Source organism: Chryseobacterium sp. MIQD13 (assembly GCF_050496705.1).
Classification (GTDB): Bacteria; Bacteroidota; Bacteroidia; order Flavobacteriales; family Weeksellaceae; genus Chryseobacterium.
The window spans coordinates 1-41358 of record NZ_JBNWAF010000005.1 but is presented as its reverse complement, the minus strand read 5'-3'; the positions used below and the strand labels follow the sequence as shown (position 1 = coordinate 41358).

Here is a 41358-nt window from a genome sequence, read left to right as displayed (position 1 = left end):
ACAAAATCTCATTGAAGAGATTTAATATAAACAATATCATTTATTGACATTTTAAAATGTTAAAATCATTGATAAACAAAGATATTCCCGGAAAGCGACAAAACTTGTCACATAAAATTATAGATACAAATTTTTAGAATCAGATTGGAAAAAGTAGAACACCGATCTTATTCTTGTGGCTTTTTCATCTTCCAATACTTACTTCAGGTTATGTAAAGAAATACAAATGCTATTTTTTAACGGATTTAGAATAAATAAAAGTTCTTTTCCAAACAAAACATTAAAAAAATTATTAATAATACATTGCATATTTTTAGTTACCATTTTCCATTTTTTTACCAAAAAACAATCACTATCAAACTATAGAATCTAATTCTTATTGATAATATTTTTTTTCATTAATTATTTCACATCACAAGAAAAATGAGTTTTTAAGGATATTTACTTAAAAACAGTTAAATTCAATCTTTTAAATCATTTTCCCCTTCATGAACAAAGTATTTTTCTTAATATTCTTAGCAATAGGAATACCCCTTATATATGCTCAACATTCCGAAGAAGAATTACATAAAATATACAAACAAATTGAAAAAGCATATTCTAAACCAGATTCTGCTATTATTATTGCTAATAGGTTTTTACCAAAACTTCAGGGGGATAACAGAGGTTTGGCTGATCTCCATTTATATATAAGCCAGTGTTACACTGAATCAGGGCAACAGGAAAAAGCATTATCACATGCAAAACAGGCTTATACTTTTGCCCTGCACACCTCAAATTATGAACTGATAACCAGAACATCCGGATTATTAGCAACTCAATACAGGGGAATGAAATTATATACAAAAGCAAAACGTTTGATCCGTTCCGGAATTATTAATGCAGAAAAAATTGCAGATAAGGATATGAAAGTATGGGTAAAAGCATGCTTTCTGGAAGAATATGCCATGAATCTTGTTGAAGAGAAAAAGTTTGATTCTGCCATTATATACAATCACAATGCTTTAACAATGCTATCCCAATGTAAAGGAAAATGGTCGGGAGTAAAGCTTCGCTATGCAGTAGCCTATGTCAATTTGGGTGACAATTATATTGAAAAGAATGAATTAGACTCTGCAGAATATTATTTAAATAAAGTGATTTCGTTCTCCAAAGGTACATACATGAGTTCATATGCAAAAGGAGCATCCGGAATAAAACTGTCCCTCATTTACAGCCGCAGGAAGCAGCATCAAAGAGCCATAGATACCCTTAAAAGCATAGAAAGGTCAATAGAGCCGGATCTAAACCCTACAAAGGTGGAATTATATGGCTATCTGTCCCAAAATTATAAAGCTATTGATGATTTAAAAAATTATACAAAATATAATGAACTATATTCCACATTAAAAGCTAAACTATCAAATGAAGAACAAAAAGCGATTGAAAAATCTTTTCTGATGATAGAAGAAGAAGTTTTGAATGAATCCAGAAAAAGTATTTTTAGCAGGAATATAACCTATTTTACCATTCTGTTTTCAATAATATTGATCTGCTTTTTGATCTCTTATTCCCGAAGAAAAAGAAAAAAGGAAAAAATTTATTACCAGAATTATATTAAAACGTTAGAAGATAAGTCAAAAGATCAAAACAGCGAAGAGCCTGCTATAAAAACAACCCCAAAATCTGCCTATGTTATAGAAATACATAAGGATACAGAGGATCAGATCCTAAAACTGCTGGAAGCTTTTGAAAAATCAGAGAAATATACTGATCCAAATGTCAGTTTATCATCAATTGCAACCAATTTTAAAACCAATACCCGATACCTATCGGAGGTAATTAATAAGCACAGGCAAAAAAACTTTAAAGCCTATCTCAATGAATTACGAGTTGAATATATTTCAAAAAGAATACTTGCCGATCCTTTATTAAGAAAATATAAAATAAGTGTTATTGCTGAGGCTTCAGGGTTTTCATCTGCAGAAAGTTTTTCAAAGACATTTAAGAAAATTACAGGTATTTTACCTTCTGTATTCATTGAAAACATAAATGAAGAAAAAAACACAAAAATCAAAACAAAACAATGATAATCAACATATTAAAACCATAAATCCATCCGGAAAATGCAGAAAAACACTGATAGAATGTTTTCTTCCTGTTAATATTTTGTAATTATTTTGCCAACTCAAAATGATAATCTGAACTGATTTTTATTTTACAATTACATAAATACTTTTAGATGAAAAAAACAATTTTATTATCGGTTTTGCTATTTGCAGAATACTCTTTTGGGCAGATAGGAATCAGTACTTCCAGTCCTAAGGTGACAATGGATATCGCATCCTCTCCTACTGATCTCACTAAAGCAGATGGGCTTATTGCCCCCAGATTGACAGGAGATGAACTTAAATTAAAAGACGGACTCTACACCACCGATCAAACAGGAGCAATTGTATACATAACCGCCATAAGTGCAGCAACTACTCCCAAAACCATCAATATAATCGAAACAGGTTATTATTTTTTTGATGGCAGCATCTGGATGAAAATGAATATCGAACCATGGAAGGCTTCTCAAACACAAATGCCGGCAACATTGAATAATCAGGATATTTATCAGATGGGAAAAGTTGGAATCAATACAATTAAACCTGTTGCCAATTTAGATGTCCGCGGAGCAGTCCGCTTCGGACTTCCGCATACTGATGAAGTGAATGGTATTTCCCCAATAGGAACAAATTCAATGACGGCAGGTTCGCAAAACTTAGTCTCAGGTACTAACAGTGTCGCTTTTGGGCAGTCTAATAATGTAAAAAGTGCGAGAGGTATTGCTGTAGGCGGAAATAATATCTTAAACAATACTACCGGTTCAATGGTAGTTGGCGACAATAATGAGCTTAATAGTGTTGCGAATTATTCTATTGTAAGCGGGGTACGAAATAAACTCTATTCCAATATTTCATTTATTCAGGGAGCTGATAATACTGTGAATACCGATGCAGCATACTCTACCGTATTTGGAAATTTCAATACTATCGGCGGTTCGGGTCTCATTTCTTATGCTACTTCATTTGGAACCCGAAACAGTTCCCTGGGGCATGTTTCGACAACCATAGGTTCCGATCTGATTGCTAAAACTTTCCTGGAAACCGTTATAGGAAAATTTAATGAGGTCATCCCTGCCACTTCTGATCCTAAAGCCTGGATACCTACAGATCCCATTCTTCAGATAGGTATAGGTGATTCGAATACCAACAGAAAAAATGCACTCACAGTTTATAAAAATGGAGTAATACAAATCAACCAGCTGAAAGGTATAGGAAATGCCTATGCGTGTATAGACACTGTTGGAGTTCTGTTCAGAAGCTCAACGCCATGCACTCCGTAAATAATATAATCAGATTCTAAAAACACATTGACAAAAACTGTCGTAAACCTCATTGCGACAGTTACAAATGCAGATGAATGCAGATATTGAAAAAATAAAAAATATAGCGATGAAAAAAATAATTTTATTTTCCGGATTACTGTTTCTACAATATTCATTTGGACAAGTAGCAGGAATCGGGACCGCAGCTCCAAAAGCAACCTTAGATGTTGCAGCATTCCCTGATGATTTTACTAAAAAAGATGGCATTATAGCTCCAAAATTAACGGGCGATGACCTTAAGAAAAAAGATGCATTATATACACCCTCTCAAGATGGAGCAATTGTGTATGTTACTAATCCGGTGTCGTCACCTTCTACCAAAACTAAGGATGTAATTTCTCCTGATTATTTTTTTTATAATACGAAAATCAGTAGTTGGCAAAAGCTAAATCCGGAACCTTGGTATTTGGTTGATACATCATATCCTGCAATATTAAACAATCAGGATATTTATCATATGGGAAATGTGAAAATCTTACATTTCAATGATACAAATACGATACCCAAACCTTATGCAAGCCTTTATGTAAGTGGCTACAGCAATGTGGGAACACCTTATCCCGGCATCGAAAATAGTCCGTCAGTAATTTCGGGTTCTTTAACTGTAGGATCATCTAACCTGGTAAGTTCCAATAGCAGTGCGTTTGGACAGAATAATACAATATCCGGTTATAATGGTTTAGCAGTAGGAGACAGCAATACTCTTGACAATTCAATTAATTCAATAGCAGTTGGCGATAATAATCAACTTACTAATGCAATCACTTCTTTTATCAGCGGGACAGGAAATAAAACGAATTTCAGAAATGTTTTCATCTTCGGAACAAATAATACCAGCGGGACTATTTTCGGCGTTACGATTGGAGATTCAAATACAGCTGGAGTCAATGGCACCATTGGATTCGCCATGGGAACACAGAATATGTCTTATGGACTCAATACAATGGCTGCAGGGACTAATCTGATAGCTAAACATGCTTATATGACCGCTATAGGAAAATATAATAATATACTTGAAAGCGAAAAAACAGTTCTTCTGACTTCACTTATTTTTCAGGTAGGTATAGGAGATTCTGATACTAACAGACAAAATGCCCTTTCAATATATAAGGACGGCAGCTTACAGGTCAATCAGCTGAAAGGCTCACAAAACACATATGCCTGTCTGGATTCTGATGGAAATCTGTTCAAAAGTACAGCCCCTTGTGTTCCATAAATATTGTACTTCACAATGAAACTGTCTTCCATTTTTCAGAATGCTGGCTGTAGTTTTAAAATAAAAAGTTATCATATGTTGATAGCTTTTTGTTGTTTCATTTCAGCAAATACATCATAGATCATCTGTAAGTCCCGAATACCCTGTCCCAGATAGACGTATAGAAACCAAAGTTTTTACTCTCATCCAAATGATGCTGGTTATGAAATCTGGTCGTTCCAACAAAAAAACGGTCAAATGATGCCGGAAAAAATTCTCTGTTCAAATGTCCTATAGTTCCCCAAACTAAATTGATCATCAGATAAAGGCTTATTGAAATAATAGAAAAATCGTAACTCATCAACAAAGCTAAAATCATGAACCCAAATCCTAAGGTTTCAAAAGGATGCAATACAAAAAGGCTTAGAAAATTGGTACTCACATGCTCATGATGTCTGCCATGTAGTAATTTGTATACAAAAGGAAGATGGGCAGCATAATGAAAGAAGTACATCAAAAAATCCATCAGAAGAATTAAGGCGACGGTTTCCAGAAAGACAGAAACCGCAGACGGATCAGGATCAAGGACAATCCAGTTATTTTTCCATAAAAATGCTCCGATCAGCATTACCAGACTATTACAGATAACAGTAAGGAAACAGAGGTAAAAATCAGATTTGGTAACAGGATGATTTTCTTCCTGCAACATTTCTTTACGGCAAGTTTTTTCAATGAACAGGTAAAGACCTATTGAAAATAAGCACAGGAAAATATTTGATAGAAGACTGAACACAATCCATTGCGGCCAGGAGAACTGCGAAAAAACCTTTAAGTAACCAATAAAATCAAACCGATTAAGATCCATACATTTACCATCTTTCAACTGAGCTTATAAAAGTATGAATTTCATAGAAAGAATCAAAAATTAAAGATCACTTCTGCTTCACTTTTCTTTTCAATTCTCTTACCCGCAAAGTCAGCTGTTTGCGAAGATCATTATGATACTGCCTGTAATGTTTTATGCTTCTTTCCAGCTGCCTTTTCTGAGCCAGATAATCTTCATACAATTCACTGAGTTCCGAAATCTTTGAAATCATATCGGAAGGCTGGATATCAGGATCACCGGCTGCTTTTTTCAGCAAACCGCGGTAATATTCCATACGGTCTGTAAGGCTGCTGTGAAATTTAGGTTCTATTCCCTGCATGGTTATTAGTTTATGTATTAAAAAACTCTAAAAGCTGTCACTTTCCGATGGCTGCAGAAGGTGTATCACTTTGAAATAAAATTTTAACACTTTTGTCCAAAGCATCTGCAGATTTTGAATGAATATGATTCATAGCTGATGAAATCAAGGTTTCGTCTATATCTCCCAAAGGCAGCAGTGGCAATGCAGTATATTCACTGGCTGAAATTTGTGGAGAAATTCCATTGCTGTAAGCTCCTTCCCCATTCGCATTGAAAACTTTATAAATAACAGGATGAAGCTGCCATGAGATCTTTTTAGGCTTCCTTTTATCCTCTACTGTAAATCCGGCCATATCTTTTCCCAGCGTTACATCTCCTACCTGAATGACCTGCATATAAGGCTTAAGATTATTAATCACAATCTCTGAAGCAGATGCCGTACTGTTTGAAGTAAGGACATATACTTTATTAAGAATCAGGGCATTTGAACGGAGAGCATTGAAACTAAGAGCATTAGGATCGTAGGCTATTTGTTCCGAAAATGTTCTTTTTACTTCGCCGCCGTTTTTGTTTCCTTTGTAAATAATGAATGGAGATGATGATGAAATTCCCGGTGGAATTAAAGAACAGAGTGCTGCGGCTGAGGATACAGATCCGCCATAGTTGTACCTCAGATCCAGAATCAGTTCCTGTACTCCTGCTGCTTTGAAGGCTGCAAATTTCTGATTCAGAGCCTGTGCTATTCCGTCAGGAAAATCATAAATATACAGATACCCTGTTTTTTTTCCGTTTTTTTCAAATATTTTAGATTCCAGAGGCTGCTCAAAAGAATAGCCATAATATACCGTAATATTTTTTTCATTAACAACAACATTATTTTTCCATTGACCTACCGTCAATTCTATAACAGTCTGATCTTTAATGGACGAAGTTAATTCTTCCACATTGGCTGCCGTAATGGCCTTACCGTTGATTTTTGTAATCATCATTCCCCTTTCCAAACCTGAATTGAATGCCGGAGAATTTTTCATAACCAGTTTTACGGTCGTAACTACATTTCCGTTTGCCAATTGTATAACGGTATAATCAAAACCATACATATTCCGTACGGAACGCGGATAGGAAGAAGGATCCTGGGTATCTACAGCAAAAGAAAAACGGTCCTGGGAAGACAGCAGACTTTTAAAAAAATCTTTCACCGGAAGATGGTAATCAGGTTTTGCCGGCATTTGGTCTGCCCAGTAATAATACCTTTTCATACTGTCCTGAACCCATAAATTCACAGATTCTGTACTTCCTTCCGGGAAACGGGGACCGCCCTCATCATCCCTGTTATTACATGATAAGATAAAAGTGAAAACTGCAACAAGCAGCAGCCGAAAATTAAAATATTTCTTCATAAAATACTGTCATTACAGATAATCCGCCACATCAATCTCCCCTTTAACCGTCAGAACACCATTTTCCATTTTTTCCTGGAGAACGATCAGGTTAGCACCCATATCCTGCTTTATTTTTATCCTGATCATTTCAGATCCGAAATAAGGATCAAGGGTTCCGGGCTTGTACAGTTCCAGGTAAACCGGAGCTGTGTTACTGAAATAATTATATATTTTCACTGCAGTAAAACTGTCTTTTCCAATAGTATCGAATTCTGCAAGCACTACTCCATTTTCTCTTTTCAGAATTCCCCTTACATTGGCAAGTGGGGTTCCGGAATATTCACCCAGATTCGGAAAAATAAATTCAAAGCCTACTTTTCCCAGATTGACCTGTGGTTTTACAGTGGAAGCCTGAAGAAAGATCCCCGGAAGATTAAAAAAATTCAGGGTTTTGTAATCATTAATATTGTTATAGGTGATATTATAATGGGCTATCTCAACGCCCGTTTCATTATTATAAATCCCAAGCCGGTCTGTTTCGCCTTCATCCAGAACAAAATCCAGCTCAGTTTCTATCTTATTGGTGTAAGAAGTGTTTCCGTTGATTGATATTGGAGTTCCGTTAAGCCTCAGCTGGATCACATCCGGTTTTGAATATCCTTTGACATTAACCTCAGCAGGTTTCTGCGATTTATCAAACGGCTGCATAACGTTGTTGTCCGAACAGGAAACAAGCAGGGTAAAAAACAGCAGGGTAATGAATTTATTCATTTATATTATTTTAAATTATAAAATCTGACTTAAAAATATTGCCCCGCCCGGTAGGTGTGCGGGACAATAGAATAATTATAAAAAAACTAAGTTGGATATGTTTATGATCAAAAATTTTCTGAGAATAAACCTCAAATCAGTTTTGATCGATTAAAGTCTTCATGGTCAATTTCTGCAAATGTGCAGCAGATTCGTAAGCAGTTTTCAGCTGCTTATTTCTTAATAAACTTCAGCTTTTCCGTTGTGTTTCCATCAGAAACTTCCGCTATATACATTCCTGATTGCAGAGATGCTACGTTGATGGATTTGCTGTATAAAACTGCAAGTACTTTTTGTCCGGCTGCATTGTAAACAGTAACCGAAGTTTTATTTTCTTTAAAACCTGAATTAAGTTTAAGCTTAAGGAATTCCTTTACAGGGTTTTCCTCTATTTTCGTTAAATTTTCTTTTTTCTTTACATCCCTGGTTCCCAGAAATGATGATGCATAAATTGCCATTTCATCAATGTTAATATTCTGCAGGTTATTACCGCTCGCCTTTCTGTTCGACCATAGCCCGATGTAGATTTTTTTGCCTGCAAAAGCCGAAATATCCACAAGGTCTTCCGTAAACTGGGTAAGATCACTAGAGAAAGGATTATCCGTAGTTCCCGCTATAATCCTGTATGGGCTCGGAATATCATTTCCGCCTGCATCCACTGTCATGGCCTGAAAATCTGCCAGATCAGGAACCTGCTTCTGAGGGGTGCTTACAAAAATAAAAAGATCACGGCCCAGATTAAGATGTGATGTTCTCTGTCTTCCGATATAAGCTGCCAGATTGATCGTGCCCGATGCTCCTTCCAGATTGATCTGCGGAGAGATAATCCAGTCATTTTCCGTACCGAAACCAGTCGCATTCCCTGTAGGAACCAGACTTACTGAATAGCGGAGAACACCGGATGTACCATAAGTCAAACCGCTACCGTTATGGTAAATATTCTGTCCCTGTATCCATCCGTTTCCGTTACTGTTAAGGTCATGGAAAGTCCATCCCTGAAGATCAGCCGGAGTGTCAAAAGAATTGCTCCATACCTGAAACTGCGCAGCCGCAGCCTGTGATATCAATGCAACAGATAATAAAAATAGTTTTTTCATAATACTGATTTATTAGAGTTTTTTTTGAATAATAAAAGCAGGGGAAACATGAAAAGCTTCCCCTGCATGTAAGGTTTTTATTCCTGGATAGAGAAGTTATATTTTGTCCACGCACCCTGGAAGTTTCCACAGTTTCTAGGAGATACGTTCCATGGTCCGTCGTTGAAGAACGGCTGGCTTAATCCCCAAGCTGAAGCTGTTGTTCCTGTCAGTAAATTGGCAGCCGGAATTGATGCCGTACCGGTTCCTGTAACAGAAGTTGTAAATCCGTGTACTTTGATCGTGCTGAAGTTGGAAGCTGAAGAAAGTTCAGAACCTGTACCTTCTACTTTAATTCCTACAGGATATCCTGTTACTACAGCGTCATTAAGTGTTAATTTACCGCTTCTTCTGATGTGGATACCGTTTTCATAAGCAGATCCCTGTCCTGCTATTCCGTTCTTAGCACCTATGATGGTAAGGTTGTTGATTACAGGGTTTGTGATAAGCGGTGTAGAAGTACCTTCTGCGTTGTTATCAAGCTCGATACCGTTAGAATCCGGGCTAGATCCGCTAAGACTGTGCGTAGAATTGTAATCTGCCAAAGCAAGAGCACAAGTAATTGTTCCTGTATATCCGTTATCGAAATCAAAATTATCATCATCCGCAGCAAAAGAAACAAGATTAGAAGCATTAACAGTACCTCCGAAGAATTCGAAAGAATCGTCTTTACCGTAAGATACCTGGATATGATCAAGTGTAGTACCGTTTCCTACACCTCCTAAAGTAAGACCGTTGATCTCGTTTCCTGAGTTTGGAGCCAATAGATCGAATCCTGCAAATTCAATACGAACATATTTCAATGTTCCTCCGTTGTGAGCTGAATTAGAACCTCCGTAGAAGAAATCTTCACCTGTTAATCCTTCAATAGTTTTAGTAGAAGGTGTATTCGTAGGAGCATCCCCTAAAATGATAACACCACCAAAGTCACCAGGAGCAGCCGTTGTATCTTCGTTTCCATCTAACAGTTTATAACTTGTAAAAATAATCGGCTGAGACTCTGTACCGGTAGCATTGATTTTACCTGTTTTAGAGATTACCAAAACTCCTGTAGCAGTATTGGTAGTTTTTGGTTTTGCTTTAATGAAAGTTCCCGGTTGGATAGTTAATGTAGCTCCGTTTTTAACAGTTACGATACCGTCAAGCTCAATAACACCACTCCATGTTGTGTTGGCAGTGATATTACCGCTTACACTTGTTACAGGAAGTGCAGATGCAGTAATATATTCAGCAGATGCAGACTGCATTTCGAAAGGAGTAGAAGAATCTGCTAAGTGATCGTTTTGACAAGCTGTAAGGGATAATGCTGCAGCAGCAATTAAAGTTAATCTTTTCATTGTTATAATTTTTGATAAATCCGGAGTTATTGTTTTTCGGTCCGGAAATTTTTAATATTTAGGAATATCCGCCTCTATATTCCTGCGATTTGGTTTTATTTCACCCTGCGTTCCAGGAGGGGCTGTCCTGCCGGGGTTCCCTTGTTACCCGTCTATATCCGGGAAAAGACATTGACGTCCGGCTTTTATCTGCTCCGGTACTGCTGTGCGCATCATCAGTATTCATCCGGCTCATACTCAGGTTTCCGAAACCTGTACGCTTCTATATCAAGAGCTCTTTTATTTTAATTCAAGATCTTAAGGCAGTTATTAAAAAGTGTAATTCACACTTAAACCGAATATCCTTCCGCTGTAAGCGCGGAACATGATCTTGTCTATACCTTTATCATATTTATTGGTAGCACCCGGAAGCAGTTCCCAGGCTTCCCTGTCTGTGGCCACATTACTTCCTCCTGAACCTTTCGGTATTGAATAGGAATTGAAATTGTTATAAAATTCCTTTACCCTGTTGAAAAGGTTTCTCACATTCAATTTCAGTTCAAGGTTTCTGTTTCTCAGGAATTTATAGGAAAGCTGTGCATCTGCAACGGCGTATGGGCGCTGTATTTCTTCACCGTTATAGGCATATCCTACGGTAATGTACTGATCCCCTTTCGCATTGTATAAAAAACTGGCTCCTAAACGGTTTCCATCATAGCTTACTCCAAGATTGTAAGCATAAGGTGTCTGTCCGTATAATGGTCTTTCCACTTCATAGGTTTCATCATTATCACCCGTTTTATACTGGTTTTTAAAAGCAATTACTTTCGTTGTATTGTAGGTGAAATTTCCGCTTACAAAAAGCTTTTCAAGCAAAGAACCTTCTGAAATAAAGTCAAGATTTTTTCTTACCTCCACTTCTAATCCTTTCAGCTTTGCATTTTTAGAATTTCCGTTGTAAAGGAACAGGTTACCTTCATTGGAAAGATGTCCTTCCCGCTCAATAGGTTTATCAATATTCTTGTAATACAGTCCCGCAGAGAATATTTCCCCCAGTCCCGGAAACCATTCAAATTTGAAATCGTAATTATTGACTACCGATGAGGTCATTTCCGTATTATAAATAAGACCGTTTGCTACCGGATCAAAGTATGGTAATCCTGTTCTTTCATTGAACTGCGGTCGGATCACCGTTTTATTATAAGCCAGCCTTACGTTTATTTTATTGGTTGGACTGTATGTAAAATTTACGGAAGGCATCCATTGCCATGCTTTATCATCTATTGGCTCCTTCGTAACAGTTTGGTTATCCGTATCATCCAGTTGCTGAGAGATCAGATCATATTTAAAATATTCTGCACGCAGTCCCCAAACCAACCTGAATTTGTTTTTCCAGCGGTTATCAAACATCACATAAAGAGCATGTTGCGTTACTTTCCCTTCATATTTATCATTTTTGTACAAGGGTCTGGTCTGCCATCCGATACCTCCCGGAACATACTGGGAACCATCAAACCAATTGGCGAGAGCACCGTACATGGTCAGGAAATTCTTTTCATTGTTCGGAACATCCCTGTTTTCATCTACTCTAAGGAAAAATTTCTGTTGCTGGTTGGTATTATTTTTTATAACTCCTGCATATCCTGCTTTTATATCATTCTTAAAGTTTCCCAGATCCTTGTTCCATTTAAGGGAAGCTCCATAATTGTAGTCGGTTTCCTTATTTTCAATATATCCTCTGTAAAAATTACTTCCTGAATTATAGATTCTATGATATGTAAGAATCTCGCTGCCGATAAAATCATAAAGGGTAAGATACTGCGTATAGTCTTTGGTATCAGATTTCACTCCTGTTCTTGCTGCAAACCAGTTGATATCAACATTTCCTATTTTATGGTTTCCTTCCAGTTTATTCTGTAAAAGAGTCTGGTAGATAGGATAATTGGTGTTGTCCGTATAAGGTTTATCCAACCCCTTAATCTGTGCAGGATCATTGTTGGGAATAATCCCGTTATAAAAATAATTGTAGGATGCTTCTGCATTGGCCGGTGTTCCGCTGCCGTTGGTATATTGGTTCCAGCCTGTAACTCTCGTCAGGGTGTTATCATAAATATGGGTATATGAATTCCGGAAAGAGAGCCTGCTTTTTCCAAGCTGAAGCCCGAAATTAAGCATTCCCGCCACTGTGGAATTATAATTATAGGAAGCCCCTTTATTTTTGAAATTATAAAAAACAATCGGAGCTGTTCCGTTAGCCTGCCAGTTGGGATCATAAGGATCTGTGGTATCAAGCCAGTTTCCCCTTCCTGTATGGTCAATATCCAGTTTGTTCTGTTCATTTCTTACTGTAAATGCTCCTGCAAATCCCCATTTATTGTTATTTTTAAGCGCAAACGTCCTTCCCAGCGCTACCTGTATATTGGATCCCATATCACCTGTAGTACTGTAGGTAGAAAAGTTGTCATTTGTGAATCTCTTAGACTGTTCAAAAAATACAGGATTATTCCAGTCTGTAGCTTCAAGGTCTTTTGGAAAATCCCTGGTTCCGTCATCGTATCCGAAATAATCATACTTTCCTCTTTTACGGGTCAGGAATTCTTTAAATGCTGATTGGTCGTTATAAGAAGTTCCCATGCTTACTGTCGTAAAATTTTCATTGGGAATATCTTTGGTTCTTACTTCTACATAACCACCGGCAAAACTTGCATTCATATCCGGGGTTGCTGTTTTGCTCACCACAATGCTTTCCACCATTGCAGTAGGAATAATATCGAATGAGAAGTTCTGGTTATATGCTTCTGTACTTGGTAAATTAATTCCATCCATCGCAGCTGTATTCCAGCGTTCACCCATAGAGCGAACCACTACATATTTATTGTCTATAGTTGTGATTCCTGTTACTCTTTTCAAAGTTCCTCCAACATCATTATCCGGTGTTTTGGCAATCTGTTCAGCGGAGATCCCATCACTCATCTGGGCTGCTTTCTTCTGCTGGGCAAGAAGTCCCGCCTGGGTATCTGCTTTTCTGGTTCCGGTAATCACCACTTCCCTGATGTCCGTTATTTTATCCGGAGCCTGCTTCATTGCAAATGATACCGTATTCGTTTCATTATTGATTACCGAAAGTTTTTCTACCCTCAGCGGACTGTATTTTGACGCTTTTACGGTCAGGGTATATATTCCGGAAGGAAGATCCACTACGAAATCACCATTATTATCTGTAAGCACGGTCTTTTTGGCAACTGTTACTTCAGCTCCTGCAACAGGGTTTCCTACCTCATCCACTATTTTCCCCGAGATTTTTCCGTCTCCTGTTACAGAAATACCGCTTCCCTCATATTTTATTGAAATAAGATCTCCACGGAGGCGAAATGCCACCGGAAGCCCGTTTGTAATATCTTTAAGACAGTTGTTCACAGTGGTATTTTCACATTTTACGCCCTTTACCTTCAGCTCTTTGATATCCGTTTTTGAATAGGCCAGTCTCATTCCCGTTTTTCCTGCAAAATCTTCCAGTACCTCAATAAGAGGTTTGCTTGCCGGGACAGAAAATGATACTTTTTGAACCAGTTCCTGAGCTTCAGCTGCTACCGTAAAAAATACTGCCGCAACGGTAAGACCGCATTTCAATCTTTTCATATATTCCAATTCTCTTTAATTAAAAGTTTTATTTTTCAGTGTTAATTCTGTGGGGTGATTTTATTTCTTCAGAGTGTAGATATAGTCTTCTTTGTGTACCTCAAGTCCTAATATAAAAGCCAAAGCTTCCATGTTTTCATCGGCTGTTCCTCCTGTGAAATCTGCCGTTATTTTCTTTTCTGCGGTTTCCTTTGGATACAGAATCCTTATCTTATAATTGTTCTGCATTACTTCTGCCACTTCTTTGAAGGAGACATCGTTAAAACTTAATGACAGCAGTTTCATATTCTGTTTTCCTGATTTATGTTCTGTAGTCAGTGAAATGACAGCTGCGGTATGGGCTATTCCGAAATTGGTCCATTTCTGGTTAGGTTTCAGATAAGAGACAGGAGCTCCCGCATAGGATACGGCCACTTTTCCTTCGTAAAGCTGTACAGACTTATCTTTTCCAGACTGTGAAATTTTAAAAACGGTCCCCAATACTTTGGTACTGAAACCATCAGCACGGACAATGAACGGATGTGTTTTTGATTTTGCCACAGAAAATACAGCATCACCCTTCAGGCTTACAATTCTGGTGGAAGCCGGAAACGATTTGTCAACCGTTAGTTCCGCTCCTTTTAATAATGTGACTACTGAGCCGTCTGCAAGGTAAATTTTACGGTTCCCGGAGTCTGCAGTATAGGTATCAGGTTTATAGAATGTATTGTAGGTAAGAATTCCGCCTAATGACAGCAAAAATATTAGTGTGGCTGCAGCCGTAAAAGCATATTTTTTAAATGAATTTATTGGAACGTTTTTTCCCGGTTTGATAAAATATGGCTCCAATGCAGATAAAATTCTTTCTTTGGATTCCTTCATATGGATCTGATCAAGATCTTTTTCTGTCCGGACTTTCCATTGGTTTAAAATTTCCGTTTCTTTTTCTGAGATCTTCTTTCCGGAAACTTCCCTCTGCCAGAGCTTAAAAACAAACGCCGCAGTATTCTTATATTTTTGGCTTTTCATAAAATATTTCATTGTATTCACAGATACTTCTATCTATAAGACTGTGAAAATGAAAAACTTCCCCAGGCAGTTCTTAATATTGTATTCACATTAAAACCAGCTTGTTAACAATTTTAACCAATTTTACCACTTTCTCAACATTTGATTCACATTATGGGGATGTTTTTCAGAAATAATTAATCTTAGAATCCCCAAAGTTCATAAAAAGTTAATTTTCCTTTAGGTAATTTTGCAATAACGATATGAAGCCTACAGACTATACTATATTGAAAAAAATAAAATCAGGTGACCGTCCTGCATTCATGCTGCTTTACGAGCGGTATTGGGACAGCCTTTACCGTTTTGTTTTTATGAGGACGAGAGACAAAGAGATGTCTGAAGAACTGCTGCAGAATCTCTGGGTAAAGATACTTGAAGATACAGCATCCATACAGACGGATGAATCTGAAAGCGCCAAGGGTTATCTGCTGCGATACCTTCATTACCGGGTCATCGATCATTATAACAGCTCTAAAAAGATACCATCTACTATCAGCATCGATGAGTTTGATCCTGCAGGCGAAATAGAAATATCAGATACGGAATATTTTGAAATTCTTGAGGAAAACGAGATCTCTTCTTTGCTAACCATGATTGATGAGGTCGTTTCACAGCTTCCTTCTACAGAACAAAGCGTGTATGATATGAGGATCAGGAGAAATATGTCCGTTCATGAAACAGCTGAGGCTCTGGGAATCAGTCATAAAACGGTAAGCAATAAATTGAGCAAAGCTTTAGGGGAAATCCGTGACCAGCTGAATCCTGAATATCAGTCATCTAAAAAATTAGTATCGATCCTGATGCTGATGGAAATATTAACACAATATTGAGCTTAAAAAAGAAAATATAAGATTACTCAGATTCTTTCTTAATCTGCTTTATTTAAAACACTTTTCCTGTATTCTTTAGGTGTCATATTTCTGTGTTTTTTAAAAATTTTGGAAAGATGGCTTTCATCACTGAACTGAAGTTCGTAAGCAATCTCGCTTAGCCGGACACTGCTGTATTTAAGATATGTTTCTACCAGACGCAAACGGTAATCGAGCAGATAATCCTGATAAGAAATCCCTGTATGCTGCTTGAAATATTCGCCGAAATAATTCCTGGAAATCCCAAAATGATCGGCTATAACCTGAATCCGGGTTTTCTCCTTATCTTTTATATGCTCCTGAATATAGGTGATGATCTTCATAATGGAGAAAGCTTTTCTGTTCTGCTTCAGATCGGAAGTTTCACTTTCGATGATATTCCGGGCGATAAGGTTCAGCAGGATGGAAATACAGTTCCTGATGATCAGATAATCATCGGTTTTATTTCTGTATTCTCTCGCAACCTGTATGATAAGGGTTTCAGCAAAATGCTCATCGTTTTTGTTACGGAATACACATCCTGCTCTTGCATGATAGTTATTGCTGATATATTGCAGTTTATAAAGATTTTCGCAGCTTTCAATCCGGTCAGCTTCCAGTCTTATTTTATCAATAAATTCTATCGGGCATTGGATAACGATCAGCTCTGCATCTTCACTTTTAAACTGGTAAAGATGATGCTGGGGAATGATAAACAGCTTCTTTTCATTGAAGGTAATGGTCCGTTCGTCATAAATAAGCGCTCCATGCCCCTTCATAACATAAACCAGGGAAAGAAAAGCCTTTGTTTTGATTGAAATTTCTTCATTACTGAGCTTTATTTCTTTTACATCAATACGTTCAACGGGCAGAATCTTCATACTCTATACTTATTTTTCCTTCAAAAATACAATTTTACAGGTATAATAGCAGGTTAATTTTGCAGAAAAAATTATGAATATCTATTCCAAACGATGGCAGGCATTGGGTTATCTTACAGCCGGAGCTTTTCTCTCCCCATTGGATTATTTTATCGTCAATATGGCACTTCCTTCTATCAAAAGAGCTTTCAATGCCAGTGACCATCAGCTGCAGATGGTAGTTGCCATCTATGGACTTACTTATGCTGCGCTTGTAGTTTGTGGAGGACGTTTGGGAGATTTATACGGCAGAAAGAAAATATTTGTCCTCGGATTGTACATTTTTCTGCTTTCTTCCCTTGCCTGTGCTTTTTCTCCCGGTATTACATCTCTCATTATTTCCAGGTTATTTCAGGGAATTGGAGCTTCCTTTCTGGCTCCGCAGGTTTTAGCATCTATACGGGTTCTGTTCTATGCTGATGAACAGCCGAAAGCTGTAAGTATATTCAGTTCTGTTTTTGGGCTGGCTTCCGTTGCAGGGCAGCTTCTGGGTGGTTTCCTGCTTAATCTGCATGTGACAGAATTTTCATGGGAGATGGTATTTCTGATTAATGTTCCTGTCACTCTGGTCTGTATTGTTGGTACTCATTTTACTATGGATAATAACCGAGAAGAAAAAAGTCAAAAAATTGATTTCACTGGTGCCTTATTACTGATTATTTCACTCCTGATGATCATCTGTCCCATTATTTTCGGACGAAAATACCATTGGGCCTGGTGGATCTTTGCCGTTTTACTGACCGGAACTGTATTGCTTATCGTATTTTATAAATTTGAAGTCAAATCATTGCATAACAATAGACCTGTGCTTATTGATCCTTCTCTTTTGCAGTATCAGCCATTTGTCCTGTGCCTTTTGATTATCTTCTTTTATAATTTTACATCAGGACTGTTTATCTGCTATCCGTATTATCTGCAGCAGTTTCTGCACTGGAACCCTGTAAATACAGGTTTTGCCATTATTCCGTATGGGATAGCTTTTTTCCTTGGACCGTTGCTCGTTCCAAAGATTAAATTTTCGGCTTATATTATGATCTATATTGGCTTGGGGTTGCTGATCTCAGGTTTTTCCCTAGCTTCCCTATTTCTGTATCTCAGTGAAAACCCTTCAATGGGAATGAATTTCAGTCTGTTTCTGGCAGGATTGGGCCATGGTATTATTATGCCTGTGATGATGAGAAAAGCTATTGCATTAACAGGCAGGGAAAAAGCAGGTCAGGCTTCGGGGCTGATCAGTATCAGTATACAGATTGGCAGCGTAACCGGAGGAACTATTATCGGAACTGTATTTTTCAGCACTATAGGATCTCTGGGATTCCCGAAAGCTTTTACACTGGCTATTTTTATGATTGCAATAGCTCAGATCGCCGGAATTTTCATCAATAAAAAGCTGTTGAGGTATCAAAATACTGTTGAAAAATAAATTTCACCCTTTTTTAATAACTAAACCTATATATTTAAACTTATGAATAACACAGAAAAAATTATCACAGAAATTAAGGAATTTCACAGAGATATTGAAACATGGTTTCATGGAGAAGACGATCAAGAAACGCTTTATAAAAAGCTGATATCCGGTTTTAATGAAGATTTTAAAATGATTACCGGGAACAGTGATACCATTACTTTAGCTGCTTTTTCCGAATGGCTTCCGGGAACATACGGCAAATTTCCGGACCGAAGTATTATTCTTGAAGATATTGAGGTTCAGACTACGGAATATCACGGATTAGCCTCATATATTGAGATTCAGATAACAGGAGATGCAGTTACCCGCCGGAAATCCTCAGCTGTCTTTTTGATCCGGGGAAAAAGAGCATACTGGCTTCACCTTATAGAAAACTGGATATGATAAAAGATCTTTTTATCTAAAAACTCACCCACTAATTTTATACACACAACGCTGTCCGCCGGATAAAATATGATTGATTCTTTCAACCTGATAATCTTTACCGATCAGGTTCCGGAAGTTGGAAAGTTCGGCACGGCAGAATCCCTGACATTCAGCAGCAGCGGCACAAATCGGGCAGTGATTTTCTATCAGGAAATAATCATTGCCTTCTTTTGTCCATTCCGCCATATACCCTTCTTCACTGCGGACCTGTACCAGTACGTCCAAACGTTGTTCTAAAGATTTTGCTTTTACTAAAGCTTTTTCGTACCGCTCATAAGTATTTTTTTCTCTGTCATTAATCAGCAGATCCAGTGCATTCTCGCCCAAAAGATTTTTTACAGACCGAAGTATCTGAACCGTTACATCAGCATGGGAATCCGGAAACTGCGACAGCCCTTTTTCGGTAAGAGTATAATAAGTAGACGGCCTACCTACTCCTTCCCTTTTTGCAACAGATTTAATGAGTCCTTCTTCAGCAAGATTCAGTAAATGTTTCCTCGCTCCTTCTTTTGTGATGGAGAGTTCTTTGGAGATCAGAAGAGATGTTGCTTCTCCTCTCATCTTTAAAAACATCAGAATACGATCTGCTGCCGGTTTCTTCATTTGACAATATTTAAGTTGTTTTATTTTACTACAACAAATATAGTCATTTTCTATAATCTCCAATTCCAAACTTTAAACAATTAAAAATCAACAAATTAAACTAAAATCTATCACAATCAATAAAACAACAATTAAGTTGTTTTATTAAAATATATTATTACCTTTGAAACACATTAATCAAAAAAATAAAAAGTTATGAGCTCATTTACACTTCCCCAGCTTCCTTATGCTTACGATGCACTGGAACCATTCATAGATAAAGAAACAATGACTATCCATCATCAGCGACACCATCAGGCTTATGCAGATAACCTGAATGCAGCATTAAAAGCCTGTGACGAAACCTCAGAGGATCTTGATTCCATACTTCAGAGAGTAAGCGAATACAGTCCTGCAGTAAGAAATAACGGCGGCGGCCATTTTAACCATTCTTTATTCTGGGAAATTCTTTCTCCACAACCTAAATTAAATCCTGAAGGAAAACTGGCAGAAGCCATCAATTCCGCTTTTGGAGATCTTGAAAATTTTAAAGCTGAAATGAAAAAAGCAGGTCTCGGACAGTTCGGGTCCGGATGGGTATGGTTATTTGTAAAATTCAGCGGCTCACTGGCTATAACTTCCACGCCTAATCAGGATAACCCGATGATGGACATTCAATCTGTTAACAGAGGTTTTCCGATTCTTGGAATAGATGTATGGGAACATGCCTATTATCTGGCTTATCAGAACAAGAGAGCAGATTATCTTGATTCTTTCTGGTCTGTTTTAGACTGGTCTGCCGTTGAGAAAAAATACGAAGAAGCTCTTTCAAAAATAAGATAAACAAGTTTAGTATTGATTACAAAATCAATTTATGGATCAGAAAATTTTCATCAATAAAGCAGAAGCCTCAGGAATCATTGCCCTAGACCTTTTAGACTATAGACCAACCATAGAAATTGTAGAGCTGGATATCAGAGACCATCTTTTTATGGGAGTGATCGTAAAGGAGAAGGAATTTAAAGAATCAATTGCTGCTGTGGACTTTTCTGTGTACAACGAAAAAGCCGTAGGAATTATCTGCTCTACAGATGCCATTATTCCGCCATGGGCTTTTATGATGCTAATGGAAAAACTATCTCCATATGTTATTTATGCAGATTTAAATAATGCAGAAACTATTCTGCTGGATCTCTGGAAACGCCGTCTTATGTATGCAGACCTTAGATCCTATAAAAATCAGAAAGTTGTTGTCCGGGCAAGAGCGGACCATGATTCTTCTTTATATTTACTAGCAGCCGGACTTCTTAAACCTTTGGTTAAAAGCCTGATGTATGGTGAGATAGGCCTGCCAAAAGTAATTTTTAAAAGTTGAAATAATGAAAGCAATTATATTTAACGGCTCATTGGAAAGAAGACCAGAATCTACTTCCGGAAGGATTTCCCGGTACTTTGCAGAAAGGCTGGATAAATCAGGATTTCAGACTGAAATATTTACACTTGCAGATTCCGGAATTCCCCTTTTTGATTTGTCATTGACTAAGAAACCACTGGCTGTAGAACGTATGACTCAGTTGTTTTTAGAGGCTGATATTCATTTCTGGCTGGCTCCGCTCTATCACGGCAGTATTCCGGGAGTGATGAAGAACTGTCTGGACTGGCTTGAAGTTACAGCCAATCATGAGCAGCCTTACCTTACGGATAAAACGGTCGGACTGGTTTGTTGGGCAGATGGTCTGCAGGCTATGCAGGGCATCAATACCATGGATGCTATTGCGAAATCACTACGGGCATGGCCCATTTCTTTCAGTGTACCAATTATCAGGTCAGCATTATTTGATAAGGAAGATCCGACAAAAATATCTGATTTATACTCTGATAAATTCGATACACTGATCAACATTGCAACCACGAAAAGGATAGAAAAACTATAATAAAGCTATAACCAACTGTTTTTTTCATTTAATTTATGTTTAGACAGGGATTTCAGAAGCTTTTAGGCCGACAGAAATCCCTTTTTTAAATAACCTGTAAAATTTAAAAATTATGGCAATTACAATAACTGATGCCTGCATCAATTGCGGAGCCTGCGAGCCTGAGTGTCCTAATTCTGCAATTTATGAAGGCGCAATTGACTGGCGGTGGCAGGATAAAACAAAGCTTTCCGGGAAAGTGATTTTTCCTGACGGTTCAGAAGTGGATGCAAATGCCTATCAACAGGCTTATTCGGACGAGGTTTATTATATTGTCCCCGGAAAATGTACGGAATGTAAAGGTTTCCATGAGGAACCTCAATGTAAAACAGTATGCCCTGTGGATTGTTGTGTGGATGATCCTGAGCACCGTGAAACTGATGAAACATTATTCAACAGACAGAAGTTTCTTCATTCTTAGGATCTTCTTTCTGAGATTAAAATTCTTCCCAGCCTTCGTTCTGCGGATCATATTTTGCGAATTCACCGGTATCTGTAAATTCAGAAGCAGTCATTCCCACTTCAAAAATTGAGCTTTCACTCAGATTTGCATTGAAATACAGACCTTTTTTGGTAAGTAAAGCTCTCCCAAAATCCTCATCGGAGTGGTTGAAATGAATTCCGGCATCATCTTCACTTACCAGCTCATATTTATATTTTAAAAGGCGCTCTTTTAATCCGTCAATCTGCTCTTCTGTTAATGAAACAAGGTTTTCTTCACGGTCAAAAAAGCTGTCATCATCGGCGGCCTGTTCTTTTTCTTTAGTTTTAATGCTGAATAACTGGATATTATAGCTCATGAGAGATCTGTTGATTATTAATTGGCCAATATAATACTTTTATACGTATCTATCCGGTTTGATTCCTTATACATATTACAGAGGATCAACAGCTCATCTGTATGATACTCTTCAGCCTTTTTTTGAAGTCTTCCTGAAATATTGTCCGGCGTATCTATGATAATATGATCCAGTACTTTAAAGAATTCCTCTTCATCCTCACTACCCAATATTCTTTGTTCAATTACTTCAGCGGGAAGTAGCGCCTCAGGAGCCTGAATATGTCTTGCCTGTAAAAACTGATAGGCCATTCCATATGCATTGTATCGAGCCATTTTTAAATCATCCGCAACAGATACGGCAACAGCCACCTGTAACGAAGGAACCGGATTGTATTGGTTCCGGTCGAACTCATTAAAATAGGTTTCAGTACTTTCCACTCCGGGTCCGCTTCCCATAAAATCAGCATACGAATAGCTTACTCCATGTTTTGCGGCTTCTTTAGCAGATTGAATTCCTGAACCGAGCCAAAGGATCTCAGGCAGATGGACAATGTCTTTGGGCTGAGCAATAAGCCCGTTGTAGATTCCTTTTTCTTCTTTAATATACTGGATAATTTCTTCAAGCTTAGCTTCCTGGCTGGATAAAATAACAGGTCTGTGGTTATTTAACGCAGATACAGCATCTTTTAAGCCTCCCGGAGCTTTGCCCAAGCCCAGGATAAAACGTTCCGGGTAAAGGCTACCAAGCATTTTGGCCCATTCTGCGATTTTGTAGGCTGAATAATTTTTCATCATAATTCCGCCTGTCCCCACCTTAATTCGCTTGGTTCTGCTTAAAGTGACTGCAGACAGAATTTCAGGACTTGAACTTCCATAGGCCTCCACACCGTGGTGTTCGGAATAGATGACGCAATGAAAACCTGCTTCATCGGCAAATAAAGCAAGATCTATACTGTTCTTTAATGCCTGCAATGAATTTCCTCCTTCAATAGTGGGAGACTGATCCAGAATTCCTAATTTCAATTTCATACCGGCAGTTTATTTTAAAAATCCCAAAATGATTTATTTCCAGAAAATGATATCAAAGGTAATTGTTTTCCGGATGATTAATGTATACAGATTGATCCGGTTTTACTTCATTCCAGCCTGTTTTTGACCTGTAAGTGATATTATTCTCGCCTTTGCATAAGAAATCTGCTCTTTTTCCTTCTCAGGATCCGGCTTATTTTTAAGGTACAAGTGATAATAAGTCACTGCATTTTTAGTCTGTTTCAGGTTAAAATCATACAGAAGACCCAAACGATAATTAATAGTATTGCTGTTATCAAAAGTAAGACCTCTTTTGTAAGCTTCCTGAGCATCTGTAAAACGGTTCTTCGCTTCGTAAATACCACCCAAAGCAGTATAATAAAGGGCTGTATGATCAGAAATACCTTCATCAATGGTCTTTTTAGCATATATTGCTGCATAATCATATTCTTTAAGCTCGCGATAGCTCAAAGCCATGAAATATAAAGTACCTTCATTCTGAACACCAAGATCTTCAAGTGTTTTAAAAAGCGTTATACATTTTTGATATTCTTTTAAATAGAAATACGCCTGCCCCATTTCATTGATTACATTCACATCCGTATTCTTTTTTAGCAGCTTCTCTCCGGTCTCAACTACTTCTTTGTATTTACCCAACTGATTGGCTACCGGAAGCTGCGCCTGCTGAAGGGTAAAATTATCCTCATCAGCACCTATGGCTGTTTCCAGAACATCATAAGCTTTCTCGTATTGCTTAGTTTCCCGGTAGGCCATAGAAAGATCGTAAGCAATATCAGGATCTGTACTGTTTAGGATATTGGCTTTTTTAAGATATTGAAGTCTTGCTCCAGGTGTATCTGAAAAACCGGCCAGCTGCTTGTATGCACTGAAATTAAGGCTGTCCAGCTGAATGATTTCCGAAAGATAAGCCTTAGCTTTTGCAGTATTCCCTCTTCTGGAATTGATATGGGCCAGACTGAATAAGACAGGAATATTGTGAGGCTCTATAGCATTGACTTTCAAATAATTTTTCTCTGCTTCCGGAAATCTTCCGGACATCATATTACAGTATGCCATTTGTGTAAGGGCTTTTATATCTTTTGTATCTTCCGGGTATATACTCTGCAGATATTGGGCGGCTTCGGCGTAGCGTTGAGACTCATAGTATTCAAGCAGTTTTTCTTTATCAACCCCCTGAGCCAGAAGAAATTGAGTACTGAAAACAAAAAGACCTAGTAAAAGCCATAATTTCATAGTTGTGATTTATCACTAAATTATCAGTTATTTGAATATTTTCCAAATTTTCAGGTAAAATTATTCACCAAATTAAGACATATGCAAAATTTAATTAAAATTTATTTTATTAAGTCCAATTTTTTGTAATTTAAATTTTCAAAACAGAAGACTACAAAAAGAAGAGCATTTCTATGACCAGCGAATTCTATTGCAACTTTATCAAACCGGATCAGTCATTGGACAGCTTTGTAGAAAATATAGGCATGTTTCACAATCCGGCGGCTGAGGCAAAAGAAGTTGTTATACTGCCTGACGGAAGAATTGATTTATTCTTTATGAAATCCGGAAGTGATTCTTTCAGTGTACTTCTTGTCGGGCTGGAGACGGCACCTGAACAAAGAAGTATTCCGCCAGAAACCATTGCTTATGCAGTCAGTTTCAGACCGCTAGCTGTGGAATATATTCTTCACACTTCAATTGCAGATCTGCTCAACAGCGGTAAAAGCCTTCCCGACAATTTCTGGAATATGAATGACCGTGATTTTAAAAATCTTGAAACATTTACAGAAAAGATAACGGAAAGAATAACAGAATTGCTTCCTGAAACTGTTGATGAAAGAAAACACAGGCTTTTTAACCTCATTTATTCTTCAAACGGCGAAATGAGCGTGAAGGAACTTTCAGAAAAAACAGGCTGGAGCAGCAGGCAGATCAACCGCTATTTCAATCAATATTTCGGACTTTCTTTAAAGTCATATTGCAGCATTCTGCGTTTCAGGACATCTTTGGGCCATATTGCGGAAGGCAAGCTTTTTCCTGAGCTTAATTTTGCAGATCAGACGCATTTCATCAAAGAAATCAAAAAATTTTCCGGCGTAGTTCCAAAGGAATTATCCAAAAACAAAAATGACCGATTTATACTATTATCCGTATTGAAACAAAAATAATTTTGCATCAGTAAAATTTAAAATTACAATACCATGTTAATAGAAAACAAATCGATAGCCATAGTAGGCGGTGGTCCCGGAGGATTAACGCTGGCAAGACTTTTACAGCTTAAAAATGCTAACGTAAAGGTATACGAAAGAGATCTTAATAAAAATGCACGGGTTCAGGGTTCTCCACTTGATATGCATGAAGGATCAGGATTGGATGCCATCCGAGGTGCTGATCTTCTGGATGAATTTAAGAAGAATTACCGTCCCGGTGCAGATAAAATGCTGATTGTAAATGAGAGTGCAGAAATATTATTCAACGATCACGAAACAAAACCTGACGAAGATTTCGGTAATGAACACTTCCGTCCTGAAATAGACCGCGGCCCTTTAAGAAATATGCTTCTGGATTCTTTACAACTCGAAACAGTTGTCTGGGACAGTCATTTCATTTCAATGGAAACCCATAATGAAGGCTGGATGCTCCACTTTAAAAACGGTTTTTCTGCCTATGCGGATATCGTTATCGCTGCTGATGGCGCCAATTCCAGAATCAGGCCTTATCTTACAGATCTTAAGCCTGTCTATTCAGGTATTTTAATGCTGGAAGGTAATGTTTATAATGCTGAGAAAGCTGCTCCCCATATCAAAAATCTGATAAAGGACGGTAAAATAATGGCTTTCGGAAAGAATAAAAATATCCTTATGGGACAGAAAGGAAGCGGTGATCTGGGATTCTATGCAAGCTTCAGGGCTGATGAAAACTGGGCGGCAGAAAGCGGTCTGGATTTTTCCGATCAAAAACAGATGTCGGAATGGTTTAAAAAGGAATACCCGGAATGGAGCAGCATCTGGTACGAACTTTTTGAAAATTCTTCCGTGCCTTTTATCCCGCGTCCTATTTATTTTATGCCTTTGGATCAGACATGGGATACAAAACCTAATCTTACCCTTCTTGGAGATGCTGCTCATGTAATGCCTCCTTTTGCAGGAGAAGGGGCTAATATGGCAATGCTTGATGCTTTGGAATTGAGTGAATGCCTTACTTCTGATCAGTTCAGTACATTGCAGGAAGCCATTGCCCATTATGAAAAAATTATGCGCAAAAGAGCCGCCGAAGCCACGAAAGAATCCCTTGAAAACGGTGATAAGATGCATTCTGAAACTGCATTGAACGATATGCTGGAGTTTTTCACCAGTCATTAGAAGTTACCTCAAATAATCTGTTTTTTTCTCTTATATTTATATTTCGATGTTTTTCACTTTAAAAAATCTGGCACATGGAAATAACTTCTGTTCAATCATTCATTGATTATTATGAAAAAGTACGGTCAAGAACACTCCGGCTGATAGACGTGGTTCCACCTGAACATCTTGATTTCTCTTATAAACCGGGTAAATTTACGATTGGTGATCAGATCAGGCATATTGCTGCCATCGAAAGGTATATGTACGGGGAAACCATTTCGGGAAGAAAAAGTGCTTATCAGGGTTGTGGGAAGGAACTGGCAGATGGCTATGACAATATATTAAGGTTTTTCAATGAAATGCACAGAGAAACCATAGAGATCATTCAAGAACTTTCGGATGATGAACTGAACCGCAAATGTCTGACTCCTCCGGGTAATGAAATATCCATATGGAAGTGGCTAAGAGCTATGGTAGAGCATGAAATCCATCACAGAGGCGAATTATATATTTATCTTAATCTTCTGGATATAAAAACACCTCAGATCTATGGTTTTTCTGCAGAAGAGGTACAGAATATGAGTATAAAATTATCATAACTAAAGAAATAATGACAGCGTTTACAATCCGGATATTCTGATCGAAAGTTTTGCATATATTTGAAATCAGGGAAAAGTATAGATCAGATTCCCGACCAGACTTTATCATTTAACAACTAAAAAAATAAACATGAAAAAAGTAACAGGAATCGGAGGAATCCTTTTCAAATCAAAAGACCCGGGTGCAATGAATGATTGGTATAAAACCCATCTGGGTCTTGAAACAAGCCCTTACGGAACCAGCTTTGAATGGCGTGAAAGTGAAGATCCTAACAAAAAAGGGCTTACACAATGGGCTCCTTTTTCAGAAACCACAAAATATTTTGAACCTTCCACAAAAGATTTTATGATCAATTACAGAGTGGAAAATCTGGAAGCACTGGCAGAGGAACTGAAAAAAGAAAATGTTACAATCCTGGATACCATTGAAACCTATGATTACGGAAAGTTCCTGCATATTCTGGATCTGGAAGGAAACAAGATTCAATTATGGGAACCGATCGATTAATATTGATCTAAATTTCAGAAAACAAAAAATCATATAGAAAATAAAAAGTCCGGTATTGTTCCGGACTTTTTATTTAGATAGGCTCTATTTTTCTCCGATCAGTTTTCAAATTTAAGAATTGAGCGGAATTTTCCATTTTTTGAATCTTTTATTTTTTAACGCAAAGGTTTTAGCTTAATACGTCTGCCTAATCGGGGGTACAACCACTATTCTTTGCTTCTCTTAAAATGATAAGAGTCTTACATAAACTTTGCGTTAAAAAATATCCATACAATTTTCTTTCTGCTTTTGTATTTATCATCTACGTTTCTCTTTTTAGACTCTTTTATTTTATTCAAAAATTTATTGGGTCACTTTGATCATTGCTCTGGTAATCTGATCCTCTTTTTCTTTTGAATACGTAGAATCAAAAGGCTGCATTACATCAAACAGATATTGATAGAAAGGTGCAATTTTCTGTACTTTTTCAGATTCTTTTATAGCTTTTTCTTTACCCATTTGCTGAAGCGTATTGATAAAAGCATTGAACTTTTTATCAATCGGGTCTATGGATTTTACAAGATAAGCGTATGCCCTTTCATTCTGACCCAGCTTTTTGTAAGCATCTGTAACCGCCGATACCACAAGGGAATATTCCATCGGTTTCACTCTCATCTGTTTAGCTGACTGTCTCTGAAATTCAGGAGAAAGACTCATATAATAATCATATTCTTCAAAAATTTCTTTTTTCAGAATATCTGCCAGTTCAAGACCTTTCTTTTCCTGCCCTGCAATAATGTAAGCAGTAACTATTGAACTCAATGAACGTGGATCGTTATATTTCTCAGCAGGAATTTCTTTTGATACAAGATCCAATAATTCCACTGCTTTAGCTTTTTGTCCGCTCAATGCCAATGCAGAAGCAGCTCTTCCTGCAGTCATTCTGTAACCTATGATATTTGAAGTCGCCGCTTCATCGTAATGGATGCTTAAGTCTTTAAAATTCCCCCATCTGAAATTTTTCACAACATTATAAAGTGAGTTCACATCTACCCTGCCAATATCTCCATTCTCATTCGAAACGGTATGGATAGGCACAAGTTTGTAGCTGAATCCTTCAAACTGAAGATATTCGTCGAGGTAAAAAATGTTTTCACTGTCGTATATTCCTCCTGATGAGAAATTAATTGAGCGTTTCCAGTCAAAATTGGCTAATAAATCCAACATCATCAGATTATTTTTATAAAGCGTGTTTCCTTTATAAGTAATCATGATCTGGTTGACTACATTCGGAAGATCTGCCTGAGTGATGATTCCGGCCCTTAAAGCATTTTCCTTATTGACAGGAAGAACAAATTTGTTTACCGGAAGAATATTGTATTCTGCATATTTTTCTTCCCCGAAATACATTTTCAAAAGTTCATCTTTTTCAGAAGACTTGAATTTCAGGAAGCTGATAGCCTCTTTCAATGTCAGTGAATCCTGCGTAAGGTATTTTCTGAATGCCTGGAATTCCGTATCAGGAGCACCCTGCTCTTTCAGCATGGAGAAAATTCCTTCCCAGTCTTCTTTTTTCATCATGTAGATCTGGTCATTTACACCATCCCTATAGTCTTCATGGGTTAATTGCGTAGGAATTGCCTCTGCATTATAAGTTTTTCTCTTTACCTGATCAATATACCAGGGAGTCGCCAAAAGCGTGAAATTTACCGTTTTTACGTCGTCACGGAACCGCTCTGTCTCCTGAATAGCCCATACCGGAAAAGTATCATTATCACCGTAAATAAAAATAATATCATCTTTAGAGAGTGATTTCAGAAATGAATAGGCATAGTCCCTCGCCGCCGATTTTTTACTTCTGTCATGCGGTGTATAGTTCTGAAAGCCCATCATAAAAGGTACTCCCAATAAAACCACACCTAAAGCAATATTAGCTCCATTGGATTTTACTTTGGATTGAATAAACCATAAAATAGCTGCTGCTCCAAGACCTATCCAGATCGCAAAGGCATAGAACGAACCTACCATTGCATAATCTCTTTCCCTTACTTCAAAAGGTTTTACTCCTGTATAGAAAACAATTCCAATGCTTGTTAAAACAAATAATGAAAGCAGTGCATAAAATCTTCCAAAGTCTCTGTTCAACTGGAAAAAGAAACCAATCAATCCTAAAATCAGGGGTAAAAAGAAGAATTTCACCGTACTTTCATTCTTGAATTTTGCAGGCATTTTATCCTGATTTCCAAGCAGTGCATTGTCTATAAAAGAAATCCCGGAGATCCAGTTTCCTCTTGTGTTTTCCATTTTTCCTTCAAGGTCGTTCTGTCTTCCCACGAAGTTCCACATCAGGTATCTTACAAAGTAATACCCATTCTGGAAGGTAATGAAGTAATCCATATTCTGAGCCAGTGAAGGTTTCTGAACATTAATCAGATTGTATGGCTTCACTTTCAGGTAATCTGCTGCGGTAATGGTTTTATCTTCATACTTCCCTCTTAATTCATCAAAGATCTGCTTAGCCTGAGGATTATCTGCCACATCTTCATTAGCATAATTGAAGGTAAAATCAGGAGCTCCGTACATAGAAATGTAATTCGCCATTACATCCTTGTCCTGATTAAACATTCTCGGCATTAAACTCACCTGAGATTTACTGAATACATAATTAAACCTGTCGCCCGTTTTTCTGTAGGTTCCGGTTTTTTCATCTTTTTCATAAATATCGCCGGTTTTTATTGTCTTGAAACTTCCGTCTTCATTTTTTTCCATTCCATTCGCATCAAGGAAAGCAGTGTAGTTTTGACCGTAAATGGTAGGCCAGTCACCATATTGTTCCCTGTTGTAATAATCAAGCATGCCAATAGCAGTATCAGGATCATTAAGGTTCATTGGAGGATTGGCATTCGCTCTGATAGGAATAACCATCCAGCATGAGAAACCTATAACCATATAGACAACCGATAGAGCTATTGACTGGAAAAGCTTTCTTTTAGCTTTTCTGGCATATTTAATCATGAAATAAGACAGTGCAGACATTAAAATAAAGGCAGCAATTGTTCCTGAGTGGAAAGGAAGTCCAAGTCCGTTTACAAAGAATATTTCCAGTCTTCCGAACATCGTCATGATAAGCGGGAAAATAATTTTGAAAACAATAGTTAAAATTCCCAGCGTGATGGCATTAGCCCAGATAAAGTTTTTCCAGGTAAATTTGTAATTCCTTGCATAATATACCAGACATACCGCCGGAACTGCAAGCATACACATCATATGTACTCCTACAGAAAGTCCCAATACAAAGAAAATAAGGATGATCCACCTTTCATTATCGGCGGCTTTATATTCATTTTCCCATTTGGTAATCAGCCAGACAAGAAGTGCAATAAACATTAAAGCCATAGAATATACTTCACCCTCTACTGCAGAAAACCAAAAGCTATCTGAAAATGTAAAGCATAAAGCTCCTACTGCTCCTGCAAAAAGAATGGAAATTTCCTGATGTTTTGTAATTTCATCAAAGTCCTTATTTAACAGCCGTCTTACAAAATGGGTAATTGTCCAGAACAAAAATAAAATGGTAAATGCACTGAAAATTGACGACATTGCGTTGATCACAATAGCATAATTCTGTTCATTCCCCAATGCAAATATACTGGCCGCAGCACCCACGATCTGGAATAAAGCAGCTCCGGGAGCATGCGTTACTTCAAGTTTTACAGCAGAGGAAATATACTCACCGCAGTCCCAGAAACTGAGATAATGTTCCATGGTGGAAAAGTAGGTAATCAATGCAATGACGAAAATCACCCATCCTAAAACGGTATTCCATTTTTTAAAAGACCAGTTCTTCATATACTATGTAATTTCAATACATAGTATGACAACCCAGACCAAGGAATTATTACATGGTCGTAAAGAAAAATACCCTTTTACAATTGACAATTTTCGAATAAAAGATTATTCTACTTTAAACTTTTCGTTTTTACAGTCTAAAATCAGCTTATGGTTCAGAAAAAGTTTATTTCCTGTCATTCCCTGCATTCCTGAGCTTTTCATCAGAAAATTCTGCATTTTTGAGGTTCCTTCTATATAAGTCACTTCTGAGAGCTTCAGATCAGAATGTCCAATTTTAATCGTATGGTGAGCAGGTGCAGAAATAACGCTCAGGGTATTTCCCCAGGAGTTTCCTTTTTCCTTTTTAATATTTCCGCCCGGTATTCTGTATTTTTCCCATTCCTCTTTATTCATAATCAGTTCGTATCCACTGGTTCCCGAATCGTAAAGCAGCTTCAGCTTTTTATTTTCCACCTCAGAAGGCAATAAAATTTTTCGTTTTTTGAATTCAAAGGTTTCAAAACCTTCCTCATTAATATTCTCCAAGAATGAGAGCATTCCATTTTTAAAATCCAAAACAGCAATTCTTTTCTCTAAAAGATCTGTCCCTATCGTTCCAATGATTTGGTCTGCTTCAGTACTATCGAAATTGAAGATGCTTCCATAATCGATCAGTTCAAAACCTTTAGAAGCAATATTCATATTTTCTATGCTGAACTGTAAAGAGATAAGGTTTTTCTCTTCATCGAATTTAACCTGATCCTGAAATTTTCCCCGGATGGATTCCAGTGGTTTTCTATAAAACAAAGTGCTTGGCGAACCGGAATCCAGCTGCATATAAAAGATCCTGTCAATACCTTTCAGTTTTACCGGAACCAGAACTGCCGCGTGGGGATTTCCTTCATCAGAATCCCAATGTATAGCAATATTTTGGGCAACTCCTGAAACATTCAGTGTGTTTTCGGAAGGAGTAAATTTTTTATCAAAATATAAGTAGCCTCCCAGTAATAACAATACCATAAATGCAGCAACCGATAATGCAATTTTTTTAAAGATTTTCATGCTTAAATTTTCTGCAAGATTCAGCATTATCATCTGATTTTTCTTCAAAAATCATACGACATCTTTACGTCATTTTTACGACATCGTTTATAAAAAACTGGTTTTCAATTTAATACACAGATCTTCTTTTGTATTTAAGCAGATCCCGTTTTTAATAATAACCAACAGTTTGAGACAAAGAAAAGCGATTAAAAAGATAAGAAAAAGCGGAGTTTTTATAGATAATGACTTTTGAATAAACGGACTGATGATCATTAAAACAGAAATGATAACCGCCAGAATAATCTGGATACTTACTATATTTTTTCCAAGATCTTTATTAAACGGATCCTTAGTTTTGTAAGTTAAAATTAAAGGAAATATGACACCTCCAAAGGGTATAATCAATCCCAGCAAGGCGGAAAGATTAATTAATTTTGCCCTGTCAACAGTAGATTTTTCCTCAGCTGTAAAGATCAGGTCTCCGGGTTCTGTTTCCAAAGTCCGGGCAATGGCTTGAAGGGTAAATCCTTTGGGAATATTCCCTGCTTCAATACGCTGAACTGTGCGTAATGAAAGGCCAGATCTTTCGGCAAGTTCAGCCTGAGTCATATTTTTCTTTTCTCTTAAAATTTTAACCGTGTTTTTCATTTGGGGTTATTAATTTTAATTATAGCGCTTCATTATTTTTTGAGATAAACCCTATTAAAAGCTTGTATTTTTTAACGCAAAGATTTCTTAGGCAATGTTAAATTTTAAGGAAAGCAAAGGGTCCAACTACGTCGTTGATGAAGCTAAGTGGATAAAAAGACCGCTTAATCGAATCAGTTTTGCTGATTCTCTTCTTTGCTTTTCTTAAAATATTTGCAATCAAAATAAATCTTTGCGTTAAAAACAGCATTTACAATGGTCAGTATTTACATCACAATCAATATTTTGCTCCGCTTTGTTAATTAATAGGTATTATTCAGTCCCCCATCCAAAGGAATACTGGTTCCGGTAAGATAGGATGAATACTCTGAGGCCAGAAAAGCAGCCAGATGACCATATTCTTCGGTTTTGCCAAGTCTTTTCATCGGAATTTTATTTTCTCTGGCTTTTTTTATTTCTTCCTGCGATTTACCCGTTTTCTGTGATTCATGGCTGATCAGGTTCTGAATACGTTCTGTATCAAAATACCCTGTCAAAATATTATTGACCGTAATCTGATGCTGTGCTACTTCATTGGACAACGTTTTTGCCCAGGCAATCACTGCGGAACGGATAGTATTTGAAAGTGATAAATTCCCGATAGGTTCTTTTACAGACAGCGAAGAAACATTGATAATACGTCCGTTTTTCTGCTTTATCATATGAGGTAAGGCCAATAATGTTGTTTCGCAGACTGTTTTAAAAAGCAGGTCAAATGCTTTTTGGTAATCATCAACATTTTTTTCCAGCGCCAGTCCCGGCTCCGGACCATTGGTATTGTTAACCAGAATATCTATTGAATTATGATTGAAATATTCAGAAATAATTGTCCTGTACTCTTCAAAATTGGAAAAATCTGCTACCAGATATTGATGTTTCTGTCCGGAATTGATTACCGGTAATGAAGACACCATGTTTTTAAGTTTATTTTCATTGCGGGCCATCACTGTTACATTCGCGCCACATTTTGCCAGCTCCAAGGCTATTCCTGCTCCTATTCCCTGAGTAGCAGCTCCTACCAAAGCATTTTTTGAAAAAAGATCAATATTCATAAATGATAATTATTGCTGATTATTGGTATATAAATGTAGCAAAAAAGCTTCATATTTTAATCAATGAATCTTTAATTACAGCTATATAAATGTAAGCTTACTGAGGTAATGCTGGAGGCACTACTCTTTCCGGTTTCGTAGACAAAGTCCTTAGAAATGCTTCCAGCTGGCTAATTTCTTCATCGGTAAGATCCAACAGTCTTACAAAACCTGATTTTTCAGAAGTAAGTACTGTCCCCAGATGAACGGTTGCCCTTTTTTGGGAATGTTCAGGATTCCCTCTGCTGTAAAACTGAATCACTTCTGTAAGGGTCGTCATAGAACCATTATGCATCCAGGGCCCTGTCCTTGATACTTCACGAAGTCCAGGCACACGGAATTTTCCGGCATCTTCCGGCTTTTTGGTCACCAGATATCTGCCTAGGTCTTCCTCTTTTGAGCCTAATGAAGAGGTTCCTACATTTTCAAACTGATTATTGGAAAAATAACCGGAACTGTGACAGTTCATGCACTGGGCTTTGGTCCTGAAAAGGTGGAGCCCCATCAATTCATCATCTGAATAAATTTCTGATTTTCCATCAATGAACTGATCAAATTTAGAAGTCCCGCTCCTGATTGTTCTTTCAAAAGCCGCTATTGCTTTTGAAATCCTGTCCTTCGAGACCATTTTATCTCCAAAAGCTTTTTCAAAGAGCATCTCATATCCCTTGATTTTGGCAATTTTTCCGGCTGCCAGATCAATGTGGCCGTTCATTTCCCGTTCATCACGGATCGGCATCTCCGACTGTTCTTCAAGAGACGCAGCGCGACCGTCCCAAAATAAAGACTGTGCATAAACAACATTCAGGATGCTCATTGCATTTCTGGTACCAAGCTGCCTGTCGTGCCCGAAAGAGAAGGTTCTGTTATCGCACCAGCCCAGCTCAGGATCATGGCATGAAGCACAAGCAATCTGATTGGATTTGGACAGTCGCGGATCGTAAAAAAGTGTTTTTCCCAGCAGTGCTTTATCTTCGGAATAAGAATTCTCTTTAGGAAACGGTACTTCCGGCAAATGTCCTATCTCAGAAAAATAAGGTCTGGCGTCGGGATCTAAAATTGGCTTGGGCCATTTTGAAGCGTCTCCGGAAGAGTATAATTTCCTCAATTCGGCAAGGAATGAGGTTTTCTCTTTAATTTCTTTCTGAACGCTGTTGCTGAAACAGTTGTGCAAAAAAGAAACGGCAAGAAATGTAATTAATATCCAGCTCAGGACATTCTTCATGGATAACAGGTTTTTGACAAAAATAGGAAATCTGACAGATACATTTCAAAACCGGCAGGAAGATTTCATTTTTTAATCTTTTTCCGAATCATTTTGAATCTGATTATAAAACTCCCTGTAAGCTGCAACAAGATCATCAAGGGTGAACCCTCTGTTCAAACCACTTGTATTTGGCAATACCCAAACGCCTGAACCACAAAAGTCTTCATGCTGCGGACCCCAGGAAATTTGTTTCTTTTTGAAAAAAGCCTGATATGCTGCCTTACCAAGAAATACAATATACTTTGGCTGAAATTCCGTCATTTTTAGGCTAAAATCTTCAAGAGAATCATCAAATTCATTTTTTGAAAGCTCATCAGCGCGGGATGTTGCTCTTGCTACAGCAGTTGTAAGGCCATATCCGAAATCCAAAATATTTCTGTCGTTCTCTGCTTCAATCTGGTACGGAGTAAATCCTGCTTTATGCATTACTTTCCAAAAACGATTGCTCTTTCCGGAAAAATGATGTCCGTCTTCAGCAGATTTCAAGCCGGGATTAATTCCACAAAAGATAACGGTGAGGTTTTTGGCGATGATATCTTTTAACATTTTAAATTCAGATGGATTTTATAATTTTCTATATACAGCAATATAATACTTATTTTAAAATATCCAATATTCATCTCTGTTGTCACTGATTATCAATTAAAAAATCAATAAAAAAACAATTATGGCACAAATATTATTGTATATCATATAAATACACCAAGATGGAAAACCTATTACAAAACATAGACCTGATACATCAGTATTTGTCTATGAGTATCACCCACCAGTTTCACTTAACTGTTGATCTGGAGGATGAATATATTTTCACCCAGAATATTGTTTCTCAAAAAACTATTATTGTTGCTACATTTACCAATAAAATACTGCTATATCCTGAATTGAAATTATTTTTATCCGCAGTGATTGCCGAGATCAATAACGGAAAATGCACTGCTGATCTTATCCGCGAAAGGATCAAATATTTTGAGGAAATGAAGCATCAGCCGGTCAGAAAGGTTATTTAAATAAAAAATCTCTACAGATGATGTAAGGATTATTCTGATATTACTGCAGTTATTTTAGTATTATAATGTTTTTAAGATCTTTGAAGCATCTTCGTTTTTAGGATCTATCTGCAATGCCTTTTGATAGCTTTCTTTGGCTTTTTCCTTTTGTCCGGCCTTCAGATAAGCTTCACCAAGGCTGTCGTAAGTATTTGCCCTTTCAGGATATAATAAAGTATTTAAACGGAAAACATCAATGGCTTTTGTAAACTCTTTTTTGTTAAGCTGCCCATAACCTACATTGTTCAGATAGTCTTCGGCAAGAAGACGATGGTTCGCATCTTTGATTTTTGCATTTCTGTAGGCTTCCAGTCCTTCATCAAAATTTCCATCCAGAATCATTTCCAAAGGAGTTTTTTCATTATCACTTAACTTTGAATCCTGTCTGATTTTACCGTCGGAAAGAAGCTGTACCAGTTCTGTCTTTCCTGTCTGGGGATTTTCCACCACTTTAAGGTTACAGTTCCACTCCCGGAATGAATATGTGTTTTTTCCTGTTTTTATAAGCTCCATAGGATTCTCTGTATTGTTGACGGCCATCAGTTTTCCTTTTTCACGGTATATTTTGAAAAAACCGTACATATCATTTCTGTAACGTCCTACATTACTGAAATCTTCATTATTTAAAGGTAAAATCTTATTAACCGGAGGATTAAACTTCGGCCAGTGATAGACTTCAGCTACTGAACGGACAAGCTCTTCAACAAAATCCGGCTTATTGGTATTTGTTAAAACCACAATTCCGTCACCGCTTGTTTTACTGGCTATAAATCTGCTGGAGAAACCTTCGTTCCAGCCCCCATGATTGAAATAGATCTGCCCGTGCCTGTTCTCCAGAAAAATTCCTAATCCCATAAACGGATCAATGAAAGGGGTTGTAAATTCTTCTGCAGTTTTTTGTGAAATTATGGTACTGCTTTTACCACTAAGGGTATTTTGAACATCAATTATAAATTTAGCCAGATCTTCAGCAGTGGTCCATAAACCGGCTGGTGCCTGTTCCGGATAGATATGGTATTTTCCCGGAACCTTTATGCCTTCCTGGTTATAGGCTGTAGCTGCATACTGAGACATCTGTCCGGATAAAGGCTGGGAAAAGGTACTGTTTTTCATGTTCAGCGGCATGAGTACTTTTTCGTTCATAATGGTGGTAAAATCTTTGCCTTCTATATCCATTAACATCTGCTGCATGACACAATATCCACCTCCTGAATAGCGGAAGGGCGTGCCGGGAAGTTTATCTACAAAAATGGCAGGAGAATTGGCCGGGCTTTGTCCTTCCAACAACTGAAGAAGTGTAGGAACAGGTTTATCTGTTTTGTAACCTTCAAAACCGGACACTGTAAGGCCTGCGGTGTGACTCACTATATTTTTGAGGCTTACTTTTTTTTCTTTTGTAAATTTATTTTCAGGAATCTTCCAGGATTTCAGATAGGTATTTACATCAGCATCGGGGTTTATTTTTCCGGCTTCAACTTCCGTTAATGCAGCATATACGCTTACCGGCTTGCTCATAGATGCCGCCTGGAACAGTGTTTTGGTATTTACCGGAGTTTTGGATTCCACATCTGCAAAACCATAGGTTTTAGTCCAGATCACTTTGGAATTTTTAATGACCGCAATGCTCACTCCAGGAATATTGTAATGTTTCATTCTGGATTCCAGTGTCCAGAGAGGTTCACCCTGAAAATGGACTACAGGCATTAATCCTGCTTCTACTTTAGCAATTTCTTTGTTAAGCTGAGTTGTTGTCTGTGCAGACACCGGAATTACCGTCATCCCGATCATGAATGCAGTATAAAGAGGAGCTTTGGCTTTCATTTTTAATTTTGAAATTTAGTTGCTCAAAAATAGATAAGTTTTAACAGGAAATAAGTATTTTTTTATCGTATTTCAAAAATTAGCAGTAAAATATTTTCTAAACAGCTCAATCTCTGATAATCACTAATTTTTCACCCAATTTAAACATTCTGTGATCTGTCTTTTACTGATGAAAACATCTGAACTGATTTTACTTATTAATGACAATACAAAAAGAAGCTGTAATTTTAATCAATTACAGCTTCTTTGTAGATTCCTGAATATTTTTATTTATACTCTTTTTTCAGGATATTCTTACGGTTTCCAAAACGTCCATATTGTACCATTATAAACAGCCAGCTGTTTTTTTACAGTGTCATATACCAGCATTCCCGCGCTTGGATTGATGATATTCAGATGTGGGCTTGCTACTTTTGGTAAAACCATTGCCTTATCCACATCTGCAAGAACCAGTATCCCTTTGGTAGTATCCGTTCCTCCTGCCGTTGTACTGATGCAGACTTTAGCTCCCGGCTGCTCTTCTCTGTCAGCTCCCTGAATGCTCAGATCTGCAGTTCCGGTTGTATCAACACTTAAATCGAACCAGGTATTGGTATCTTTTAAATATTTTACTTTATTATCTAAAGCATCAAAAAGAATGGTTCCCGTTTCTGTAATCCCGGTTTTATCCGTTACATAGGGAAGCAGTAAACCTTTGTTTTCAGTATCGCCAAATTCTAAAGATACAGAACCGTTACTTACACTTTCTCTGCTTATCCCGATTTGCGCCTGTACTAAACCACCCATTAAGAAGCTGCCCGCTATTATTATATTTTTAATCATTTTTTGCTATTATTTTAATGAAAACTGAGAACCAGAAAAATCTTCATCATTCCGGCTCTCAAAAAATTATTTTTAATCCGGACAGGTTTGAGTTGTCATACAATACCATCCGAATGTACTACCTCCATCCTGTGAAGTATACATTTTCAAACATTTGTTTGTTGTATCATAAACGAGCATTCCTTCAACAAAATTAACCGTCGGTATTCCAACCGGATTTCCCGAAGCATTGAAAGCCATTCTATTAACAACAAAACCTTTTGTTTTAGCTTCTAAAACCAGCCATGCTCCATTACGTACTGCAGGCCAGTTATCTGCATTCTGATTTCCGGTTCTCATTAATGAGCTGATTCCCACCTTACTGACCAAAGCCGGATTTCCTGTAGAAGGATTTGTACCTGGTTTATAACAAACCGTATTTTCGAGTGTAGCAAATGTGATGTATCTTTTTGTATTTTCACTGTCAAAATTATGGCTGAACACCCACTTACCAGATACTTTTGTCCCCTGTACGAGGATTCTGTTGGTTGTAAAACCGGCATCATCGGCAATTACCATATATACAGAATTAGGATTGTAGAACTGACTTTCATAAGCTGATAAATCTGCCTGAAAATATGCATTTTCTGTTGTTCCGGTTCTTTGCAGTAACCATTTTCTCTGGGTAATCTTTGCATTTCCATTTCCGAAATTTATTACCTGCATAGGAACAGCAACAACATTATTATCCCCTATCATTAAAAATTCCTGATCGTCTGAGACAGCAGTTCTGGATGCAGCAAGGTTTTCTGAAATAAAATCGTTATCAGTTGCCATTGTAAGGATAGTCCCTGCATTGACACTGTTTGAAACTTTTTGATGCAATACTGAAATATCATCACGACCTATACCGAAAATATTATTATTAAATGCCACATCTACAGCTCCATTCCATATTTCTGTACTTGTGGAGGACAAATAATGATCTGTTGCTGTACGTGCTAAAGTGATTCCATATTTTACAGCTAAATAAGAATCTACCCTTCTTCTTTCTGATGCTGTTATACTTCCTGCTCCATAGATCACTGTTTCTCCAATATCTCCAATAAATCCCCAGTCATCACCTCCCGGAGGATTGATTCCACCGTTTGCCCCAAAAATATGACCTCCTGTTACAGGCCCAATGGCACTGTGTGTACTACTAACTGTATTATCAGCCCCATTAAGACCTTTGCTCAGTAAAGTATCTGCAAAGTTGTAATACATAATACTTGGAATGTCTGAACTGAACGATACAGATCCCGGGTTAGCAGAATATACTAATCCCCCTGTACTGTTTCTTCTGGCAATAACACTATTATAATAAAGTCCCGGTGAATCCCAGTTAGCTCCGTCGAATGTGGTATTATTTCTTCCGATATTAAAATACCGGCTACCTCCTGTCATCCCTTCTTTAGTAAAAGTAAAAATGTCATAATTCAAACTTGTCAGGGTCTGTACAGAGATATTTCCGATCATCTGCTGGATAGCTGTGAAATTTATTCCCGGATTAAAATTAAAATAATTAGCAGTTCCTATTTTATATTTAGGAAGAGGAGCTGCAGAAATTTTTGAAGATACTGTTGCTGAAGTTTGATCAGTCCAGGAAGTTACATCTGTACCATTACCCGTATTCACGACATCTTTATCAGCTCTGTACCAATAGCTAAGGCCATTGATAACTCCTCCAGGTGCTTTTCCGTTACCCGCAAAAGTAAAGTAATTTCCATCATTGAAAGTTACAGTAGCAGTATTGTATTCCACTCCATTTACTGTAACAGTGTTTGTCATTGGAATAAATTCATCTGATGTATCAAATGAAGCATCTGTGGAACGTACCAGATGTAAATTTGAAATTCCTTTAGGCCATGCTACAATTACATTTCCTGTATTTCCTGTATTCTGAACTTTCCATATTGAAGAAAACCTGTAGTTTATTTCGCCTCCCGGAGCTGAAGGATATGGTAAAGAAACGGCCAATGCCTGCTTCAGCCCATTATCTCCAACGATAAGAAACTGTCCGTTAGTAAGCGTGTTTGTATTGGCTGCATTGGTATTGAACAATGAATTACCGGCTCCCAGAATCAGTTTCTGATCAGGATTAACACTTCTTGACTGTTTCTGATACAATGC

The 41358-nt window shown here is 37.5% G+C and carries 36 protein-coding genes and 1 pseudogene; 15 read left to right on the top strand and 22 right to left on the bottom strand.

Going from position 1 to position 41358, the window contains the following annotated elements:
* Window positions 1-488 precede the first annotated feature (488 nt).
* The 3 genes from ACQWU4_RS19465 to ACQWU4_RS19455 all read left to right on the top strand — a co-directional run bounded on the left by ACQWU4_RS19465 (window position 489) and on the right by ACQWU4_RS19455 (window position 4628).
* A complete protein-coding gene (locus tag ACQWU4_RS19465; protein ID WP_429937411.1) occupies window positions 489-2069 on the top strand; it encodes a helix-turn-helix domain-containing protein in 1581 nt (526 codons plus the stop codon).
* 152 nt (window positions 2070-2221) lie between these two features.
* A complete protein-coding gene (locus tag ACQWU4_RS19460; protein WP_429937410.1) occupies window positions 2222-3370 on the top strand; it encodes a hypothetical protein in 1149 nt (382 codons plus the stop codon).
* Window positions 3371-3479: 109 nt separating this feature from the next.
* Window positions 3480-4628 (top strand): hypothetical protein, encoded by a 1149-nt coding sequence (locus ACQWU4_RS19455; RefSeq protein WP_429937409.1) that lies wholly within the window; start codon window positions 3480-3482, stop codon window positions 4626-4628.
* Window positions 4629-4749: 121 nt separating this feature from the next.
* On the opposite strand, the gene ACQWU4_RS19450 is transcribed toward ACQWU4_RS19455, so the two are convergent.
* The 8 genes from ACQWU4_RS19450 to ACQWU4_RS19415 all read right to left on the bottom strand — a co-directional run bounded on the left by ACQWU4_RS19450 (window position 4750) and on the right by ACQWU4_RS19415 (window position 15084).
* Window positions 4750-5316 carry a sterol desaturase family protein gene (locus tag ACQWU4_RS19450; protein WP_429937408.1) on the bottom strand — a complete coding sequence of 189 codons (567 nt, stop codon included), beginning with the start codon at window positions 5314-5316 and terminating at the stop codon, window positions 4750-4752.
* Window positions 5317-5539: 223 nt separating this feature from the next.
* A complete protein-coding gene (locus ACQWU4_RS19445) occupies window positions 5540-5812 on the bottom strand; it encodes a hypothetical protein (protein WP_429937407.1) in 273 nt (90 codons plus the stop codon).
* A gap of 37 nt (window positions 5813-5849) precedes the next feature.
* Window positions 5850-7193, bottom strand: a complete 1344-nt coding sequence (locus tag ACQWU4_RS19440; protein ID WP_429937406.1) for a S41 family peptidase — start codon at window positions 7191-7193, stop codon at window positions 5850-5852.
* A 12-nt stretch (window positions 7194-7205) separates the two neighbouring features.
* Complete coding sequence (locus tag ACQWU4_RS19435) at window positions 7206-7946, bottom strand: hypothetical protein (RefSeq protein WP_429937405.1); 741 nt, start codon at window positions 7944-7946, stop codon at window positions 7206-7208.
* Between the two features lie 212 nt (window positions 7947-8158).
* Entirely contained in the window at window positions 8159-9082 is a 924-nt protein-coding gene (locus ACQWU4_RS19430; protein ID WP_429937404.1) for a T9SS type A sorting domain-containing protein, read from the bottom strand.
* A 77-nt stretch (window positions 9083-9159) separates the two neighbouring features.
* Window positions 9160-10458 (bottom strand): hypothetical protein, encoded by a 1299-nt coding sequence (locus ACQWU4_RS19425; protein ID WP_429937403.1) that lies wholly within the window; start codon window positions 10456-10458, stop codon window positions 9160-9162.
* 309 nt (window positions 10459-10767) lie between these two features.
* Window positions 10768-14076, bottom strand: a complete 3309-nt coding sequence (locus tag ACQWU4_RS19420) for a TonB-dependent receptor domain-containing protein (RefSeq protein ID WP_429937402.1) — start codon at window positions 14074-14076, stop codon at window positions 10768-10770.
* Between the two features lie 60 nt (window positions 14077-14136).
* Window positions 14137-15084: a FecR family protein gene (locus tag ACQWU4_RS19415; RefSeq protein ID WP_429937401.1), complete on the bottom strand. Its 948-nt coding sequence runs from the start codon at window positions 15082-15084 to the stop codon at window positions 14137-14139.
* Between the two features lie 242 nt (window positions 15085-15326).
* Here ACQWU4_RS19415 and ACQWU4_RS19410 point away from each other — a divergent pair, with 242 nt between their 5' ends.
* Entirely contained in the window at window positions 15327-15953 is a 627-nt protein-coding gene (locus ACQWU4_RS19410; RefSeq protein WP_429937400.1) for an RNA polymerase sigma factor, read from the top strand.
* Window positions 15954-15991: 38 nt separating this feature from the next.
* Here ACQWU4_RS19410 and ACQWU4_RS19405 read toward each other — a convergent pair whose 3' ends face one another.
* Window positions 15992-16852, bottom strand: coding sequence for a helix-turn-helix domain-containing protein (locus ACQWU4_RS19405; protein ID WP_429937399.1), 861 nt, complete (start codon window positions 16850-16852; stop codon window positions 15992-15994).
* Window positions 16853-16925: 73 nt separating this feature from the next.
* Here ACQWU4_RS19405 and ACQWU4_RS19400 point away from each other — a divergent pair, with 73 nt between their 5' ends.
* Both ACQWU4_RS19400 and ACQWU4_RS19395 read left to right on the top strand, forming a co-directional pair.
* Entirely contained in the window at window positions 16926-18314 is a 1389-nt protein-coding gene (locus ACQWU4_RS19400; protein WP_429937398.1) for an MFS transporter, read from the top strand.
* A 42-nt stretch (window positions 18315-18356) separates the two neighbouring features.
* Window positions 18357-18743: a hypothetical protein gene (locus ACQWU4_RS19395; protein ID WP_429937397.1), complete on the top strand. Its 387-nt coding sequence runs from the start codon at window positions 18357-18359 to the stop codon at window positions 18741-18743.
* Window positions 18744-18767: 24 nt separating this feature from the next.
* Here the strand turns inward: ACQWU4_RS19395 and ACQWU4_RS19390 are convergent, their stop codons facing one another.
* Window positions 18768-19388 carry a helix-turn-helix transcriptional regulator gene (locus ACQWU4_RS19390; RefSeq protein WP_429937396.1) on the bottom strand — a complete coding sequence of 207 codons (621 nt, stop codon included), beginning with the start codon at window positions 19386-19388 and terminating at the stop codon, window positions 18768-18770.
* A gap of 195 nt (window positions 19389-19583) precedes the next feature.
* Here ACQWU4_RS19390 and ACQWU4_RS19385 point away from each other — a divergent pair, with 195 nt between their 5' ends.
* The 4 genes from ACQWU4_RS19385 (at window position 19584) to ACQWU4_RS19370 (ending at window position 21761) form a co-directional block, all read left to right on the top strand.
* Complete coding sequence (locus ACQWU4_RS19385) at window positions 19584-20210, top strand: superoxide dismutase (RefSeq protein ID WP_429937395.1); 627 nt, start codon at window positions 19584-19586, stop codon at window positions 20208-20210.
* A 31-nt stretch (window positions 20211-20241) separates the two neighbouring features.
* The gene (locus ACQWU4_RS19380; RefSeq protein ID WP_429937394.1) at window positions 20242-20742 is read left to right on the top strand and encodes a DUF2480 family protein; all 501 of its coding nucleotides are present in this window, start codon (window positions 20242-20244) and stop codon (window positions 20740-20742) included.
* Window positions 20743-20746: 4 nt separating this feature from the next.
* Entirely contained in the window at window positions 20747-21301 is a 555-nt protein-coding gene (locus tag ACQWU4_RS19375; protein WP_429937393.1) for an NADPH-dependent FMN reductase, read from the top strand.
* Window positions 21302-21413: 112 nt separating this feature from the next.
* Window positions 21414-21761, top strand: coding sequence for a 4Fe-4S dicluster domain-containing protein (locus tag ACQWU4_RS19370; protein WP_429937392.1), 348 nt, complete (start codon window positions 21414-21416; stop codon window positions 21759-21761).
* Between the two features lie 16 nt (window positions 21762-21777).
* On the opposite strand, the gene ACQWU4_RS19365 is transcribed toward ACQWU4_RS19370, so the two are convergent.
* The 3 genes from ACQWU4_RS19365 to ACQWU4_RS19355 form a co-directional block, all read right to left on the bottom strand.
* Window positions 21778-22140, bottom strand: a complete 363-nt coding sequence (locus ACQWU4_RS19365) for a hypothetical protein (protein WP_429937391.1) — start codon at window positions 22138-22140, stop codon at window positions 21778-21780.
* 17 nt (window positions 22141-22157) lie between these two features.
* Window positions 22158-23150, bottom strand: coding sequence for an MsnO8 family LLM class oxidoreductase (locus ACQWU4_RS19360; RefSeq protein ID WP_429937390.1), 993 nt, complete (start codon window positions 23148-23150; stop codon window positions 22158-22160).
* Window positions 23151-23252: 102 nt separating this feature from the next.
* A complete protein-coding gene (locus ACQWU4_RS19355; protein ID WP_429937389.1) occupies window positions 23253-24404 on the bottom strand; it encodes a tetratricopeptide repeat protein in 1152 nt (383 codons plus the stop codon).
* A gap of 173 nt (window positions 24405-24577) precedes the next feature.
* Between ACQWU4_RS19355 and ACQWU4_RS19350 the strand changes: the two genes are divergently transcribed.
* The 4 genes from ACQWU4_RS19350 (at window position 24578) to ACQWU4_RS19335 (ending at window position 27616) form a co-directional block, all read left to right on the top strand.
* Window positions 24578-25333: a DUF6597 domain-containing transcriptional factor gene (locus tag ACQWU4_RS19350; protein ID WP_429937388.1), complete on the top strand. Its 756-nt coding sequence runs from the start codon at window positions 24578-24580 to the stop codon at window positions 25331-25333.
* 33 nt (window positions 25334-25366) lie between these two features.
* Window positions 25367-26527 (top strand): FAD-dependent oxidoreductase, encoded by a 1161-nt coding sequence (locus tag ACQWU4_RS19345; protein WP_429937387.1) that lies wholly within the window; start codon window positions 25367-25369, stop codon window positions 26525-26527.
* Window positions 26528-26601: 74 nt separating this feature from the next.
* Window positions 26602-27108 (top strand): DinB family protein, encoded by a 507-nt coding sequence (locus ACQWU4_RS19340; protein ID WP_429937386.1) that lies wholly within the window; start codon window positions 26602-26604, stop codon window positions 27106-27108.
* A 130-nt stretch (window positions 27109-27238) separates the two neighbouring features.
* Window positions 27239-27616: a VOC family protein gene (locus ACQWU4_RS19335; RefSeq protein WP_429937385.1), complete on the top strand. Its 378-nt coding sequence runs from the start codon at window positions 27239-27241 to the stop codon at window positions 27614-27616.
* Window positions 27617-27958: 342 nt separating this feature from the next.
* Here ACQWU4_RS19335 and ACQWU4_RS19330 read toward each other — a convergent pair whose 3' ends face one another.
* The 6 genes from ACQWU4_RS19330 to mug form a co-directional block, all read right to left on the bottom strand.
* Window positions 27959-31444: a glycosyltransferase family 117 protein gene (locus ACQWU4_RS19330; RefSeq protein ID WP_429937384.1), complete on the bottom strand. Its 3486-nt coding sequence runs from the start codon at window positions 31442-31444 to the stop codon at window positions 27959-27961.
* Window positions 31445-31549: 105 nt separating this feature from the next.
* On the bottom strand, window positions 31550-32488 hold the full coding sequence (locus tag ACQWU4_RS19325) for a hypothetical protein (RefSeq protein ID WP_429937383.1): 939 nt from the start codon (window positions 32486-32488) through the stop codon (window positions 31550-31552).
* Between the two features lie 87 nt (window positions 32489-32575).
* Window positions 32576-33118, bottom strand: coding sequence for a helix-turn-helix domain-containing protein (locus ACQWU4_RS19320; RefSeq protein WP_429937382.1), 543 nt, complete (start codon window positions 33116-33118; stop codon window positions 32576-32578).
* A gap of 302 nt (window positions 33119-33420) precedes the next feature.
* A complete protein-coding gene (locus tag ACQWU4_RS19315; RefSeq protein WP_429937381.1) occupies window positions 33421-34209 on the bottom strand; it encodes an SDR family oxidoreductase in 789 nt (262 codons plus the stop codon).
* A gap of 97 nt (window positions 34210-34306) precedes the next feature.
* Window positions 34307-35473, bottom strand: coding sequence for a cytochrome-c peroxidase (locus ACQWU4_RS19310; protein WP_429937380.1), 1167 nt, complete (start codon window positions 35471-35473; stop codon window positions 34307-34309).
* 72 nt (window positions 35474-35545) lie between these two features.
* A complete protein-coding gene (gene mug, locus ACQWU4_RS19305; RefSeq protein ID WP_429937379.1) occupies window positions 35546-36061 on the bottom strand; it encodes a G/U mismatch-specific DNA glycosylase in 516 nt (171 codons plus the stop codon).
* A gap of 161 nt (window positions 36062-36222) precedes the next feature.
* Here mug and ACQWU4_RS19300 point away from each other — a divergent pair, with 161 nt between their 5' ends.
* The gene (locus tag ACQWU4_RS19300; protein WP_429937378.1) at window positions 36223-36525 is read left to right on the top strand and encodes a hypothetical protein; all 303 of its coding nucleotides are present in this window, start codon (window positions 36223-36225) and stop codon (window positions 36523-36525) included.
* Between the two features lie 60 nt (window positions 36526-36585).
* On the opposite strand, the gene ACQWU4_RS19295 is transcribed toward ACQWU4_RS19300, so the two are convergent.
* The 3 genes and pseudogenes from ACQWU4_RS19295 to ACQWU4_RS19285 all read right to left on the bottom strand — a co-directional run.
* Complete coding sequence (locus ACQWU4_RS19295; RefSeq protein WP_429937377.1) at window positions 36586-38385, bottom strand: serine hydrolase; 1800 nt, start codon at window positions 38383-38385, stop codon at window positions 36586-36588.
* A 294-nt stretch (window positions 38386-38679) separates the two neighbouring features.
* Window positions 38680-39207 carry a hypothetical protein gene (locus tag ACQWU4_RS19290; protein ID WP_429937376.1) on the bottom strand — a complete coding sequence of 176 codons (528 nt, stop codon included), beginning with the start codon at window positions 39205-39207 and terminating at the stop codon, window positions 38680-38682.
* Window positions 39208-39279: 72 nt separating this feature from the next.
* A pseudogene (locus tag ACQWU4_RS19285) lies at window positions 39280-41358 on the bottom strand (hypothetical protein); the annotation flags it as partial.

Coding starts and splice junctions, on each gene's coding strand:
- ACQWU4_RS19465 (WP_429937411.1), top strand. CDS start 489: ATGAACAAAGTATTTTTCTTAATATTCTTAGCAATAGGAATACCCCTT.
- ACQWU4_RS19460 (WP_429937410.1), top strand. CDS start 2,222: ATGAAAAAAACAATTTTATTATCGGTTTTGCTATTTGCAGAATACTCT.
- ACQWU4_RS19455 (WP_429937409.1), top strand. CDS start 3,480: ATGAAAAAAATAATTTTATTTTCCGGATTACTGTTTCTACAATATTCA.
- ACQWU4_RS19450 (WP_429937408.1), bottom strand. CDS start 5,316: ATGTTGCAGGAAGAAAATCATCCTGTTACCAAATCTGATTTTTACCTC.
- ACQWU4_RS19445 (WP_429937407.1), bottom strand. CDS start 5,812: ATGCAGGGAATAGAACCTAAATTTCACAGCAGCCTTACAGACCGTATG.
- ACQWU4_RS19440 (WP_429937406.1), bottom strand. CDS start 7,193: ATGAAGAAATATTTTAATTTTCGGCTGCTGCTTGTTGCAGTTTTCACT.
- ACQWU4_RS19435 (WP_429937405.1), bottom strand. CDS start 7,946: ATGAATAAATTCATTACCCTGCTGTTTTTTACCCTGCTTGTTTCCTGT.
- ACQWU4_RS19430 (WP_429937404.1), bottom strand. CDS start 9,082: ATGAAAAAACTATTTTTATTATCTGTTGCATTGATATCACAGGCTGCG.
- ACQWU4_RS19425 (WP_429937403.1), bottom strand. CDS start 10,458: ATGAAAAGATTAACTTTAATTGCTGCTGCAGCATTATCCCTTACAGCT.
- ACQWU4_RS19420 (WP_429937402.1), bottom strand. CDS start 14,076: ATGAAAAGATTGAAATGCGGTCTTACCGTTGCGGCAGTATTTTTTACG.
- ACQWU4_RS19415 (WP_429937401.1), bottom strand. CDS start 15,084: ATGAAAAGCCAAAAATATAAGAATACTGCGGCGTTTGTTTTTAAGCTC.
- ACQWU4_RS19410 (WP_429937400.1), top strand. CDS start 15,327: ATGAAGCCTACAGACTATACTATATTGAAAAAAATAAAATCAGGTGAC.
- ACQWU4_RS19405 (WP_429937399.1), bottom strand. CDS start 16,852: ATGAAGATTCTGCCCGTTGAACGTATTGATGTAAAAGAAATAAAGCTC.
- ACQWU4_RS19400 (WP_429937398.1), top strand. CDS start 16,926: ATGAATATCTATTCCAAACGATGGCAGGCATTGGGTTATCTTACAGCC.
- ACQWU4_RS19395 (WP_429937397.1), top strand. CDS start 18,357: ATGAATAACACAGAAAAAATTATCACAGAAATTAAGGAATTTCACAGA.
- ACQWU4_RS19390 (WP_429937396.1), bottom strand. CDS start 19,388: ATGAAGAAACCGGCAGCAGATCGTATTCTGATGTTTTTAAAGATGAGA.
- ACQWU4_RS19385 (WP_429937395.1), top strand. CDS start 19,584: ATGAGCTCATTTACACTTCCCCAGCTTCCTTATGCTTACGATGCACTG.
- ACQWU4_RS19380 (WP_429937394.1), top strand. CDS start 20,242: ATGGATCAGAAAATTTTCATCAATAAAGCAGAAGCCTCAGGAATCATT.
- ACQWU4_RS19375 (WP_429937393.1), top strand. CDS start 20,747: ATGAAAGCAATTATATTTAACGGCTCATTGGAAAGAAGACCAGAATCT.
- ACQWU4_RS19370 (WP_429937392.1), top strand. CDS start 21,414: ATGGCAATTACAATAACTGATGCCTGCATCAATTGCGGAGCCTGCGAG.
- ACQWU4_RS19365 (WP_429937391.1), bottom strand. CDS start 22,140: ATGAGCTATAATATCCAGTTATTCAGCATTAAAACTAAAGAAAAAGAA.
- ACQWU4_RS19360 (WP_429937390.1), bottom strand. CDS start 23,150: ATGAAATTGAAATTAGGAATTCTGGATCAGTCTCCCACTATTGAAGGA.
- ACQWU4_RS19355 (WP_429937389.1), bottom strand. CDS start 24,404: ATGAAATTATGGCTTTTACTAGGTCTTTTTGTTTTCAGTACTCAATTT.
- ACQWU4_RS19350 (WP_429937388.1), top strand. CDS start 24,578: ATGACCAGCGAATTCTATTGCAACTTTATCAAACCGGATCAGTCATTG.
- ACQWU4_RS19345 (WP_429937387.1), top strand. CDS start 25,367: ATGTTAATAGAAAACAAATCGATAGCCATAGTAGGCGGTGGTCCCGGA.
- ACQWU4_RS19340 (WP_429937386.1), top strand. CDS start 26,602: ATGGAAATAACTTCTGTTCAATCATTCATTGATTATTATGAAAAAGTA.
- ACQWU4_RS19335 (WP_429937385.1), top strand. CDS start 27,239: ATGAAAAAAGTAACAGGAATCGGAGGAATCCTTTTCAAATCAAAAGAC.
- ACQWU4_RS19330 (WP_429937384.1), bottom strand. CDS start 31,444: ATGAAGAACTGGTCTTTTAAAAAATGGAATACCGTTTTAGGATGGGTG.
- ACQWU4_RS19325 (WP_429937383.1), bottom strand. CDS start 32,488: ATGAAAATCTTTAAAAAAATTGCATTATCGGTTGCTGCATTTATGGTA.
- ACQWU4_RS19320 (WP_429937382.1), bottom strand. CDS start 33,118: ATGAAAAACACGGTTAAAATTTTAAGAGAAAAGAAAAATATGACTCAG.
- ACQWU4_RS19315 (WP_429937381.1), bottom strand. CDS start 34,209: ATGAATATTGATCTTTTTTCAAAAAATGCTTTGGTAGGAGCTGCTACT.
- ACQWU4_RS19310 (WP_429937380.1), bottom strand. CDS start 35,473: ATGAAGAATGTCCTGAGCTGGATATTAATTACATTTCTTGCCGTTTCT.
- mug (WP_429937379.1), bottom strand. CDS start 36,061: ATGTTAAAAGATATCATCGCCAAAAACCTCACCGTTATCTTTTGTGGA.
- ACQWU4_RS19300 (WP_429937378.1), top strand. CDS start 36,223: ATGGAAAACCTATTACAAAACATAGACCTGATACATCAGTATTTGTCT.
- ACQWU4_RS19295 (WP_429937377.1), bottom strand. CDS start 38,385: ATGAAAGCCAAAGCTCCTCTTTATACTGCATTCATGATCGGGATGACG.
- ACQWU4_RS19290 (WP_429937376.1), bottom strand. CDS start 39,207: ATGATTAAAAATATAATAATAGCGGGCAGCTTCTTAATGGGTGGTTTA.